The sequence below is a fragment of the Novosphingobium sp. SG754 genome (genome assembly GCF_013149315.1).
In the GTDB taxonomy this organism is placed as follows: domain Bacteria; phylum Pseudomonadota; class Alphaproteobacteria; order Sphingomonadales; family Sphingomonadaceae; genus Novosphingobium; species Novosphingobium capsulatum.
The window spans coordinates 169013-225187 of record NZ_JABGCC010000006.1 but is presented as its reverse complement, the minus strand read 5'-3'; the positions used below and the strand labels follow the sequence as shown (position 1 = coordinate 225187).

54 protein-coding genes (2 of these 54 only partly in view) are annotated in these 56175 nt (G+C 65.4%); 28 read left to right on the top strand and 26 right to left on the bottom strand.

Annotated elements, in window-relative coordinates; all coding sequences use genetic code 11:
* The 4 genes from FHW97_RS16660 to FHW97_RS16645 all read right to left on the bottom strand — a co-directional run.
* Window positions 1–56: the beginning of a hypothetical protein gene (locus tag FHW97_RS16660; RefSeq protein ID WP_171799294.1), read on the bottom strand. Its footprint begins 760 nt before the window's first position; the window shows 56 of its 816 coding nt (coding positions 1–56); it begins with the start codon at window positions 54–56; its stop codon lies off the left edge, out of view.
* An 88-nt stretch (window positions 57–144) separates the two neighbouring features.
* Complete coding sequence (locus FHW97_RS16655) at window positions 145–642, bottom strand: DUF3237 domain-containing protein (RefSeq protein ID WP_022677395.1); 498 nt, start codon at window positions 640–642, stop codon at window positions 145–147.
* Between the two features lie 19 nt (window positions 643–661).
* A complete protein-coding gene (locus FHW97_RS16650) occupies window positions 662–2776 on the bottom strand; it encodes a PQQ-dependent dehydrogenase, methanol/ethanol family (RefSeq protein WP_255476528.1) in 2115 nt (704 codons plus the stop codon).
* A 386-nt stretch (window positions 2777–3162) separates the two neighbouring features.
* Complete coding sequence (locus tag FHW97_RS16645) at window positions 3163–4020, bottom strand: hypothetical protein (RefSeq protein ID WP_171799292.1); 858 nt, start codon at window positions 4018–4020, stop codon at window positions 3163–3165.
* A 132-nt stretch (window positions 4021–4152) separates the two neighbouring features.
* On the opposite strand from FHW97_RS16645, the gene FHW97_RS16640 reads away from it, so the two are divergent.
* The 3 genes from FHW97_RS16640 (at window position 4153) to FHW97_RS16630 (ending at window position 5928) form a co-directional block, all read left to right on the top strand.
* On the top strand, window positions 4153–4542 hold the full coding sequence (locus FHW97_RS16640; RefSeq protein WP_107717030.1) for a nuclear transport factor 2 family protein: 390 nt from the start codon (window positions 4153–4155) through the stop codon (window positions 4540–4542).
* Between the two features lie 11 nt (window positions 4543–4553).
* Window positions 4554–5294, top strand: a complete 741-nt coding sequence (locus FHW97_RS16635; RefSeq protein WP_171799291.1) for an SDR family oxidoreductase — start codon at window positions 4554–4556, stop codon at window positions 5292–5294.
* 199 nt (window positions 5295–5493) lie between these two features.
* Window positions 5494–5928 (top strand): GxxExxY protein, encoded by a 435-nt coding sequence (locus FHW97_RS16630; protein ID WP_171799290.1) that lies wholly within the window; start codon window positions 5494–5496, stop codon window positions 5926–5928.
* Window positions 5929–5931: 3 nt separating this feature from the next.
* On the opposite strand, the gene FHW97_RS16625 is transcribed toward FHW97_RS16630, so the two are convergent.
* The 3 genes from FHW97_RS16625 to FHW97_RS16615 all read right to left on the bottom strand — a co-directional run bounded on the left by FHW97_RS16625 (window position 5932) and on the right by FHW97_RS16615 (window position 10437).
* Window positions 5932–7404, bottom strand: coding sequence for an aldehyde dehydrogenase (locus FHW97_RS16625; RefSeq protein ID WP_370525450.1), 1473 nt, complete (start codon window positions 7402–7404; stop codon window positions 5932–5934).
* Window positions 7405–7442: 38 nt separating this feature from the next.
* Window positions 7443–7853, bottom strand: a complete 411-nt coding sequence (locus tag FHW97_RS16620) for a nuclear transport factor 2 family protein (protein ID WP_171799289.1) — start codon at window positions 7851–7853, stop codon at window positions 7443–7445.
* Between the two features lie 151 nt (window positions 7854–8004).
* Window positions 8005–10437, bottom strand: a complete 2433-nt coding sequence (locus tag FHW97_RS16615; RefSeq protein WP_171799288.1) for a TonB-dependent receptor — start codon at window positions 10435–10437, stop codon at window positions 8005–8007.
* Between the two features lie 245 nt (window positions 10438–10682).
* Between FHW97_RS16615 and FHW97_RS16610 the strand changes: the two genes are divergently transcribed.
* The gene (locus FHW97_RS16610) at window positions 10683–11192 is read left to right on the top strand and encodes a MarR family winged helix-turn-helix transcriptional regulator (RefSeq protein WP_062787567.1); all 510 of its coding nucleotides are present in this window, start codon (window positions 10683–10685) and stop codon (window positions 11190–11192) included.
* 131 nt (window positions 11193–11323) lie between these two features.
* Here the strand turns inward: FHW97_RS16610 and FHW97_RS16605 are convergent, their stop codons facing one another.
* Window positions 11324–12043: a nuclear transport factor 2 family protein gene (locus FHW97_RS16605; RefSeq protein WP_171799287.1), complete on the bottom strand. Its 720-nt coding sequence runs from the start codon at window positions 12041–12043 to the stop codon at window positions 11324–11326.
* A 73-nt stretch (window positions 12044–12116) separates the two neighbouring features.
* On the opposite strand from FHW97_RS16605, the gene FHW97_RS16600 reads away from it, so the two are divergent.
* Together FHW97_RS16600 and FHW97_RS16595 are read left to right on the top strand one after the other, a co-directional pair.
* Entirely contained in the window at window positions 12117–13076 is a 960-nt protein-coding gene (locus FHW97_RS16600; RefSeq protein WP_171799286.1) for an SDR family oxidoreductase, read from the top strand.
* A 79-nt stretch (window positions 13077–13155) separates the two neighbouring features.
* Window positions 13156–14028, top strand: coding sequence for a dienelactone hydrolase family protein (locus FHW97_RS16595; RefSeq protein WP_171797243.1), 873 nt, complete (start codon window positions 13156–13158; stop codon window positions 14026–14028).
* A gap of 213 nt (window positions 14029–14241) precedes the next feature.
* Here the strand turns inward: FHW97_RS16595 and FHW97_RS16590 are convergent, their stop codons facing one another.
* The 10 genes from FHW97_RS16590 to FHW97_RS16545 all read right to left on the bottom strand — a co-directional run bounded on the left by FHW97_RS16590 (window position 14242) and on the right by FHW97_RS16545 (window position 25896).
* Entirely contained in the window at window positions 14242–15168 is a 927-nt protein-coding gene (locus FHW97_RS16590; RefSeq protein ID WP_171799285.1) for an NAD(P)H-binding protein, read from the bottom strand.
* Window positions 15165–16661, bottom strand: a complete 1497-nt coding sequence (locus FHW97_RS16585) for a carotenoid oxygenase family protein (RefSeq protein WP_168352509.1) — start codon at window positions 16659–16661, stop codon at window positions 15165–15167. Before FHW97_RS16585 ends, FHW97_RS16590 begins: the two co-directional genes overlap by 4 nt.
* A gap of 147 nt (window positions 16662–16808) precedes the next feature.
* Entirely contained in the window at window positions 16809–19322 is a 2514-nt protein-coding gene (locus FHW97_RS16580) for a TonB-dependent receptor (protein ID WP_168352508.1), read from the bottom strand.
* 134 nt (window positions 19323–19456) lie between these two features.
* Window positions 19457–20248: a CmcJ/NvfI family oxidoreductase gene (locus tag FHW97_RS16575; protein WP_168352507.1), complete on the bottom strand. Its 792-nt coding sequence runs from the start codon at window positions 20246–20248 to the stop codon at window positions 19457–19459.
* Between the two features lie 91 nt (window positions 20249–20339).
* Complete coding sequence (locus FHW97_RS16570) at window positions 20340–21284, bottom strand: Gfo/Idh/MocA family oxidoreductase (RefSeq protein ID WP_022677412.1); 945 nt, start codon at window positions 21282–21284, stop codon at window positions 20340–20342.
* 185 nt (window positions 21285–21469) lie between these two features.
* The gene (locus FHW97_RS16565; protein ID WP_022677413.1) at window positions 21470–22330 is read right to left on the bottom strand and encodes a class III extradiol dioxygenase subunit beta; all 861 of its coding nucleotides are present in this window, start codon (window positions 22328–22330) and stop codon (window positions 21470–21472) included.
* Between the two features lie 2 nt (window positions 22331–22332).
* Window positions 22333–22806 (bottom strand): protocatechuate 4,5-dioxygenase subunit alpha, encoded by a 474-nt coding sequence (gene ligA / locus FHW97_RS16560; protein ID WP_370525448.1) that lies wholly within the window; start codon window positions 22804–22806, stop codon window positions 22333–22335.
* Window positions 22803–23828 carry an amidohydrolase family protein gene (locus tag FHW97_RS16555; protein WP_022677415.1) on the bottom strand — a complete coding sequence of 342 codons (1026 nt, stop codon included), beginning with the start codon at window positions 23826–23828 and terminating at the stop codon, window positions 22803–22805. The genes ligA and FHW97_RS16555 overlap by 4 nt, the downstream gene beginning before the upstream one ends.
* Window positions 23825–24667, bottom strand: a complete 843-nt coding sequence (locus FHW97_RS16550) for an NAD(P)-dependent oxidoreductase (RefSeq protein WP_054132630.1) — start codon at window positions 24665–24667, stop codon at window positions 23825–23827. Before FHW97_RS16550 ends, FHW97_RS16555 begins: the two co-directional genes overlap by 4 nt.
* Window positions 24668–24729: 62 nt before the next feature.
* Window positions 24730–25896, bottom strand: a complete 1167-nt coding sequence (locus tag FHW97_RS16545; protein WP_168352506.1) for a LysR family transcriptional regulator — start codon at window positions 25894–25896, stop codon at window positions 24730–24732.
* Between the two features lie 123 nt (window positions 25897–26019).
* On the opposite strand from FHW97_RS16545, the gene ligK reads away from it, so the two are divergent.
* The 3 genes from ligK (at window position 26020) to FHW97_RS16530 (ending at window position 28871) form a co-directional block, all read left to right on the top strand.
* Window positions 26020–26694 carry a 4-carboxy-4-hydroxy-2-oxoadipate aldolase/oxaloacetate decarboxylase gene (gene ligK / locus FHW97_RS16540; RefSeq protein WP_028657528.1) on the top strand — a complete coding sequence of 225 codons (675 nt, stop codon included), beginning with the start codon at window positions 26020–26022 and terminating at the stop codon, window positions 26692–26694.
* A gap of 136 nt (window positions 26695–26830) precedes the next feature.
* Window positions 26831–27892, top strand: coding sequence for a 4-oxalomesaconate tautomerase (locus tag FHW97_RS16535; protein ID WP_168352505.1), 1062 nt, complete (start codon window positions 26831–26833; stop codon window positions 27890–27892).
* 109 nt (window positions 27893–28001) lie between these two features.
* A complete protein-coding gene (locus FHW97_RS16530; protein ID WP_168352504.1) occupies window positions 28002–28871 on the top strand; it encodes an amidohydrolase family protein in 870 nt (289 codons plus the stop codon).
* A gap of 40 nt (window positions 28872–28911) precedes the next feature.
* Here FHW97_RS16530 and FHW97_RS16525 read toward each other — a convergent pair whose 3' ends face one another.
* Window positions 28912–31185, bottom strand: coding sequence for a TonB-dependent siderophore receptor (locus FHW97_RS16525; protein ID WP_253941846.1), 2274 nt, complete (start codon window positions 31183–31185; stop codon window positions 28912–28914).
* Window positions 31186–31520: 335 nt separating this feature from the next.
* On the opposite strand from FHW97_RS16525, the gene FHW97_RS16520 reads away from it, so the two are divergent.
* From FHW97_RS16520 to FHW97_RS16505, 4 genes are all read left to right on the top strand, one after another.
* Complete coding sequence (locus FHW97_RS16520; RefSeq protein ID WP_168352586.1) at window positions 31521–31937, top strand: secondary thiamine-phosphate synthase enzyme YjbQ; 417 nt, start codon at window positions 31521–31523, stop codon at window positions 31935–31937.
* A gap of 2 nt (window positions 31938–31939) precedes the next feature.
* Entirely contained in the window at window positions 31940–32341 is a 402-nt protein-coding gene (locus tag FHW97_RS16515) for a thioesterase family protein (RefSeq protein WP_022675095.1), read from the top strand.
* 136 nt (window positions 32342–32477) lie between these two features.
* The gene (locus FHW97_RS16510; protein ID WP_168352502.1) at window positions 32478–34241 is read left to right on the top strand and encodes a transferrin-binding protein-like solute binding protein; all 1764 of its coding nucleotides are present in this window, start codon (window positions 32478–32480) and stop codon (window positions 34239–34241) included.
* Window positions 34242–34289: 48 nt separating this feature from the next.
* Window positions 34290–34817, top strand: a complete 528-nt coding sequence (locus FHW97_RS16505; RefSeq protein ID WP_022675093.1) for a hypothetical protein — start codon at window positions 34290–34292, stop codon at window positions 34815–34817.
* 169 nt (window positions 34818–34986) lie between these two features.
* On the opposite strand, the gene FHW97_RS16500 is transcribed toward FHW97_RS16505, so the two are convergent.
* Window positions 34987–37449, bottom strand: coding sequence for a DNA translocase FtsK 4TM domain-containing protein (locus tag FHW97_RS16500; protein WP_107716994.1), 2463 nt, complete (start codon window positions 37447–37449; stop codon window positions 34987–34989).
* A 92-nt stretch (window positions 37450–37541) separates the two neighbouring features.
* Window positions 37542–38075: a thiamine phosphate synthase gene (locus FHW97_RS16495; RefSeq protein ID WP_253941838.1), complete on the bottom strand. Its 534-nt coding sequence runs from the start codon at window positions 38073–38075 to the stop codon at window positions 37542–37544.
* A gap of 22 nt (window positions 38076–38097) precedes the next feature.
* Between FHW97_RS16495 and FHW97_RS16490 the strand changes: the two genes are divergently transcribed.
* A complete protein-coding gene (locus FHW97_RS16490) occupies window positions 38098–38763 on the top strand; it encodes a YggS family pyridoxal phosphate-dependent enzyme (protein WP_107716995.1) in 666 nt (221 codons plus the stop codon).
* Between the two features lie 144 nt (window positions 38764–38907).
* Window positions 38908–40230 carry a diguanylate cyclase gene (locus tag FHW97_RS22380; RefSeq protein WP_108338589.1) on the top strand — a complete coding sequence of 441 codons (1323 nt, stop codon included), beginning with the start codon at window positions 38908–38910 and terminating at the stop codon, window positions 40228–40230.
* 25 nt (window positions 40231–40255) lie between these two features.
* Here the strand turns inward: FHW97_RS22380 and pyk are convergent, their stop codons facing one another.
* The gene (pyk, locus tag FHW97_RS16480; protein ID WP_022675851.1) at window positions 40256–41713 is read right to left on the bottom strand and encodes a pyruvate kinase; all 1458 of its coding nucleotides are present in this window, start codon (window positions 41711–41713) and stop codon (window positions 40256–40258) included.
* Window positions 41714–41808: 95 nt separating this feature from the next.
* On the opposite strand from pyk, the gene FHW97_RS16475 reads away from it, so the two are divergent.
* Window positions 41809–42147 (top strand): DUF1244 domain-containing protein, encoded by a 339-nt coding sequence (locus tag FHW97_RS16475; RefSeq protein WP_168352500.1) that lies wholly within the window; start codon window positions 41809–41811, stop codon window positions 42145–42147.
* A 151-nt stretch (window positions 42148–42298) separates the two neighbouring features.
* Window positions 42299–42535 (top strand): DUF2312 domain-containing protein, encoded by a 237-nt coding sequence (locus FHW97_RS16470; protein WP_022675853.1) that lies wholly within the window; start codon window positions 42299–42301, stop codon window positions 42533–42535.
* Window positions 42536–42574: 39 nt separating this feature from the next.
* On the opposite strand, the gene FHW97_RS16465 is transcribed toward FHW97_RS16470, so the two are convergent.
* Window positions 42575–43396 (bottom strand): CPBP family intramembrane glutamic endopeptidase, encoded by an 822-nt coding sequence (locus FHW97_RS16465; RefSeq protein WP_171799284.1) that lies wholly within the window; start codon window positions 43394–43396, stop codon window positions 42575–42577.
* Between the two features lie 38 nt (window positions 43397–43434).
* Here FHW97_RS16465 and FHW97_RS16460 point away from each other — a divergent pair, with 38 nt between their 5' ends.
* From FHW97_RS16460 to FHW97_RS16425, 8 genes are all read left to right on the top strand, one after another.
* Window positions 43435–44178 (top strand): YebC/PmpR family DNA-binding transcriptional regulator, encoded by a 744-nt coding sequence (locus tag FHW97_RS16460; protein ID WP_022675855.1) that lies wholly within the window; start codon window positions 43435–43437, stop codon window positions 44176–44178.
* Between the two features lie 151 nt (window positions 44179–44329).
* On the top strand, window positions 44330–44806 hold the full coding sequence (gene ruvC / locus FHW97_RS16455) for a crossover junction endodeoxyribonuclease RuvC (RefSeq protein WP_062787601.1): 477 nt from the start codon (window positions 44330–44332) through the stop codon (window positions 44804–44806).
* Window positions 44807–44855: 49 nt separating this feature from the next.
* Window positions 44856–45356 carry a nucleoside deaminase gene (locus tag FHW97_RS16450; RefSeq protein ID WP_253941844.1) on the top strand — a complete coding sequence of 167 codons (501 nt, stop codon included), beginning with the start codon at window positions 44856–44858 and terminating at the stop codon, window positions 45354–45356.
* A 45-nt stretch (window positions 45357–45401) separates the two neighbouring features.
* On the top strand, window positions 45402–46019 hold the full coding sequence (gene ruvA / locus FHW97_RS16445; RefSeq protein ID WP_062787604.1) for a Holliday junction branch migration protein RuvA: 618 nt from the start codon (window positions 45402–45404) through the stop codon (window positions 46017–46019).
* Window positions 46019–46312, top strand: a complete 294-nt coding sequence (locus FHW97_RS16440; RefSeq protein ID WP_253941837.1) for a type II toxin-antitoxin system ParD family antitoxin — start codon at window positions 46019–46021, stop codon at window positions 46310–46312. The genes ruvA and FHW97_RS16440 overlap by 1 nt, the downstream gene beginning before the upstream one ends.
* Window positions 46305–46616, top strand: coding sequence for a type II toxin-antitoxin system RelE/ParE family toxin (locus tag FHW97_RS22240; protein WP_168352498.1), 312 nt, complete (start codon window positions 46305–46307; stop codon window positions 46614–46616). The genes FHW97_RS16440 and FHW97_RS22240 overlap by 8 nt, the downstream gene beginning before the upstream one ends.
* Window positions 46613–47671, top strand: a complete 1059-nt coding sequence (ruvB, locus tag FHW97_RS16430; protein ID WP_168352497.1) for a Holliday junction branch migration DNA helicase RuvB — start codon at window positions 46613–46615, stop codon at window positions 47669–47671. The genes FHW97_RS22240 and ruvB overlap by 4 nt, the downstream gene beginning before the upstream one ends.
* 248 nt (window positions 47672–47919) lie before the next feature.
* Window positions 47920–48876: a PEP-CTERM sorting domain-containing protein gene (locus tag FHW97_RS16425; RefSeq protein WP_253941836.1), complete on the top strand. Its 957-nt coding sequence runs from the start codon at window positions 47920–47922 to the stop codon at window positions 48874–48876.
* 285 nt (window positions 48877–49161) lie between these two features.
* Here the strand turns inward: FHW97_RS16425 and acnA are convergent, their stop codons facing one another.
* Both acnA and FHW97_RS16415 read right to left on the bottom strand, forming a co-directional pair.
* Window positions 49162–51831, bottom strand: a complete 2670-nt coding sequence (gene acnA, locus FHW97_RS16420) for an aconitate hydratase AcnA (RefSeq protein ID WP_022675863.1) — start codon at window positions 51829–51831, stop codon at window positions 49162–49164.
* A 489-nt stretch (window positions 51832–52320) separates the two neighbouring features.
* Window positions 52321–52587: a hypothetical protein gene (locus FHW97_RS16415; RefSeq protein WP_168352495.1), complete on the bottom strand. Its 267-nt coding sequence runs from the start codon at window positions 52585–52587 to the stop codon at window positions 52321–52323.
* Between the two features lie 272 nt (window positions 52588–52859).
* On the opposite strand from FHW97_RS16415, the gene FHW97_RS16410 reads away from it, so the two are divergent.
* Complete coding sequence (locus FHW97_RS16410; RefSeq protein ID WP_168352494.1) at window positions 52860–53282, top strand: nucleotidyltransferase substrate binding protein; 423 nt, start codon at window positions 52860–52862, stop codon at window positions 53280–53282.
* Between the two features lie 19 nt (window positions 53283–53301).
* The gene (locus tag FHW97_RS16405; RefSeq protein ID WP_210426926.1) at window positions 53302–53583 is read left to right on the top strand and encodes a nucleotidyltransferase domain-containing protein; all 282 of its coding nucleotides are present in this window, start codon (window positions 53302–53304) and stop codon (window positions 53581–53583) included.
* A gap of 24 nt (window positions 53584–53607) precedes the next feature.
* Here the strand turns inward: FHW97_RS16405 and FHW97_RS16400 are convergent, their stop codons facing one another.
* Complete coding sequence (locus FHW97_RS16400) at window positions 53608–54504, bottom strand: DMT family transporter (RefSeq protein WP_028657750.1); 897 nt, start codon at window positions 54502–54504, stop codon at window positions 53608–53610.
* A gap of 222 nt (window positions 54505–54726) precedes the next feature.
* Between FHW97_RS16400 and FHW97_RS16395 the strand changes: the two genes are divergently transcribed.
* Window positions 54727–56175 carry the 5' portion of a L,D-transpeptidase family protein gene (locus FHW97_RS16395; protein WP_253941835.1) on the top strand. The gene runs 39 nt beyond the window's last position, so only the first 1449 of its 1488 coding nucleotides appear in the window; the start codon lies at window positions 54727–54729; its stop codon lies off the right edge, out of view.

Genomic DNA, 56175 nt, shown 5'->3' with positions numbered 1-56175 from the left:
GCCCCGCCCGCCATCGCTGCCAGGGCCACACCCTGCTTCACCACACGCCACGCCATGCCACACGCCCCTCAAAGGAGCGCCGCCGATAGCAAAGCGGCCATCGCGAAGATAATTACAAAATGCCAACGTGCCCCTGTGGGCCGCTCACGTCAGCGCGTAATACTTTACGTGGTTGCCATCCGGGCGCCGCTCGCCCACGCCGATGAACACGTGCCGCGTCAGCCAGTCGTGCGGGCCCTTGCTGGTCTCGAACGTGGGCTGGGCGCGCAGATAGTACTCGGCATGGGGAACCGGCGCGCCGCCGGCAAAGGCCCAGGCGCGCAAGCGATCCATCGTGCCGGCCTCGCGCCCCCACAAAAAGCCCTTGTTTTGCATGTAGATCAGCGTGCCATCGTCCACTTCCAGCACATAGCGCGCATCGAACACGGCGGTGTCATCGCTGCGGAAGAAGGCATAGTCCCCGCCCGAATTGGGCACCGCCCGGCCTTTGAGGCGCGGCCCTTCGAACACGCCTTCGTCGACATAGACCGCGCTGCGCATGCCGCCGCTGGGCAAGTCGGGGATCATCTGCACCCGCGTGAATTTCAGCGTGCAGGCAAAGGCAAATTCCAGGCGGGGATTGTCGAGCGTGGAAAAGTCCATGAGAAGCGGCCCGTTCGGTTCAATAGTTGGAAAGGATGGTCAGGCTCGGCCCGTCGAGCGGCTTGCCGGCCTTCTGCTTGGCCAGTTCATCGGCCCGCGTCTTGCCCTGCAGATCGATCAGGTAGGCATGGATCGCATCGGCATCATCGGGGCGCAAGACATCGTCCCAGCGTGGCATGCCGGCCGGCAGCAGCGCGCCTTCCAGCACGATCTGCCTGAACGCCTCGTGCGTGCCGGGCTGCATGCGGCGCAGGTCTGGCGCCATCGAGCGGTGGATATTGGCATGGCAGATCGCGCAGTTGGCAAAGAACAGCCCCTGCCCGCGCGCGATCGTGGCTGCCGTCACCCCCGGCGCCTGGGCCGGCGGCGGCGGCACTACCTCCAGCGGGGGTAGCAGCGGCGGCAGCGGCACTTTGCCCCCGTCCAGGCGGAACACCAGCAGCCGGTTCTGGTTGCCGCGGCTATAGGCGGCCGAATAGCGCGGGGTGAACGCCCAGCCGCCCCCGCCCCAGCCAGCCTGCACGGCAATGTATTGCACGCCGCGTACGGCATAGGTGATCGGCGCGGCCATGATCGGGCTGCCGGTCTCGATCGTCTTCAAGACGGCGCCATTGCGCGCATCGCGCACCACCAGCTTGCCCGAAAGCGTGCCCTGCACGATCAGCCCCGATGCCGTGGCCAGCACGCCGCCACGGTCCTGCCAGCCTTCGCTGTCCACCGCCCACACCGTCTTGCCGGTAAGCGGATCGATCGCGCGCAACTGGCTCTTGCCGGGATCGGCCTTGGCCTGCGCATAGGCCGGCAGCGCCTTGACCGCCTGCGCCATCGGCGGCGGCAGCGTTTCCGTGGCCGCCACCACATCGGGGGTAAAGATCAGCGCGGCATCGTTGTTGAGCGCGCGGGCGCGATAGGGCTTGGCGCCGGGCGTCATGAAGATCAGGTTGCCGATATCGGCCACCGATCCGTAATAGAGGCCGGTCTGCGGGCTATAGGCCGCCGGAAACCAGTTGCGCGCCCCCACGGTGGAGGGAAACACGATCTTGGGCCCATCGGTATAATCTGCAGCTTCCCGGTTCAGGATCGGCTTCATCGTGCCCGGCTCAAAGCCCTTGATCCAGTTGGCGCGCGCAATGGCATTGGCGCGCAGCACCTGGCCGGTCTTGCGATCGATCACATAGAGGAAGCCGTTCTTGGGCGCATGCAGGATCACCCCGCGCGTCTGTCCGTCCACCGCCATGTGCGTCAGGATCATCGGCTGGGTAGAGGTGAAATCCCAATTGTCTTCGGGCGTTTCCTGGTAATACCAGACCATCCGCCCGGTCTTGGGGTCCAGCGCCACGAGCGAGCCGAGATAGAGGTTGTCGCCCCCGGCGGGCGACCGTTTTGACCGCGCATAAGGCCCGCCATTGCCGGTGCCGACCAGGACATAGCCGGTTTCAGGATCATAGTTGATCGCATCCCACGGCGCGCCGCCGCCGCCCACGTCCCAGCGGCTCTTGGGGTCCCAGGTCTTGAGCGCGGCTTCCAGCTCCGGCGTTTCCTGCGGGCCGAGCGCGGGATCATGCGGCACCACGTGCCAGCGCCAGCGGATCGCCCCGGTCTTGATATCGAGCGCCGTGACATAGCCGCGCACGTCATACTCCGCGCCGCCCATGCCGATGACCACCAGATCGCCGGCCACTTCGGGTGCGCCGGTGGAATTGTCGCCGCGCTTGCGGTCCTCGATGAAATCGGTCTTCCACACCACGGCGCCGGTCTTGGCGTCGAGCGCGTACATCCACCCGTCGAGCGCAGCGATGAACACCTTGCCGCCTGATACGGCCAGCCCGCGGTTGACCATGTCGCAACACGCGGTGCGGTTGCGCTGCATGTCCACCTCCGGCTCGAACCGCCAGAGTTCGCGGCCACTTGCCGCGTCATAGGCATAGGCGCGCCCGGCATTGCCGGCGACATAGAGTACCCCGCCCACCATCACCGGGCTGGCTTCCTGCCCGCGCGCGGTGCCAAGGTCTGCTTCCCAGGCCAAGCCCAGCCGCGCCACGTTGGCCGGGTTTATGGCATCGAGCGTAGACCAATGCATCTTGCCCGCGTCCCCGCCCGGCTCGATCCACTCGCTGCCCGCGCCTTGCGTCAGCGGCGCGGCGGCAGGGAGCGCCAGACTGGCGGCGATGAGTACAGCGAGGTTGCGCCAGCGCCCTCTGCCAAACCCCAGGCGAACGGAGACGGCGTTCTTCTCCCCCTCCTCTTCAGAGGAGGGGGTCGGGGGGTGGTGGATGCCTGGCGTCAGATGTCCACCACCCCCGGCCCCTCCTCTAAAGAGGAGGGAAGAGTGGGCCAGCTTCCGCCCGTCCCCGTTCGGGCTGAGCCTGTCGAAGCCCCCCGCATGCTGTGTCACACGAAGCCACGAAGGCACGAAGGAAGATGCATGCCTATCTGCCTGCGCCGCCGTGCCGCCTTCTTCGTGCCTTCGTGGCTTCGTGTGGGAACTTATCCCCCGCAACCATCCCCAAACCCCGCGCATCACAGCGCATCCCATGGGCTGGGCATGCGATAGGGCACGGTGATGAAATTGGCTTCGATCTGCTCGATCATGCCATGGTCGATCTTGAACAGCTCGGAGATGTAGAAGCTGTGCGGCCGGCGTACCGGGCTTTTCACGGTGCGGCCATCGGTCAGCTGATACTCATCGATCCGCCCGGAATGATCGATGAAGCCAAACGCCAGCACCAGCCCGCGCTCCTCGTCCACCACGGGAAAGCGCCGCGCGCGCAGTTCGTCGTCATAGCGATAGTTGCCCATGCGGAACTGCTCTTCGCAGCCCAGCGCCGATACCGGCACGATCTTGGCAAATTCGGGGTTGCGCGTGGTCTGCACGCCGTTTTCCACCCGCTGGCAATCGGGGTGGAACCGGGTGTGGATCGTACCATCGTTGCGCTGCAGCGTGTCGAAATAGCCGTTGGACAGCCGCACCATCTCGGCCCGATCGACCGGGCTTTCCGGCTCGCGGTGCAGGATCGGCTTGTCCCAATAGCGCGGGTTTTCAAACTTGATGCCGCTGTCTGACTGGCGCACGATCAGCAGCTCGGCCTCCGCCACCTCGCCCGCCTCGTTCAGGGCCAGCCGCACGGTCAGTGCCGATTCCTCGATCGCCTCGATCAGCGTGCCGAAATAGCCGACCTGGCGGGTGCGCACATCGGCAAAGCGCAGGCGATAATCGCCCAGCCCCTGCACCGTGCCCCACACGCCATCGTCGGTGGCCAGCATGACATTGTTTTCGGAAAACAGCGCATCGCTCGCCCAGTTGACCTGGGCCGAAGCCCCTTGGCCGAGGGCAGCCAGAAAGGCATCGAGTGCGGCATAGAGGGCCTCGCGGTCCATCGTCTCTCCCTTTTCGCGGCCTTGGGGCAACAAGCCTTTGACGCGGTTATGCAACCGACATATCCTATCAATTGTTATAATGAAAGGGGGGAGATACCCTCTTGCCGCAGATGCAGCCCGGGAGAAATGCCGATGTCCAGAACGCCCGCCGAACAGGCCCTGCTCGATCGCGTGCTGGCGATGTACCACGATGTGCTGATCGCGATGGATAGCGGTGCGGTCGATCGCTACATCGCGCCCAGCTATGTCCAGCACAGCTCGCTGGCAGAGCCGGGCGTGCCCGCGCTCAAGGCCTTTCTCGACCGCGTCCGCCACGAATCGCCCGATGCGCGGCAAACCATCCATCGCAGCTTCGTCGATGGCGACCACGTCGTGGTGCACACCCACGTGCAGCGCTGGCAGGGCGATCCCGGCTTGGCCGTGGTCGATATCTTCCGGTGCGAAGATGACATGATCGTGGAGCACTGGGACGTGATCCAGGACGTGCCGACCGCACCGGTCAATCCCCTGCCGATGTTTTGAAAGGCCCCACGATGCGCTTTGACAACACCTGCGTCGCTATCCTCGGCGGCAATTCCGGCATCGGCCTTGCAGCCGCGCGCCAGTTCGCGGCAGAGGGCGCGCGCCTGGCGCTGACCGGCCGCAACCCGCAAACCCTGCACGAGGCGGCCGAGGAACTCGGCGCGCTGGCGGTGCGCGCCGACATGGGCGATGTGGAGCAGACCCGCGCTGCCCTGGCCGAGATCGAGCAAGTGCTGGGCGGCATCGACGTGCTGTTCGTCAACGCCGGCGTCGGCGGCTTTGCCATGGTGCCCGAGGTGACCGAGACGTTCTGGGACGATATCCACACCGTCAACCTGCGCGGCGCGTTCTTTGCGATCCAGCATGCGCTGCCGCTGATGCGCGATGGCGGCGCCATCGTCATCACCGGCTCGATCGGATCGCTTGCCGCCGTGCCGGGCAACGTTGCCTATGCCGCCGCCAAGGCAGGCCTGCGCGCCATGGCGCGGATCGTGGCCAAGGAACTCCTGCCCCGCCGCATCCGCGTCAACCTGATCAGCCCCGGCCCCACCGAGACCGAAATCTTCAAGCGCGATGCCAGCCCCGAACAGATCGCCGGCATGCGCGACATGCTCTCGGCCGTGGTGCCGATCGGCCGCATGGGCACAGCCGAAGAAGTCGCCAGCGCCGCGCTGTTCCTGGCCAGCCGCGAGGCCAGCTTCATCAACGGCGTCGATCTCTATGTCGATGGGGGGTGTCTGGAGTTGGGGTGAGACGCGGAGTCTTTAACGATTATTTTCACACGAAGCCACGAAGGCACGAAGAAGTGAAAGACGGATATCCGGCTCCGCCGGAATTATTAAATTTCTTCGTGTCTTCGTGTCTTCGTGTGAAAAATCCAAAAAATGCCGAATGCCAAAATGGCAGCATCCATGCTTTACGAATTTCCCCAAATCACCGACCGTCGCAATCATGCACAATCTCAGCGCCTCGGCAGATTTGGAGAAGCTGGCTACCACGGTGATTGATTGCGGATACAGGCTGCATGTCGAACTCGGCCCAGGCCTGCTGGAGTCCGTTTACGAAACAATCCTGTGTCACATGCTTGAACAACGCGGATTGCAGGTCCGCCGGCAGCAGATGATACCCGTGGTATGGCAAGGAATACATCTGGGCGATGGTTTCCGTGCCGATCTGATCATCAACGATGCCTTGCTGGTCGAGGTTAAATCGGTCGAGAAATGCGCCCAGGTGCATGGCAAGCAAGTGCTGACTTATCTGCGCCTGCTCGCCATGCCTCTTGGCCTGCTTCTCAATTTTGGCGGCGCCACCTTCCGCGAGGGCGTGCGCAGAATTGCCAACGATTATTATGGCGTGTGGCAACAGGACGGAAAGACCCGCGCGTGACGCTCAAAGCCCCTCGGGCAGGGCATCGAGCAGCATGGTTTTGGTTTCGACGTAGGGCATCAGCCCTTCGGGCCCGCCCTCGCGGCCCACGCCCGATTGCTTGAAGCCGCCGAACGGCAGGCCAAAATCCATGCGCAGGCCGTTCTGGCCAAAGCCGCCGGTGCGGATGCGCCGGCCGATCGTCCAGGCAGCCTGGGCATCGTGCGTCAGCACCGAACCGTTGAGGCCATAGGCACTGGCATTGGCCACCGCCACGGCCTCTTCCTCGTCCTCCACCGGGATCAGCGCCAGCACCGGACCAAAGATCTCTTCCTGGGCAATGGCATCGGCATTGTTCACATTGGCAAACAGCGTCGGCTCGATGAAATAGCCACGGTTGAGATGGCTGGGGCGGCTGCCGCCGGTCACCAGGTCAGCGCTGGCCTTGCCTTGCGCAATATAGCCCTCGATCCGCTCCAACTGGCGCTGCATTGCCACCGGGCCCAACTGGGCGGCGGGGTCATCGCTGTGACCGATCACCACGCCGCGCATTTCCCGGGCGATGGCATCGGCCAGTTCATCATGGCGCGCGCGCGGCACGATCACCCGGCTCAGCATCGCGCAGACCTGCCCGCTCATCATCGTGATCGTGCCGGTCAGCAGCTTGGCCGCATGATCGATCGCGAAATCGTCGCGCACGATCGCGGCAGACTTGCCGCCCAGTTCCAGCGTGCAGCGCGCCACGCGGCCGGCGCAGACCTGGCCGATGCGCTTGCCCGCCACGGTCGATCCGGTGAAGCTCACCTTGTCCACACCAGGATTGCTGACCAGGTGATCGGCTGCCTCGCGGTGGCTGGGCACCAGGTTGACCACGCCGGGCGGCAGGCCCGCCGCCTCGGCCGCCTCGGCAATGAGATAGGCTTCCAGCGGGGTTTCAGGCGATGGCTTCATCACCACGCAGCACCCCGTCAGCAGGGCATAGGCCACCTTGTTGGCCATGATGCCGAACGGGCCGTTCCACGGCGCGATGGCCGCCACCACACCCACCGGTTCCTGCACGATCAGCGCGGCCGCCGCCGCATGGCTGGGGCGCTGCTCGATAAAGCGAAAGTCTTGCGCAAAGCCGGCGATACCATCGAGCGCTAACAGCGCGCCCTGGTGCATCGGCCCGGCAAAGCTGGCCAGCCCGCCGATCTGCGCGGTCCAGGCGCGGGCAAGTTCATCGGCGCGCGGGCGCAGATGATCGATCATCGCGCGAAATGCCGCAATGCGCTGCGCCGGGGGCGTGGTAGGCCAGGGGCCATGGTCGAACGCCGCGCGCGCCGCCGCGACGGCCGCATCCATGTCTGTCGCGTCCGCCTCGGCCACGCGGGCCACCACCTGCTCGCTATCAGGCGAAATAATCTCGATCAGGCGACCGCTGTGCGCGGGCACCCATTGCCCGCCGATATAGAGGCGTTCGGGATGGGCGATATGAACGCCGTGGGGAAGCAGCATGGACAATTCCTTTGATCGAACGCGGCAGGCCAAATGGTTCAGGCGGCAAGCGGCGGTGGCAAAGCGCATTCCACTTTTACGATCCGGCCCTGACGCGTGGTATAGAAGATGAACTGGCGGATTTCCTGGACCTCGCCCGCGCGGATGGGAAAGAAGCCGGTTGCGCCCTTGGCGTCCAGTTCGTCGCGCGTCAGGTCGCGCAGCGCTTCGATCCGCACGATCGCATCCACCGCAGTTGCCGTCTCACTGGCGGCAAAGTTATGGATCGAAACGGTTTCCTTCACGCAGGAATGCAGCCAGGCATAGAATGCCTTGAGCTCTTCCCGGGTGGCGATGACAATGCCGAAGAATTCCATGCGCGGTGGATCGACATAGAAATCGGCAACGCCGTCATAGTCCCTGGCGTTGAACGCGGCGAGATAGCGTTCATAGCCGGCGCGATCGAGCATCGGTCTCTCCCCTGGCCTGGCCGGATTCGGCCTTTCGTCAACGCTAACAAATGATACGGTCAGGGCAAGCACAATCCGTGCGCCTGATCTGCCAAACGAAAAGGGGCAGCCCGCAAAGGCTGCCCCTTTCCCCTCATGACCGGAAAAGCGATCAGAACTTCTTGGCGACGCTCAGCGCCCATTCGCGCGGACGGCCCACATTGCTGTAAACCGTGCCAGCCGAGGCATAGAGCGCCGAGAAGCGGATCGGCAGGTAGTAGTACTTGTTGAACACGTTCTGCACTTCGAACGCGACGGTGAGGTCTTCCTTCTCGTTCCGCCACGTCAGGCGCGCGTTGCCCAGGGCAAAGGCCGGGTTGTAGTCGAGTGCGCTGGTGGGCGTGAGGCGGCCGATGTTCTGCTTGCCGGTATAGGCAAGGTCAAACCGCGGGGTGAGCGAGCCATGGCCTTCCACCGGGATGCGGTACTGGATGCCCAGGCTGCCGCGCCAGTGCGGGGTAACGATCGGGTCCTGCAGCTGGATGGACTGGCCCACCGTCGGCCCCAGGCGCTTCCATTCGCCGTCGATCCAGCTCAGCGTGGCGTCGATGTCCAGCCCTTCGACCGGGCGTGCGGTCAATTCCGCTTCAGCGCCCCACATCTTGCCGTCGCCGGCATTGCCCACTGCGGCGCATGGGAACGGATCGGTGCCGATCGGGAACCCGTCGAGCACCGAGCAATCGGCCAGGTTGAGCTGGATGTTCTTGTAATCGTTCACGAAGCCCGAAAGGTTGAAGCGTACCTTGCGATCGAACAGGTCAGACTTGATGCCGATTTCATAGGCAGTGAGCGTTTCGGGCGTGAACGTGCCGTTGACCGCCTGGTTCTTGGTGAACGGCCGCGCCGTCACGCCGCCGCCCTTGAAGCCGGTGCTGACCGTGGCATAGGCCAGCAGCTGCGGATTGAAGCGATAGTCAACCGACAGGCGCCAGTCCAGCTTGCTGCCATTGTAGTTGGCGACCGAGCCATTGAGCGCGCCCACGCCGAACGGATCGACCAGCGGGCCGCCGGCCCAGTTCTGGCGCACGAAGGTATAGTCCTTGTGCTCCTTGGTATAGCGCAGGCCACCAGTGACGTTGAGGCCCGGCGCCGGGTGCAGGATCAGCGTGCCGAACGCGGCCTTGCTGTTGGCGTTGACGGGGTCGTTGCCCTGGAATTGCAGGAACAGGAACGGCGCGCCATGGCCGATGTAGCGGATGTCTTGCCGCGTGAAGTAGACCGAGGTCTGGTCGTTGTAGAACCCGCCAATCGTCCAGTCCGCCAGATCGCCGATCTTGCCGTTGAGGCGCAGTTCCTGGCTGAAGAAGTGGAAGCGCAGGTCGTTGTAGCCGGCGCCGGCAATGTTCGGATCGGGGGTGAAATCGTCGTCGGTACCGAACGTCTGCTTGTATTTGCGATAGGCGGTGATCGACACCAGCTTGAGATCGTCGGTCAGGCCCACGGTGAGGTTGCTGGAAACGCCCCAGCCGGAAAACACCGTGTTGCGCGGCATCGAATAGCTTTGCGCTGCCTGGCCGCCGGCCCCCATGTACCAGCTGGCATAGGTGCAGCGCGGGCCGCACATGAAATTGATGCCGTCGGTCTTGGTGGTATCGTCCACCGTCACCACGCCGGCGGCGTTGGAGCGGTTTTCGTAGGTATAGTCGCCGGTGACGACCCAATCGATGCGGTCGTTGGGGTTGTAGCGCAGTGATCCGCGCAGGCCGGAATAGTTCTTTTCGCCCAGCTTGCCGGTGACGCAGTTGGTTGGCACGTTGGCGCCCGCCGTCAGGCCCAGGCTGTTGCCCGGGTGAGCACAGCCATAATCGACCACGTCGACATAGCCGTCCTGGCGCTTGTACACGCCCGAAACGCGGGCATAGAGCCCATCGGCCAGCTGGAAGTTGAGGCTGCCACGCAGATCGACGCGGTTGCGCGCGCCATAGACCGCTTCGATCTGGCCGGAATCGCCCGGCTGCGGCTTGACCGAAAACATCTTGATCGCGCCACCGATGGAGTTGCGGCCGGTCAGCGTACCCTGTGGCCCGCGCAGCACTTCCACCCGCTCAAGATCGAGCAGGTCCATCACCGAGCCGGTCAGCGTGGCATAATAGACATCGTCGACATAGATGCCCACGCCCGGTTCATAGGCAGGGTTGAAGTCTGCCTGGCCGATACCGCGAATGTAGGCCGCCATCGACGAGCCATAGGCGCCGCCCATCTGCGTCAACTGCACGTTGGGCGCCTGCGCCGCGATCTGCGAGATATCGGTCTGGTTGCGCGCGGCGAGCAGCCCGGCGTCGACCGCGGTGATCGACAGCGGCGTATCCTGCAGGCGCTGGTTGCGGAACTGCGCGGTCACCACGATTTCGCGGATGCCCTGGTCATCGCCAGCGGCGGCGGCCTGCGCATCACCCTGGGGCGACGTGGCCTGCGGGGCTGGTGCCTGGGCCTGGGGTGCCGGCTCGGCAGCATGCGCCGCAGCGCCGAGGGCCAATGCCATGGCAGTAGCGCTGCCGGCGGCAAAAAGCCGCACCAAATGCGTGTTGGGAATCATGCTGGCCATAAGCCCCTCTCCTGGATCGGCCCGTTATCGAGCCTCGTTCTGTTTGTTAGTTAGGCATACTAATTAGCAGAGCGCAAGAGGGCGTTTTCAGCCACGCCCGGATAATAACATCTGATGCAATCCAACAACAAGCCCTATCGCGTGCCGCGCCGGAAAAACCGGCAGAAATCCGGGCCGTTTACCGTGCGGCGCAGCAATTCATGCGGCCCCTTGCCGCGCTTGCCAAGGTTGTCATAGTAAGTGCCATGACCAGCCGCACGCCGCCGCCAGCAGCCCCCGCCGAACCACCCCGCAACGCCATGGATGGCGTGGACGAGGATGCCGCCCTGCTGGTGGACCTGTTGAAACTTGCCACCTTTGTTTCCAATCCCATGCGCACCGGTGTGGCCGAGCCGCTGGACCTGGCGCCCACCGACCTACGCATCATCCTGGCGCTGGGCGGGGAAGGCGAAATGGCCGGGCACGAGCTGTCAGAGATCATGGGCGTGCCGCCGATGAACGTCAGCCGCGCGCTTGTTGCGTTGCACCAAAAGGGCCTGGTCGAACCGGGCGAAGACCTGCGCAATCGGCGGCGCAAACCCTTCCGCCTGAGCGCGGCCGGCCAGGCCATGTTCGATCGTACCGTGCCGGCCATGGCCCAGGTGAGTCGCCAGCTGTTCGCCGATTTCAACGCGCGCGACCGCGCCGCCTTCCGCCGCGCCTCCGGCCGCCTGCTGGCGCGGATGACGCAGTGGGAAGGCAGCAGCGACGGCTGACACCACGACCGCACTTGCCGCACCGAAGGAAGCGGGACCCCGGATCAAGTCCGGGGTGACGGTAAGTTGATAGATTGGTTCTCTTTTTATCGTCACCCCGGACTTGATCCGGGGTCCCGCTAGTGCATCGCTCAAGGCCACTTTTTCTGCAGCGGGGTGAAATCCCCCACGGCAAAGGCTGCGGCGAGCACCGGGTGGGCAAAGCTCATCGGCACTTCCTGGCGGTGCGGCCAGGTCTCGCGCACTTGCGTTTCGGGCAGGATCACATCAGGCCCGATCGGATTTTCGGGATAGCACATCACCGCCGGCTGCAGGTGGGCCGTGGTCTTGGCCCAGCCGGTTTCATAATCGGCCTGCCACTGCATCATGTAGTCCAGCCGCTTGATCTTCCAGATGCCGTCTTCCTTGACGTAATCGTTTTCGTAGATGCCCGATTCCCAGAACTGCTGCGGCATGCCTTCGGGCTTGGCATCGAGGACGGCATCGTGCCAGCCGCCGGCCAGAATGCCCCGGAAGCGCCCTTGGGCGCTCTGTCCATCGGGCGCCACGGTGATCACGTCCTGCAACTGGAAATGGTCGAGCAGCAGGCCTTTGACCGGCCCGCGCCGCCCGCCGGTGAACAGGTTCTGGAACCAGGTGCCATATAGGCGCATGATCCCTTCATAGCCGCGGTATTCGCCCGACAGGAACACCACCGCGCCATCGCGGGCAAACAGCCCGGCCACTTCCTCTGGCCGGTTATAGTCGATGTAATAGCCATAGGCCCATTGCAGGCGGCGGATGGCATTGACATCCTCGATCTGTGTCACCCGCGTTTCCAGGGCGGCAAGGCGCTGTTCCAGGTCGCTCACGATAGGCTCTCCCATTCTCTTTGTTAGTATGCAACACTAACAATTATAACATGGAAGGCGAGAGGAAAAACCCATGCAAGCGCAAGACAACGCAGTCGGTCAGGCCGGCGGCCAGACGGATGGTTGGGCCGGGCAGGTGGCGCTCATCACCGGGGCAGGCACCGGCATCGGCCTGGGCGTGGCCCGCGCGTTCAGCGATGCCGGCCTGGCGCTGGCGCTGACCTATCGCAACGAGGCGCAGCGCACCGCCGTGGCCGCGCAATTCGCCGCCGAGGGCCGCCCGGCGCCGCTGTTCCTGCCACTCGACGTCACCGATCGCGCCCGCTGGGCCGACGTGGTGGCGCAGACGGTGGCGCATTTCGGCGCGCTGCATGTGCTGGTCAACAATGCCGGCGTGAGCGTGTTCGGCAACACCGACGAAGCCAGCCATGCCGATTACGACTGGATCATGGGTGTCAACTTTGGCGGCGTGGCCAATGGCTTGGTCGCCGCCCTGCCCGCGATCAAGGCGGCCAGCGGCAAACGCAGCGTGGTCAATATCGCCAGCATGGCCGCCTTCCTGCCCGGCCCGCAGGCGGGGATCTATACCGCCAGCAAGTTTGCCGTGCGGGGATTGACCGAATCGCTGCGCTATAACCTGGCGCAGCATGGCATCGGCTGCGCTTTGTGCTGCCCCGCGCTGACCCGCACCAATGCCTGGGACAGCGCGCTCAAGCGCCCCGATGCATTCGGCCAGAGCGGCTTTGCCCCGGTGAGCGAGGCGGAGCTGCGCCAGTTCGGCACCGCGTTCGACGCCGGCATGGACCCGTATGAAGTGGGACAAAAGGTCTTTGCCGGCATGGCGCGCGGCGATGGCCTGATCCTGACCCATCCCGAATTCGCCGACGATTTTCGCGAGATCTACGAAGCCAGCCTGGCCGCGCTGCCCGATGAAGTGGCGCCGCCCGCCCGGCTCGAAATCGAACGCCTGCGCCGCGCTGCCATGGCCCAGGCCAAGGCCGGCATCGCGGTGGGCCTCGCCGATCTGACCTGAACCAAATACCGATACCGCTTCCCCGCCGGTCTGCGCTAGACCACGCGCGGACGGGGAACAGGTTCTGGAGAGACGCGCCATGTGCGACAGCTTGACCGAAGACGACAACGCCCAGTGGCTGGCGATCAACCGCCGGCAATTCGCCGCCATTGGCGCCGGCGCGGCGACTCTGGCGATCGCGCCGGGCTGCGTGGCAGCAGCGCCTGCCGGCCTTGCCACGGAGTCGCGCCCGGTCACGATCGAAACCGCCGACGGCACCGCCGATGGCTTTTTCGTCTATCCGGCCAAGGGCAAGCACCCGGCCGTGCTGCTCTGGCCCGATATCGCCGGCCTGCGTGAAGCCTATCAGACCATGGCGACGCGCCTCGCTGCGGCGGGCTTTGCCGTGCTGGCGATCAACCACTATTACCGCAACAGCCCGGCGCCGGTGCTGCCCGATTTCGCCGCCTGGCGCACGCCCGAAGGCCAGCAAAAGCTGCAGCCGATGATCCAGGCGCTGACACCGGAAAAGATCCAGGCCGATGCCGGCAGCTATGTCGACTGGCTCGATCGCCAGCCGCAGGTCGATACCGCGCACAAGATCGGCACCCAGGGCTATTGCATGGGCGGCCCCTACACCGTGTTTGCCGCCTATGCCCGGCCCGCCCGCATTGGCGCGGCGGTGTCGTGCCACGGCGCCAACCTGGTCAACGATACGGCGCAAAGCCCGCACAAGCTGCTCGGCCAGACGCAGGCCTCGTTCATCTTCGCGATTGCGCAAAACGACGATGCCCGCGCGCCCGGTGACAAGACGGCCCTCAAAGATGCCGCCGCCGCGGCAGACCGCCCGGCCGACGTGGCAGTCTACCCCGCCCAGCACGGCTGGTGCACGATCGACGCGCCGGTCTATGACAAGATCCAGGCCGAAAAGGTCTGGAGCAAGCTGCTCGCGCTCTACGCCAAGGCGCTATGATCTAAAGCTGTAACTCGCGCTTGGCCCCCACGGGCTTCGACAAGCTCAGCCCGAACGGTGTCTCAGGAAATTTGCCCTGATTTCCGTTCGCCCTGAGCTTGGCTGCCACGGGCTTCGACAGGCCCAGCCCGAACGGTGTCTCAGGAAATTTGTCCTGATGCCCGTTCGCCCTGAGCCTGTCGAAGGGCGCCCGCACTGCCTCTGCCCCGCCCCCTACTTCCCCGCCGCCGCGCGCAGCATGGCCACGTTGGCTTCCACCATCTCGCGCGTCGATCGCGCGGGGCGGCCGGTCAGGCGCTCCACGTCGTCGGTGCAGATTTCCAGGAATCCCTCGCGGATGGCGCGGCCGAACGTGACCATGTCGTCGCTGTTCCACGGCACGCCGGCCACGGTCTGATCGTCCACCGGGCGGCGCGGAATGCCCAGGCTGTCAAACAGCGCATACTGCGCTTCGTCACTCAGATCGTGGTAGGCCACCGGGCAGCCGGTCACCTCCGCCATCATCGCGGCCACCTCGGCAAAGGTTTCGAGGTGTGGCCCGGTGATGTTGTAGATCTGGTTTTCGTGGCCCAGGGTGGTGAGCACGGCCACCGCGCTGGCAATGCAATCGTCGCGCCAGACCATCGCCTCGCGCCCATTGCCGGCATTGGCATACCAGGCGCCGCTTTGCATCACCTGTGGCCCGGCCATCAGCAGCATCGCGTCGGCATAATGCGCGTCGCGCAGGAAAGTGAAGGCGCAACCCGAGGCGCGGATCAGGCGTTCGGTCTCGATATGGTCGTGCCGCACTTCGGCCGGGTTGGCCGGATCATCGATGCCGATGAAACTGGTATAGACGATGTGGCGGATACCGGCCGCCACGGCCGCATCGATCGCCGCCTGATGCTGCACCACCCGCGCACCCACGCGCGTGCCCGAAATCAGCAGCAGCACATCGCCGCCGGCCATGGCCGCGGGCAGCGTGGCGGGATGATCGAAATCGCCCTGCCGCACCACGCAGCCCTGCGCTGCGCGCGCAGCCAGCTTGTCGGGCTTGCGCGTGATCAGGATCAGGTCTGCGGCGCGGCCCATCGCCACCAGGGCATCGGCGACGCCGCGACCATAGTTGCCCGATGCGCCGGTGATGACGATCCGGGTCATGCCGCCACGCCTGTGCGCACGGCATCGAGCTGTGCCTGGGGCACCCACCAGCCATGCACCTGCGGGCGCAGGCGGGTGGGAATCTGCACTGTCGCCACCGGCCCTGCCCCCAGGTTGCCGGCATCGATCACCCAGGCAAAATGCTCGAACGCATCTTCGCCGATCTGGTGGTCCACCATGGTCACCAGCCAGCCATCGTGGCCCGGTGTGGCGCTGGGCACGTGCACCGGCTCGTTATAGCACCAGCCCGGCTCCATCGGCAGGGCCTGGGTGATCTGCGGGCTGGCGGTGTCCATCCCGTCCAGCCGCACCAGCATGTCGAACATGCCCAGCACCGGCCCGCCCATCACCGGCGGCCCGCGCCGATCGGGGTTCATCGTCAGCATCCACCCCGTCTTGTAGGGACGGCCCTGGCTCTTGGCCGGAATGATCGGGAAATCGCCCGGCGGGCCGATCACCGTTTCCGTGACTGGGCCGGCGGGCCCACGCGGATCGACCGTCCAGCGGGTGAGGCCGCCGGTAATCTCCCAGGGTTGCAGGAACAGGCCGGCCGGCTCGCGGATAAAGGCAAAGGCATTGCTGCTCGACAGGCACTGGTCGAAATGCAGCAGCCCCTCGGCATCCTCCCAGGCGTTCATCATGTGATAGCAATAGACCCCCTTGGGCCCCTGGAACCACTTGATGTCCTTCACATCGCCATCGCGCGGCATCACGCCCAGCCACGATTCCAGGCCCTGCTCGTGGTGCCAGTGTTCGCCGCCGGCCTTCATCCGCTCCAACTCGGCCGTGGTCGGATAGACCGGGAACAGCGCCCAGTTCCGCGAAATGGTGAAGTCATGCATCATCGCGCAATAGGGCGCATCGAACCACTGTTCCGACTTGAGCGCGCCATCGGCGCCGACCCGGGCATAGGCGATCTTGGTAGAGGCCAGGCCATCGGCCTCATAGCCATAGAAATAGAGGTCGCCGCTATCAGGATCGATGCGCACGTGCGCGGTCATCGTTTCGGACTTGAGCAGGCCATCGAAATCGAACGAACCCAGCGTATCGAGCGTGTGCGGATCGATGCGATAGGGCCGCCCGTCTTCCTTGGTCATCAACAGCCGCCCGGCGTGCCACACCGGGGTGGTGTTGGCCACGGTGCGATCCACCCCGGCCACATCAGGATCATCGGTAAAGGGATTGCGATAGCGGCCAAAACGGGCGCGGCCCGCCGCCTTTTCCGCCTGGTGGCGCGCGGTTTCGACAAAGCGGATGGCATAATCGGCCGTACCATCGGCATTGAAGCGCACGCGGCTGATCATGCCATCGCCCGACAGGGTGTGATCGTCGGCAAACTTGGGCGCAAAGGCCGGATCGGGCACGGCGCGGAAAAAGGCGCCGCGCACCTCGGGGGGCAAGGTGCCTTCGACGGGCAGCCCTTCGAGCGCCAGTTCAGTGCCCACGGGTGCGTTGAGCCCGATGAAATAGGGGGTCGGCGGAAAGTCGCCCATGGCATCCTCACGTTATCAATTGTTAGAATTATTCTACCACGTGACGCCCGGTTTTCAAGAGCGTTCGGCCAAACAAAAGGCCTCCTTCCCGGATGGGAAGGAGGCCCAGCATGCGCCGTCAGGCCGGCACATTTCGGTAACGCTTGATCAGAAGTTGCGTTTCACCGTCACCGCCCAGGTGCGCGGAAGCCCCGGCGCACCGGCGCTGGTGCCAATCGGGCCGAAGTTGGCGGTCATCGAGGTGAAGTAATACTTGTTGGTCAGGTTGCGCACTTCGGCGCTGATCGACCAGGTATCGGCATCGCTTTTCCAGGTCACGCGGGCGTTGGCCAGGAAATAGTCGTCGATCCGGTTGGTTGCCGTCTGGAATGCCAGCGGGCTGGGCGTGGCGGCAGGGATCGGCGCGGTATCGACATTGGTGGGATCGACATAGATGTGCGACTGGTAGCTGCCGTCCAGGCGCACGGTGACCAGGCCCTTGAGCACGTCGGGAATGTCATAGGAAAGCCCGGCGTTCCATTTCCATTCCGGCGTATAGGGCGGCACCATGCTGGCCGTCACGCCAGTGTTGGCGGTATCGACCGTGGTATACTTGAACTTGAGCCACGAGAGCGAGCCGTCGATCGACAGGTGATCGATCGGGCGGATGGTCGTTTCCACCTCGATCCCCTTCACATGGGCAGAACCCACGTTCTTGGGCTGGAGGCAGGGCGTGGTGGGGAACCCGGCGGTGTTCGGGCAATTCAGCACCGTCAGAATGATGTTCTTGTAATCGTTGAAGAATGCTGAAACGTTGAAGCGCAGGCGGCGATCGAACAGGTCCGATTTGAAGCCAACTTCATAGGCCGTGATCGTCTCAGGCCGGAAATCCTCCACCTGGCTGGGATAGAACGGACGCGGGTTGACGCCGCCCGAACGATAGCCGGTGGAAACCTGGGCATAGGTCATCAACTGGGGCGAGACGCGATAGTCGGCCGCCACGCGCCAATCGAGGCGCGAGGCATCGAAGGTCTTGTACAGCCCGTTGAGCGCGGCGAGCGCGCAGTTGGGCGGCTGGTTCACGCCAAACGGATAGCCAGTGCACGGCTGGATGGTGGAGCCATCGGGATTGTGGCGGACATAGCCGTATTCCTTGTGGTCCCACGATTCGCGCAGGCCGCCGGTCAGCGTGAACGCCTCGAACGGCTTCCAGCTCGCATTGGCAAAGACCGCCTTGTTGGTGGCCGGCGTGGGATCGGGGCCGTGCAGGAAATCGATGCCGGCATAGTTCAGGTCGATGCGGCCGGTGAACATGCCCTTGGCATGGAAATAGAACCCGCCCAGCACGAAATCGAGCGTGTTGTTGAGCGCCTTGCCGGTCAGGCGCAGTTCCTGGCTCCACTGCGAATTGCTCTGCGCCTGGTTGAGCATCGAGGGCACGACCGGCGCGCTTTCGGCAAACGACCAGTCGGAATCATAGTGGCGATAGGCAGTGATCGATTTCAGCGCCAGGCTGGGCCCAAGCGTCCAATCGATCGTGCCGGCAAAGCCATAGTTATCGAGGTTGGAATGGCGGTTGAGCGCCAGGGGCTTGTACGGCACCTGGTGATCGGGCCGCGCCGCATCATAGAACGTGGCATAGCTGACATAGCGCTTGTCATAGCCGCTGAGCGTGTCGCAGCTGTTGCGGCCATTGGGCACGAAGCGGCAATCGAGCGGGATCGGCGCGCCATTGGTGCCATAGAGCCACGCGCGGTTGGGGTCCTTGGTAACCGGCGATCCGGCGAACTGGGCGATGTTGTTGCCATAGATCAGCACCGAAGCGCCCGGCTCGTCACGCTCGCGCGTATAGTCGGCCGACACGTTGACCTCGACATTGGCGTCGGGCGTCCAGCGCAGCGCCACCTTGCCGGCGGCAAAGCTGGTGCCGCCCAGCGTGCCAACCTGGGGATTGGCGCCGGTGGCCATCGTCGGCACATTGGTGCCCGGATGGGTCAGCGCATAGTCGAGGATCTTGACATAGCCATCGCGGTTCTTGCTCACGCCCGACACGCGCATGGCCAGGTTGTCGGTCAGCTTGAGATCGAAATGTCCACGCAGATCAACGCGATGATAGCTGCCATAGGTGGCTTCGAACGAACCGGAATTGTCGCCCTTGGGCTTGACGCCATAGAGCTTGATCGACCCGCCCAGCGAGTTGCGCCCCGCGAGCGTGCCCTGCGGCCCGCGCAGCACTTCGACGCGGTCGAGGTCCATCAGATCGAGCAGCGAGCCGGTCAGCGTGGGCAGATAGACATCGTCCACGTACATGCCCACGCCCGGTTCGAGGGCGAAGTTGGGGTCAGACTGCCCGACGCCGCGGATGAAGGCGATGATGCCGGGGCCAAGATACTGATTTTGCGGGGCCAGCGTCACGTTGGGGGTTTGCGCCGCCACTTCGGAAATGTTGGTCTGCCCGCGCGCGGCCAGCATGGCGCCGTTGACGGCGGTGATGGCCAGCGGCGTATCCTGCAACTTTTGGTTGCGGAACTGCGCCGTCACGACGATTTCAGGCGTGGTGTTGCCGGCCGTTTCGGCGGGTTTTTGCGGGGTTTCGGGCGCCGACTGGGCCAGCGCGGGGGTGGCGACAAGCGACAGCAAAGCGGCTGCCGAGCACAGCAGATCGCAGCGTGAAAACGCCATTTCGGTATCCTCCCAAGGATAGCAGCCGGATGGTTCCGGTCTGAAATCTTAGGTATCACATATGCGAAACGTTCAGCAATGCGAAATAACAGTAGGACGATTATAATTCATAACTGTTGCACAAGTGCCTCGCCTCACACCTCCCAGAAGGCAGTGGCGCGCATTTCGATGCTGACGCGCGGCGGCGCATCGGCGGGGCAGCCGGGCAGATCGAACGCCACGTGCGGCACATGGGTGGCGCGGCGTGGATCGCTGTCGAAGGTCTTGAACACGATCGCTTCATCGGCGGTGAGGTTGGAAAACCAGTTCCAGCGATGCGCGGGATTTGCCGCGATCACATAGCTTTCGAACGACCATTCCGGCGCGCCGCCGGGCGGATCGAAGATGGCATCGGCGACGATGCAGTCTGCCGGGGACAGGCTGCGCGCATCGCACAGCGCCAGCGGCACATCCTGCGGCGGGGCGGAGAGCGCGCGCCACACGTTGTATTGCGCCACGCGCGCATGCGGGCGCCCGGCCGCCAGGCGCTGGGTCATCGACAGGGCCGTGGCAGGCGACACGTCGATATGGGCAAAGCGTGCGGGCATCGAATTGTCGAGGCTGCCGGCCCGGCCCGAGCGTTCGGAAAAGCGCAAGAGCCCAGCGCCGGTCACCTCCACCCGGCTGGCCCCAGTCAAGTCCTTGATCAGCCCGGCGATTTCGGGAACGTGGATGGCTGCAACCTGCGCGCGATCGGCAAAGTCGGTCACCGCGCTGCGATCGCGCACCAGTTCAAAGCCTTCAACGTCGAGGCTGGTGCCGCGCCCGCGCGCGTCGCGGATGGGCATGGCCAGCGGCGCGATCTCCACCTCGTCGCGATCATGGGCGTTGGCGTAATAGCGCGGACGCGCCAAGCCGCGCCCGGAATAGGCGATTACCGCTTCCATCCTTGCATCCTTTCCCAAGGCCCGGCGCCATGATTGCGCCGTGGCCCCAACAAAAAAGGCCCGCCACGATGGGCGGGCCTGATCCTGTGGCTTAACCGGCAGCGAGCTGCTTTTCCAGTTCGCCCAACACCCGATAGCAATCGAGCACCTTGCCCACCGAGCTGTTGGGTTCGCGCCCTTCGCGGATCGCGGCGACGAATTCGCGGTCCTGCAACTCGATGCCGTTCATCGACACATCGACATGGCTGACATCGATCGGCTCTTCCTTGCCGTTCACCAGATCATCGTAGCGCGCGATATAGGTGGCGGTGTCACCGATATAGCGGAAGAACGTGCCGAGCGGGCCGTCGTTGTTGAACGAGAGCGAGAGCGTGCAGATCGCGCCGCTTTCGCTCTTGAGCTGGATCGACATATCCATGGCGATGCCCAGTTCCGGGTGGATCGGCCCTTCGACGGCATTGGCCTTGACGATCTTGCCGGCCTGATAGGCGAACAGGTCCACCGTGTGGGCGGCGTGGTGCCACAGCAGGTGATCGGTCCACGAGCGCGCTTCGCCCTTGGCGTTGATGTTTTTGCGGCGGAAGAAATAGGTCTGCACGTCCATCTGCTGGACGTTGAATTCGCCGGCCTTGATCTTGTTGTGCACGTACTGGTGGGAAGGGTTGAAACGGCGCGTGTGGCCAACCATGCAGACCAGCCCGGTTTCCTTCTGCTTGGCCACCACGGCTTCGGCATCGGCCCAGCTATCGGCGAGGGGGATTTCCACCTGGACGTGCTTGCCCGCGTTCATGCAGGCGATCGCCTGCTCGGCATGCATCTGCGTGGGGGTGCACAGGATCACCGCATCCACGTCAGGCAGTGCCAGCGCTTCTTCCAGTTCGGTGCCGGAATGGCGCGCGCCATACTTGGCCGCCACGGCCGCAGCCTGATCAGCGCGGCGGCTGATCACCGAAACGATTTCGACGCCATCGATATTCTTGAGGCCGTCGAGGTGCTTTTCGCCGAAGGCGCCGGCACCGACCAGGGCAATACGCATGGGGGTAACTCCTGTTAAGCGCCCCGCGTGGGCAGGGGCTCTGCAATCTCCCCTCCCGCTGGCGGGAGAGGTTTGGGGGAGGAATTGCTCATCCCTCCTGGAAACGTGGCTTGGGGGAGCGCACGGGAACATGCCCTCCCCCGGCCCCTCCCGCGCGCGGGAGGGGGGATTATGGCGAGCCTGGCTTAGGCCGGCACGGTTTCTTCTTCGACCGGTTCGAGCACGAGGTGCCCGATCGCGGTGTTGGAGCAGGGAATGTGGTAATGCTTGTGCAGCAGGCGGGTCTTGTCACCCAGCGCGCCGCGCATGATCAGCCACATGACCATCTCGATCCCTTCCGAGCCGGTTTCGCGCAGGTATTCGATGTGCGGAATCCAGCGCGCGGCGTCGGTATCGCCCACCAGCAGGTCCATGAACCTGTTGTCCCACTCGCGGTTGAGCAGGCCGGCGCGCTTGCCCTGGAGCTGGTGGCTCATGCCGCCGGTGCCCCAGATCTGCACGTTGAGGTCTTCGGGGAAGCTTTCCACCGCGCGCTTGATCGCCTCGCCCAGCGCCCAGCAGCGGTTGCCCGATGGCACCGGATAGGTCACGACGTTGACGGCGAGCGGGATGACCTTGGCCGGCCAGGCCTGGGGCTGGCCGAACATCATCGACAGCGGCACGGTCAGGCCGTGGTCCACGTCCATCTCGTTGATGATCGTCATGTCGAATTCATCGAGGATCAGGCTCTGCGCGATGTGCCAGGCCAGATCGGGATGCCCTTCGACCTCGGGCACCTGGCGCGGGCCCCAGCCCTCGTCGGCCGGCTTGTAGCGCTCGCCACAGCCGATCGCGAACGTGGGCACGATCTTCATGTCAAAGGCCGAAGCATGGTCGTTGTAGACCAGGATGATCACATCCGGCTTCTGTTCCTTTTCCCACTGCCGGGTCCATTCATAGCCGGCAAAGATCGGGCCGAAGTAATCGTCACCCGTCTTGCCCTGGTCCACCGCCACGCCCAGCAGGGGCACGTGGCTGGAACCGACGCCTGCGGTAATCCGCGCCATGGTCAGTTGTCCTTCCCGGTTTCCTGGGCGCGCGCGGCGGCGGCCAGGTTTTCCTTGATCGAGCGATTGCCTTCGGGCGAGCGGCCGCCTTCCAGCATCATCTGGCGGTATTCCGGCCAGGTCATGTCGGTCATCGTCGACACCGCCTCGGCAAAGGGCAGGCCATCGGACGAGAACAGCTTGGAGAGGAAATAGACGTTGCCGCCCATGTCGAGCAGCGTGTTATAATCACGCGCCAAAAGCGCCTGCTTGCCTTCCTCGCTGATCTGCCATTCATCGAGATAGGCGCGCTCATCAGCCTTGAACCGCGCGCGGTTTTCGGCCTTCATCAGGCTCATCGCGAACTGGTTGATATGATAGCCCTTGCGCGCCCGCGCGGCGGTATAGACGCGGGTGCCGGGGATATCGTCAAATTCGGCCAGATAGGCATGAATGTCGCGCGGCTTGGCGTCTGGCGCGCCCTTGGTGATCGTCACAGGCCTCTCTCCTTCAGCTTCTCGTCAAGGCGCGGGAACACGCGGCGGGCATTGCCTTCGAAGATCGCGTGGCGCTGCGCGTCGGAAATGTTCAGCGCATCGACATAGCGCTTGGTGTCATCGAAATAGTGGCCGGTCTGGGGATCGATGCCACGCACCGCGCCGACCATTTCCGAACCGAACAGGATGTTCTTGGTCTCGATCACCTCGGCCAGCAGGTTCACGCCGGGCTGGTGATAGACGCAGGTGTCGAAGAACACGTTGTTCATCAGGTGCCCGTCGAGCGCCGGCTTTTTCAGCATGTCGGCCAGGCCGCGATAGCGCCCCCAGTGATAGGGCACCGCGCCGCCGCCATGCGGAATGATGAAGCGCAGCGTGGGGAAACGGCTGAACAGATCGCCTTCCAGCAGCTGCATGAACGCGATGGTATCGGCGGCGATATAATAGGCGCCAGTGGCGTGCATCGCCGGGTTGCAGCTGCCCGAGACGTGGATCATCGCCGGCACATCGAGTTCCACCATCTTTTCATAGAAGGGGAACCAAAATTCATCCGTCAGCGGCGGATGCTTGAAGTGGCCGCCGCCCGGATCGGGATTGAGATTGCAGCCGATGAAGCCCAGCTGCGTCACGCAGCGTTCCAGCTCGGCGATCGAGCTGGTCATGTCTGCCTCGGGCGACTGGGGCAGCATGCACACGCCGGCAAAGGTTTCCGGATAGAGCGCCACGACCCGCGCGATCAGGTTGTTGCAGGCCTGGGCCCAGGGCACGGCCACGCTCTGATCGCCCACGTGCGGGGCCATGGCGCTGGCGCGGGGCGAGAAGATCGTCATGTCCGCACCGCGTTCCTTGATCAGGCGCAGCTGGTTGGCCTCGATCGTCTCGCGGATGTCGTCATCGGAAATGTCGGGATAGGGCGGCGCGGGCTCGCCCGCCTTGAACGCGGCCTTCTGCGCCTCGCGCCAGGCGTCGTGCGCCTTGGGCAGCACGGTATAGTGGCCGTGGCAATCGATGATCATGGTCATTCCGCCGGTTCCTTGGTGTTGGCTGCCATAGGCGTTGTGCTTTCAAACGGGATGGTGTGGCCGGCCTGGCTGCGCTGGCGCGCGACGGTGCCGGTGGTCATCAGCGGCTCGACGCCAAGGCCGATCAGGGTCTTGGCGGATTCCTCCATCTCGGCCGCGCGACGCAGGCCGTGGGTGGTCATCCGCTCGATGTTGTAGGCGGCGCGGGTGAACCAGCTGTCACCCTTCTCGCTGGCGTCGAGCGAGGACAGCACCTCTTCGACCACGCCGGCGCGGGTGGCGGCCAGCATCATCTCGGCGGTCAAGGCTTCCACGCCCTTGACCATGATCGAGCGGATCATCTTGATCGCGCTGGCGCGGCCCACGTCATCGCCCACCACGCGCACATTGGTAAAGCCAGCCTCTTGCAGCGCGACGGCAGCATCGTGCGCAGCCGGGCCGGAGACCAGCAGCGGCACCTTGAGCCGCGCGGGATTGACCGGGGCCAACACCGCCACATCGACATAGCGCGCCCCGGCCGCTTCCACCGCCCGGGCGGCAGCGCGCTTGGTATCGGGAGCGACCGAGTTCATGTCGCAAAACAGCGCGCCGGGGGCGAGCATGGCGGCATGTTCCTGCGCGACGGGCAGCGCGCTATCGGCCGTCACCAGGCTGAGCACCAGGCCGGCGCCGCCCAGGGCGCTGTCGGCGGTGGCGGCGGCCATCACCCCGGCTTCTTCCATGGCGGCGTGGCGGGCGGGATCGATGTCAAACGCGCTGGCCTGGGATTCCCAGCCAGCGGCCTTGGCAAAGGTCGATCCGGCTTCGCCGAACCCGATCAGGGCAAGTGTTCTCTCCATGGCGCACCTGTTGCGGCCCTTATGCAACGCATACAAATGCAAAGAGCGCGGTGGCCATAAATTTATGCGAAACCTTTCTGCGCCACTTCGCGCAGCAGGGCGACGAACGCGGCCTGTGGCGCGGTGGGCCGCCACAGCGCGCGGTGCGTCATCCCGATCGTGCGGCGCACCGGCACCGGGGTGGGCCGCGCCGCCAGCAGGCCCACGTCAAGCTCTACCGCCAATTGCGCCGGGCTGAGCAGGGTGAGCGCATCGGACCCCACCAGCAATTGCCGCACGGTGAGCACCGAGCCGCATTCGATGCCGACATGGGGCGGCGGCGCGCCGGTGGCGGCCTGCATCATCGCCTCCCAATAATGGCGCAGCGGGGTATCGCCGCCAGGCAATATCCACGGATAGTGCTGCAGGGCGGCCGGATCGAGCGGGTGGACCGGATCGGCGAGCGGATGGCCGGCGCGCATGACCAGCGCGGGGCGATCCTCGAACACGGCCTCCTGCTCCAGATCATCGAGCGCGGTGGTTTCGCGCAGGGCGCCCAACATGAAGTCGATTTCGCCATCGCGCAGCGGCCCGACCAGTTCGGCATGGCTGCCTTCGACCACGGCCACATCGACACCGGGATAGGCGGCGGCAAAGCGCAGCAGCGTTTCGGGCAGCCAGCGCGCGCGAGACAGCGGCATGGCGCCGATCACCACGCGGCCGGCCGCCTTACCCTGCCACGCCGCCACTTCGGCCAGGCCGCTGCGCAATTCGGCCATGGCCAGGCCAAAGCCGCGCGCGCGGCGGGCGCCGGCCGGGGTGAGCAGCACGGTGCGGCCACGCCGATCGATCAGCCGCTGCCCCAGCGCCACGCCCAGATCCGCCACGGCGCGGTGCAGCGACGCGGCGGAAAGCCCAGTATCCTGCGCCGCCCCGGCATAGGACCCGGCGCGCGCCAGGGCCAGGAAAGCGCGCACCTGCGTGCCGGTGACGCGGGGGGAGCCGATCTGCTCGATCGCCGCCTCGGCCCGCGGCGCCAGCAGCAGCGCCGGCTCGGTCGCGGTCATGCCCCCCGCCCCGCGCTCAAACAGCAGGCAACCGAGGTCTGCCTCGAGCCGGGCGATGGCCTGGGTCAGCGCGGGCTGCGTCAGGTTTACCGCACGCGCGGCGCGGGTCACGCTGCCATGGCGCACGGTGGCGGCAAAGGCAGCGAAGTGGCGAATGTTGAGCGCGGGGTCGGGACGGGCCATCCATCCAGACTTAGCATTTCCTTATGGCACATGCCAAACATTGCATTTGGCGCTGCCCGCCCCCGGTTCCAAATGCAGGCCATCCGTGCCGAACCGGCCAGCCATCATAGGGAGACAAGCGCCATGTCGGGTATCGTCGTGCAGAATATCGAACGGGCCGATCCCGCCGTGATCGACGGCCTGGCCGCCTGCGGCGTGGCCACCGTGCACGAAGCGCAGGGTCGCACCGGCCTGCTCGCCAGCTACATGCGCCCGATCTATCGCGGCGCGCGCATCGCCGGATCGGCCGTGACGATCAGCGCCCCTCCGGGCGACAACTGGATGGTCCATGTCGCGATCGAACAGCTGCAGGCCGGCGATATCCTGCTGCTGGCCCCGACTTCACCCTGCGAAGACGGCTATTTCGGTGACCTGCTCGCCACTTCCGCCCAGGCGCGCGGCTGCCGCGGCCTGGTGATCGATGCCGGCGTGCGCGATGTGCGCGACCTGACCGAGATGCAGTTCCCGGTGTGGTCCAAGGCGATCTATGCGCAAGGGACGGTCAAGAACACGCTGGGCAGCGTCAACGTGCCGGTGGTCTGCGCCAATTGCGCGGTGAACCCCGGCGACGTGATCGTGGCCGACGACGATGGCGTGGTGGTGGTGCCGCGCGCCAAGGCCGCAGAGGTACTCAAAGCCGCACAGGCGCGCGAAGCCAACGAAGGCGAAAAGCGCGAGAAGCTGGCCAACGGCGTGCTCGGCCTCGACATGTACAAGATGCGCGAGCGGCTGGAGAAGGAAGGCTTGAAGTACGTTTGAGGCTTTAACGCAACTAGCCCCCTCCTCTTCAGAGGAGGGGGTTGGGGGTGGTGCGGGGCCTGACGCCAGATTTCCACCACCCCCCGACCCCCTCCTCTGAAGAGGAGGGGGAGCATTGACGGCAGGAGTGTTGTTCATGACCACCGGTTTTTCCGCCCCCTGCATGTGGATGCGCGGCGGCACGTCGAAGGGCGGCTATTTCCTCAAGAGCGATCTGCCCACCGACGTGGCGGCGCGCGATGCCTTTCTGCTGGCGGTGATGGGCTCGCCCGATCCGCGCCAGATCGACGGGATGGGCGGCGCCGATCCGCTGACCAGCAAGGTGGCCGTGGTGAGCAAGTCCACGCGCGAGGGGATCGATATCGATTACCTGTTCCTGCAGGTCTTCGTCGACCAGGCGATCGTGACCGACGCGCAGAACTGCGGCAATATCCTGGCGGGCGTTGGCCCGTTTGCGATCGAGCGCGGGCTGGTGGCGGCGACGGGCGATGAAACCCGCGTGGCGATCTTCATGGAAAACACCGGGCAAGTGGCCGTGGCGACGGTGCAGACGCCGGGCGGCACGGTCAGCTATGCCGGCCAGGCCGCGATCGATGGCGTGCCGGGCACCCATGCCCCGGTGCCGCTGGAATTTCGCGATACGGCCGGTTCCTCGTGCGGGGCGCTGCTGCCCACCGGCAACGTGGCCGACATGATCCAAGGCGTGGCCGTGACGCTGATCGACAATGGCATGCCCTGCGTGGTGATGAAGGCGCAAGACGTGGGCATCACCGGCTATGAAGACCGCGAATGGCTGGACAATGCGACCGACCTCAAGGCGCGGATCGAGGCGATCCGGCTGGAAGTGGGCCCGCTGATGAACCTGGGCGACGTGAAGGAAAAGTCGGTGCCCAAGATGATGCTGGTGGCCCCGCCCAAGCACGGTGGCGCGGTCACGGTGCGCAGCTTCATCCCGCATCGCGCCCACGCCACGATCGGGGTGCTGGGCGCAGTGTCTGTGGCGACGGCCTGCCTGCTCGAAGGCTCTCCGGCGGCTGAGGTGGCGCAGGTGGGCGAAGGCAGCCGCAAGACCCTGTCGGTGGAGCATCCCACCGGCGAAATGAGCTGCGTGCTGGAAGTGGACGAGAGTGGCGCGGTCAAGACCGCCGCCCTGCTGCGCACCGCGCGCAAGCTGATGGATGGGGTGGTGTTCGGGTAAACGTGTGCTTCTCGCCCTGCGACAGGCTCAGGGCGAAGGGCGTGCGAGATTTCAAATAGGTTGCCGTTCGGGCTGAGCGTGTCGAAGCCCGGTTTTCAAGGACAAGACCATGACCGACCGTATCATTTCCTGGCACGGCAACCCGTCGAAGCCGCGCTATACGCCGCCGGCTGGCGCGATCGATGCGCATTGCCATGTGTTTGGCCCGATGGCGCAGTTTCCGTTCAGCGCCAAGGCCAAGTACCTGCCCGAAGACGCCGGGCAGGACATGCTGTTTGCGCTGCGCGATCACCTGGGCTTTGCCAAGAACGTGATCGTGCAGGCGAGCTGCCATGGCACCGACAATGCAGCGACGCTCGACGCCATTGCCAAGAGCAACGGGAAAGCGCGCGGCGTCGCCGTGGTCGATCCGGCGATTTCCGAGGACGAGCTGGCCGCGCTGCACGATGGTGGCATCCGGGGCATCCGCTTCAATTTCCTGAAGCGGCTGGTGGATGATGCGCCCAAGGACAAGTTCCTGGACGTGGCCAAGCGCCTGCCCGCTGGCTGGCACGTGGTGATCTATTTCGAGGCCGATATCCTGGAGGAACTGCGCCCGTTCATGGACGCCATTCCCGTGCCCTTGGTGATCGACCACATGGGCCGACCCGATGTGACGCAAGGGCCGGACGGGGCCGACATGAAGGCGTTCCGCGCGTTCCTCGATTCGCGGCCCGATATCTGGTTCAAAGCGACCTGCCCGGACCGGCTCGACCCATCAGGGGACCCGTGGAATGCCTTTGCCGATGCGGTGGCGCCGCTGGTGGCGGACTATCAGGACCGCGTGCTGTGGGGCACCGACTGGCCGCATCCCAACATGCAGGATGCCATTCCCGATGACGGGCACCTGGTCGACATGATCCCGCGCATCGCACCGACCGAAGAATTGCAGCGCAAGCTGCTCATCGACAATCCGACCAAGCTCTATTGGGCGGACTGAGCAACGAAGGGGGCGAGATGATCGCCCCCTTTCTTGTGGGTCAGAACGCATAGCCCAGGGTGAGCACGGCCGAGCGCCCCTCACCCGGCACGGCCCAGCCATTGTTGCGGATCGACGTGTAGTACTTCTCGTCGGTCAGGTTCTGCACGTTGATCTGCGCCGAAAGGCCGTTGTCCAGCTTGTAGCCCAGCGAAATGCGGTGGGTGAGATAGGACGGCGCCTTGTACATCGGCGCGCCGGTGGAATTGGTGAGATACCAGCTGCCCTGGTAGGTGAGGCCATAGCCCACCTCCAGCCCGAACGGCAGGTGATAGCTGGTGTAGAGGCTGCCCGACCAGCGTGGCGTGTTGGTGACCGGGTTGCCGGCCTGCACGTCGCTGGCGGGGCAGGTCACGCTACCGCCCGTGGGCAGCGTCTGCGTGGCGCCCAGGTGGTTCTTGCAGTAATTCGAAATCGACTGCTTGATCACGCCATCGAGGTACATGGCGTTGGCAAAGATCGTCCAGGCGGGCGTGATCTTGCCCGACAGGCCGAGCGACACGCCATCGACCTGGCTGCGCCCGTCGAGCACGTTGGTGGTGCCAACCAGCGGATCGTTGGCGGCGACGGGATAGTTGGTGCGCTCGTTGCGGAACACCGAGGCAGTCAATTGCAGCTTGCCCTGCGCCAGATCGACCTTGCCGCCCAGTTCGAAATTGACGGCGGTTTGCGGGGCGACGTTGCAGGGGTCACCCAGCAGAGTCGTGCTGGTCACCCCGCAACCGCTGCGCACGGTGGACGAGGCCGGTGTCTTGCTGTTGCCGTAAGCGACATAGAGGCTGGCGTTGGCCACCGGCTTGTAGACCAGGCCCAGGCGATAGCTGAACAAGTCGTCGGTGTTGTTCTGCGGCGCACCGGTGGTCACCGCGCCGCTGACCGCCACGGTGTCGCTGCGATAGCGGGCGCGGTTGTTTTCCCAGCGAATGCCGCCATTCACTTCGAACCCGCCGCCCAGCTTGACCGCATCAAACGCATAGAGCGCGATGTTGCGGGTGGAGCCATGGGCAATGGCGGTGGTGATGTAGTTTACCGGCCCGGTATAGATGGCATTGGGATTGGCGATGTTGATCGCATCGAGTGTGGGCGTGGTGCCATTGGCATTGCGCAACCCGTTGCCGGAATCGATGTCATAATCTTCCTGCGAGTATGCCGCGCCCAGTGCCAAAGTGTGTTCAAGGCCGAAGGTGGAGACCTTGGCGGAAAGATCAACCTGGTCATACCAGATCGAGGTGTCGGTCAGGCGGAACAGCCCACGCGGACCGCTGGGGTAATAGGTGCCCGCCGCCTGGGTTGACGAGCAGGCCGTGGCCGCGCCGGTCGAATTGGCCAGCGTGCCGTTGGCCAGGCACCAGGCACCCTGCGGCGGATCAACGAAGGTATCCTGCTTGACCTTTTGGTAGCGTGCCAGATTGCGGATCGAGACCGCATCGGAAAAGCGGTGGTCGAGGATGGCAGTGGCCTGGTCCACCGTCTGTTCCTGGCGATCGTAGTTCTTGTATCCGTAATAGCCGGCATAGCTGGCGCCGGGCAGCAAGCCGCCATAAACTGCGTAATAGGGCACGCCATATTGCGGGATATTCTTGTCACGCTGGTGCAGGTACAGCAGCGTCAGACTGGTATCGCCGGTCAGCCCGAACTTGATCGACGGCGCCACGCCCCAGCGGCGGTTGTATTCGAAATCGCGGCCGGGCACATCGGCGCTGTGGCCCATGGCGTTGAGGCGCACGGCGACCTCGCTGCCCAACTGCCAGTTGCTGTCCACCGTGCCGCGCCAGTAATTGGCCGTGCCCACCCCGCCCTGCACGGTAGTGCTGGTTTCGTCCTTGGGCCGCTTGCTGACCAGGTTGACCGTTCCGCCGATCGAGCCCGAGCCGCTGAACACCGAATTGGCGCCATTGGTCACTTCCACCTGCTCGATGTTGAACAGGTCGCTGCGGGAATACTGCGCGCTGTCGCGCACGCCATCGATCTGGATATCGGTATTGGCGCTCTGCCCACGCAGATTGATGCTGTCGCCATAGCCGCCGCCGCCTTCGCCCGCGCCCAGGGTAATGCCGGGCAGGATCGACAGCGCATCTTTCAATGACAGCAGGTTCTGCGCCTCGATCACCGCGCGGCCCACCACGGTGACGGTCTGCGGCGTATCGAGCAGAGGGCGCACGTACTTGGGCGATTCCGCCCGCTCTACCTTGACCGGGGCTTGCGCGATCGCGGTATCGGTCACGGTCACCCCGCCCAGCACGGTTTGCGCGGCATCCTGGGCCTGGGCCGGCATGGCGGCGATCACGCCGATACAGCCGGCGGCGAGAAATGCGGGACGCAAGGGCGAGGTGGCAGGCACGTGCCCGCTTGGCATGGGTGACGCGCGACGAGACCGGGATGCATTGATCATGATGGAATTTTTCCCCTTTGCTCGGATCGGGCAGCGGCGCCCGGTCCGGATGGGTAGCGCTTTATTGCGAGTGATTTTCATAATCAACCATGTTGATAATGATTCTCATTTTTTATCGTGCCGCGCAAAACCGGGGTGACATGGTCGGCGCCCCATGCCAGGCTGATGCGGTCATGAGCCAAGCCCTTCACCCCGCAGACGCGGTGCACGCCGCGCCGCTGCGCCAGGCCAGCACCACGCTGACCCTGCATACGCCCGGCCCCGGCCTGCACGAATTCACCCGCGAAACCGCGCAGTGGGTGGCGGCCCAGGGCATGAATAGCGGGCTGCTCACGCTGTTCTGCCGCCACACCTCGGCCTCGCTGTGCATCCAGGAAAATGCCGCGCGCGAGGTGCGTGGCGATATCGTGCGCTGGCTCGATCGCCTGGCACCGGAAAGCGCGGCCTATGCCCACGACGACGAAGGTTCGGACGACATGCCGGCCCATTTGAAAAGCATTCTGACCGGGGTGAGCCTGTCGATCCCGCTGGTCGGCGGGCAGCTCGCGCTTGGTACCTGGCAAGGCATCTACCTGTGCGAGCACCGCCGCATGGCGCATCGCCGCCAGATCGTGCTGCACCTGGTGGGTGCCTGATCATGACGGCTCGGTTTTCTTGCACGTTCACCGCCCTGCCCGAGCATATCGACGAGCTGGGCCATGTGAACAACGCGGTGTGGGTGCGCTGGATGGAACAGATCGCCACGCGGCATTGGGAAACGGTGGCGCCACCGGAACACGTGGCGGCCTATGTCTGGGTGGTGACCCGGCACGAGATCGACTATCGCGGCAATGTTGGCCAAGGCGAGAGCGTGGTGGCCACCACCTTCATTCCCGATCCGCCCCACGGCGCGCGGTTCGACCGCTGCGTCGATTTCGCCAACGCGGCCGGCAAAGTGATCGTCAGCGCGCGCACGACGTGGGCCCTGATCGATAAAAGCAGCGGACGCCTGGTTCGCGTTCCTGCAGAAGTGGCAGCGCCCTTTTACTCTCAGGCGTAAAGCATTGCTGGAACAATATGTAAAATAGCGTATTATAGCGCCAAGTTGGATCTATCCTGTTTTTGACAAGGATCAAATCATGGTGCGCGCTGGTCTCCAACGGTGTTGCAGAGCGACACGGTATTCGGCACTTGCGTTGGCGGTTCTGCTCGCCGCGTGTGGCGATGGCGGTGGCGTTGCCAGCACGAACTCTCCCAACCCGCCGCCTTCTCCCCCGCCCAAGCCGACCAACGACGATCTGGTGGGCAGCCTGGTCAGCGAGGCCTTCGTCAACGATGCAAAAACGCAGACGGCCTATCAACCGATCACGTCCGCCCAGCCGAACACGGTTACAAGCAAGCCTTTGACGATCGAATACAAGGCATCCACGCAGACCTACACGATTGCCACGCAAGGGCGGACACAGGATTTCGGACCGGCGCAAAAGGATGCCACGCTCAGCAATGCCGCAGCCACGGTTTACAAGCGCAGCGAAGGCGCGCTGACGGAGACACTGTCGCTCAGCACGAATACGACCGATCCCGGCACGCCCGACGCACCCCTTTTCCGCTATGTCGGTGCCGGCCTTTGGCAACGGACGCAGACCGATGGGCCGAACGCCACAACGACCATGGACTATTTCACCTATGGCGTCCCCACGCCCGCATCGGCCATGCCGACCACCGGGACGGCCACATTCGGCGTGCGCCTTGATGGGCAGGCCGGCTATCCTCAGCAGAACTATGTGCTGACAGGCGGCGGTCGCTTCCAGGTGGATTTCGCCACCGGCGGCCTGGTTGGCAGTGGCACGATCGATCGTTACAGGAATAGCCTGTATGAAGGCACTTTAAACTGGACGTCACAGGCAAAGCTGAAAGCAGGTAGCACGACGTTTTCCGGCAGCTTCAACTTCGGCGCGCGGCCGGGGGCGATCGACGGCCGTTTCTATGGCCCCCATCATGAAGAGTTCGGCGCGGTCTGGAACACCAACCTTTACGACAACGTGGTGGCGAGCGGCACGATCCTGGGCCGCGACACCGCGACGATGCCATCCAACAATGGCCTGGCGAACCTGGTAATCAACGAAGACCTGGGCGGGGCAGCCGTGGCCGTCAGCTATGGCCGCTCGACACGGTGGGACCAGCAAAACCTGACAACGCGCTCGTTGTACATTACCTATTCCGAAACGCAGAAGGCGCTGACGATACGTGCCGGGATCGACGGATATTCAGGAAATCCACGTGCGCTCACGCCCGCGATCCGCGACGCGGCGCACAGCGACGCCACGTACGATGCCTATTCCGTTACGGCGCAAGCGAGTTCGTTGAGCGCGGGCACGCTGCGCGTTTCGCGCCCCGGCCCCAGCAATCCGCTGATTGCGTTGACCTATACCGGCTTTGGCACGTCTGAAACGGTATTGGCACCGTCGCAATCCTCCACATTCCCCTACACCGATTTCGCCTATGGCTTTGGCGAGGCGACGCCGGCTTCGGCGGTGCCGAGCAGCGGCAGCGCTACATACAATGGCGTGATCCTGGGCTATTCCGGGGTCCCGTCTGATGGCAACACCCGGCCATATGCGATCAGCGGAGACGCGCGCATGGCCTACAACTTCGGCGCGGCAACCTTGACCGGCACGCTCAACCCCGTGGCGACAGACCGCGATACCGGAACGTCCTACGCGCTTGGCGCCTATGCTTTTTCCGGCACGGGCGACGCAGGCAAGGCAACGTTTGCGGGCACCTTTGACAAAATCATCAACCTGCCATTCAGCGGCGACACCCGCGGTTCGATCAAGGGGCAGTTCACCGGTCCGCATGCTGAAGAATTCTATGCGACCTGGCTCATTGGGATGCGCGATCCCAAGGGTGGCAGCAATATTCCCGTGGGCGGTGTGATCGTGGGCAAGCAGGGCAAGTGATCCAGTCCCCCTTTGCCTAGGACCGCTTTGCGCCTAAGGGCCGCGGTCATGACCGCATCGCTTGCCCTGACCCGCCTCTCGCGCCTGATCGCCGCCAGCCATTCGTGGGAAACCGCGCGCACGTTCAAGGCGTGGAGCCCGAGCGAGGACGACAAGGCGCTGATGGCCACCCGCGCGCAGGACGTGCTCAAGGTCATGGCGGGCAAGGACGTGACCGCGCCGATGCTGGGTGCCGCCTATGCCGTGCACCTGGCCCGTGCCCTCGATGCGCCGATCATGGTGGTCGAAGGCACGCTGAGCGTGGCGGGCGAAGTGGTGGCCGATGACCATGGCTGGGTAATGATCGGGCCGTGGGTGGCCGACATGGCGCTGTTCTCACGCGCCTATGCGCCCGACGCGCCGCCGCGCCTGGCTGCCCATGTGCTGCGGGCGTTTGGCCCCAACAAGGGCCTGTTCTGCGATGCCTGGCGCCGCACTGCCCGCCTCGGCCTGGGCTATGACCCGCGCCGGGTGTTGACCGAGGCAGAGGTGACCGCGCTGGTCGGCGAGGCGACCGTGGCGCTGCGGGCGGCCTGAGAGCCCCTCCACCACCCGCTGTGCGGGCGGTCCCCCTCCCCGTCGGTGACGGGGAGGATCTATGGCCCGACAGCATCCCCAACGGGTAACAAGCCTTTTCCCAGGCCGTTCGCCCTGAGCTTGTCGAAGGGCCATTGCCCGGTGACCGGGCATTGCAAGCCATCCGGGGTTACAGCGGGTTGCCGTCCTTGTCGCGATAGATCTCGCGGCGGCCGACGTGGTTGGCCGGGCCGACCAGGCCATCCTGCTCCATGCGTTCGACCCACTTGGACGCGGTGTTGTAGCCCACGCCCATCTGGCGCTGAATCCAACTGGCCGAGGCCTTCTGGCTTTCGAACACGAGCTGGCAGACCTGGCGATACTTGCGGTCTTCGGGATTGTCGGAGGTGTCGAGTTCGTCGAAGCCGTACGAGCCTTCCTCGGGTTCCTCGGTGACCGAATCGACGTATTCCGGCTTGCCCTGGCCACGCCAGTGATCGGCCACGCGCTCCACTTCCTCGTCGCTGACAAAGGGGCCGTGGACGCGTTTGATCGGGTCGGTGCTGGGCTTGTAGAGCATGTCGCCCTTGCCAAGCAGCTGTTCGGCGCCCTGTTCGCCCAGGATCGTGCGGCTGTCGATGCGGCTGGTCACGGCAAAGGAAATGCGCGTGGGCAGGTTGGCCTTGATCACGCCGGTGATGACGTCGACCGAGGGGCGCTGCGTGGCCATGATCAGGTGGATGCCGGCCGCGCGGCTCTTTTGCGAGAGGCGCTGGATCAGGACTTCGATTTCCTTGCCGACGCTGACCATGAGGTCGGCCAGTTCGTCGACGATCACCACGATCTGCGGCAGCACCTGGTATTCGAGCTGCTGTTCCTCGAACAGTTCCTCGCCGGTCTCGGGATCGAAGCCGACCTGGATGCGGCGGCCGAGCGGCTTGCCCTTGGCCTGCGCGGCGCGGACCTTTTCGTTGAAGCCCGACAGGTTGCGCACGCCGATCGACGACATCTGGCGATAGCGCCGCTCCATTTCCTCGACCGCCCATTTGAGCGCGCGCACGGCCTTGGCCGGCTCGGTCACCACGGGCGAGAGGAGGTGCGGGATATCGTCGTAGGACTTGAGTTCGAGCACCTTGGGATCGACCAGGATCATGCGGCACTGCGCCGGGGTAAGCCGATAGAGCAGCGACAGCAGGATGCAGTTCAGGCCCACCGACTTGCCCGAGCCGGTGGTGCCGGCCACCAGCAGGTGGGGCATGGTGGCCAGATCGGCCACGATCGGTTCGCCGGCAATGTCCTTGCCCAGGATGATCGGCAAGAGGCCCTTGGCATTGACGAACTTGTCGCACGCCACCAGCTCGCGGAACGAAACCATGTCGCGGATCTGGTTGGGCAATTCGATGCCCATCACGGTGCGGCCGGGAATGGCCGAGACGCGTGCCGACACCGCGCTCATGTTGCGGGCGATATCGTCGGCCAGGCCGATCACGCGGCTGGCCTTGATGCCGGGCGCGGGTTCGAGTTCGTACATCGTCACCACCGGGCCGGTGCGCACGGCGGTGATCTCGCCCTTGACGTTGAAATCGTCGAGCACGTTTTCGAGCAGGCGCGCGTTGCGTTCCAGCGCGAGCTTGTCGATCTTGGGCTGGGCCGAGGCGGGAATTTCCTCGAGAATGTCGATCGCGGGTAGCGCGAACTTGTCGAACAGGTCGCTTTGCCGCGCCTGCGCCTTGGCCGCAGGCGCAGGGGTGCGCTGCGGATCGCTGATCTCGGTCGGGCGGCGCGGTGCGGCAGCATCGGCCGGGATCACCGGGGCGCGGGTGTCGAACGGCGGCGCGTCATCATCGGCACCATCGTCATCATCGGCGAGCAGGGCATCACCGGCGGCTGCGGCCTTGGCCTTGGGCGCGCGGCGCTGGCGGGCCGGGGCGCCATCGGCCGCCGCCTCACGCGGAGTGCGGCGCAGGAACGCCGGAATCGACAGCAACCGCGCCCAATCGAGCGCAAAGACGCGCCCGGTGAGGAACAGGCCGCCGCCAAAGGCGAGCAGCGCGATGGCCAGGATGATCCAGCCCTGCGCCACCGGCACCAGGCCAGCCAGCGCGCGCACCCCGGCCGCGCCGAGCAGGCCGGTGGCGCCGCCAAACCCGGCCGGCAGGCTGCCACCCGGGCCGGTGAACGCCAGCGCCAGCGCCGTGCCCGACAGCATCATCGCCACCGACAGGCCGAGCGACAGGCGCCACCAGGCCGGTTCGGGCGCTGGCGCTTCTTCATCCTCGTCCACGTCGATCAGGTCACCGGCGGCGTCCCACAGGCGGCGGGCAAACACGAACAGCAGCGGCACCAGCAGGCCGCCGGGCAGGCCGAACAGCACCAGCACGCGTTCCGCCGCCCAGGCGCCGGGCAGGCCCATCCAGTTGTCCACCGGGCTGCCCGAGGCGGTGCTGCCGGAAGGATCGGTCTGGGTATAGCTGACCAGCGCCAGCGCGAGGAACACCATGGCGCCGAACAGCGTGGCGCCGCCGATCAGTTCGAAACTGCGGCGGAAGCTGCGCCGCAACACGGCGCGCCAGTTGGGGTTGCCCCGGCCAGGGCCGAGTTTCCCGCCGCCAGGCGCGGTCGAACGGTTGGGGGTGAGTGCCCGCGAAGCCATGATGCTGAATATTCCCTTCTGGCGCCATCATCGCCCCAAGCGCTGCCGGGGTCAAGAATCGCCCGCGAAAACCCACGGAATTGCGCGGATTTTCACGACAGTCCGTCGATCGCGGCCCAGCCCTGCACGGCGCCCCTTGACGGCAGGCGGCGCGCGGCGGCGCGGTTCATCCCGCCCAGCGCCAGGACCGGCACCGGGCTATGGCGCGCCAGCAGCAGGAAGCGCACCATGCCCAGCACCGGCGCGCCGGGATGGCTGCGCGTGGGCAGTACCGGAGACAGCAGCACGGCATCGGCACGCGCACGCGCCGCCGCCGCGATTTCGCGCAGGGAATGGGCCGTGGCCAGGCGCAACCCGGATTCGCGCCCCAAGCCATCTGGCGCGCCATAGCGCCCCTGCCCGCCCCGGCCGCAGCGCGCGCCCGCCGCGATCAGCGCCACGCCGCGCGGTGCCGCCAGGCGGCGCAGCGCGGCCCAGCGCCGTCGGCGCGCCTCGGACGCCAGGTGATAATGGCGGAACACCAGTGCACTACCGCGCGGCAGGCGCGCCAGGGCGCGGGCCAGCACGGCATCGTTGCGCGCATCGCTGAGCAGGACCAATCGCGGCACGGGGTAGCGCTTTGCCATGACGACGCTATAGCACCGCGCCATGACCGGACCAGAGCATACCCCGCTTGAAGACATTCGCGCCCGCATCGCCCAGGCCGCGCGCATTGCCCGCCGCGCCCCTGCCGACGTGACGCTGGTGGCCGTATCGAAAACCCACCCGGCCGAGGCGATCCGCCCGCTGATCGCCGCCGGCCAGACCGTGTTCGGCGAAAACCGCGTGCAGGAAGCCCAGGCCAAGTGGGCGCCGCTGCGCGAGGAGCATGCCGGGCTGGAATTGCACCTGGTGGGCCAGCTGCAATCGAACAAGGCCGATGAGGCCGTGGCGCTGTTCGATTGCATCCATTCGCTCGATCGCCCCTCACTGCTGACCGCGCTGGCCCGCGCGATGGACAAGACCGGCCGCCGCGTGCCGCTGTTCGTGCAGGTCAACATCGGCGCCGAAGAGCAGAAGGGTGGCTGCGCCATCGCCGATCTGCCTGCCTTGCTGACCGAGGCGCGCGCGGCCGAGCTGCCGGTGATCGGGCTGATGTGCGTACCCCCGGCGGGGATCGAGGCCGCGCCGTTCTTTGCCCTGCTCGACAAGCTCGCCGCAGACCATGGCCTGGCCGGCCGATCGATGGGCATGAGCGACGACTTTGAAACCGCGATCCAGCTGGGCGCCACGCATGTGCGCGTCGGCTCTGCCCTGTTTGGCGCGCGCGGCTGATCATCGTTAGCGTCCTGCGCCGCCCATCATAGGCATTCATGCGCAGGCGCGCGTTCAGCCTGCTCCACCTGCCCTGTCCGTAAGAATGGCCGTGCCCGGCATCCCCCGGGACGGTGCAGGTTTCGGAACGGGAGCTTTCTGAGCGTGGTGGACGAGCAAGCGCCATTCCTGCGTCGGCTGCGCCTGCCGGAATGGCGCGGCACCACGCGGCAGCGCCTGGGCCTGATGTATAATGGCGCGATCGCGCTGCAGCTGCTGTCGATCGCCCTGGTGGCGGTGCACGAAATGCTCGACCGCTGGCAGCCTGGCGGCAACGACATGCTGCTGGTGCTGGCGCTGGGCTTGCAGGTGGCCGTGGCCACATCGCTGCTGGGCTTTCGCACGATCCTGATCACCCATCACAACCACGAACAGCACATGCGCGCGGATTCAGAGGCAGCGCGGCGGCGCACCGCCGAACTCTTTGCCATGACCGACATGTTGCAGGCCGCCGAAACCAACGAGGAAGCCGGCGCCGTCCTGATGGTCACCGCGCGGCGCCTGCTGGGTGGGCACGGCGCGGCGCTCTATGTGCTCAACAATTCACGCGATCGGTTGGACCTGGCGCGCCAGTGGGACTTGCCGGATGGCTATGTCGCACCCGATTCGTTGGCGCCGAGCCACTGCTGGGCGTTGAAGCGCGGCAAGGCGCACGTGAATGCGCCGGTCGAAGGCGGGCTGTGCTGCTCGCACCATGGCGGCGACAATGCCGTGCTGGAAATCCCGATGATGGCCGGTGGCCAGGTGCAGGGTCTTCTGGTGCTGGCGCGCAGCGATGCGCCAGTGGCGCTGGCGGGGGGCGAGGAACTGGCCAACTTGCGCCACCTGGGCACGGCGCTGGCGGATTCGATGTCGCTGGCTTTGTCCAACATCGCGCTGCGCGATCGGCTGCGCACCCAGTCGCTGCGCGATTCGCTGACTGGCCTCTATAACCGGCGCTATATGGAAGACACGCTGGAGCGCCTGATTGCGCTGTCGCAGCGATCGGGCAATCCCACCGCAGTGATCATGATCGATCTGGATAACTTCAAGGAACTCAACGACAGCTATGGCCATGCCAAGGGCGATGCGGTGCTGCGCGATGTGGCGGCGCAGATCGTTGGCGCACTGCGCCCCACCGACGTGGTCTGCCGCTATGGCGGGGAAGAGATCATCGCCATCCTGCCCGATTGCGCGCTGGCCGATGCCGTGGCCAAGGCCGAGCAGATCCGCCTGCGCGTGCTGGGCGTGACCGATATCCAGGGCTGCCCGGTCAGCGCGTCGCTGGGCGTGGCGGCCATGCCGGAAACGTCCGTCAGGGGCGAGGAACTGATCCCCGATGCCGATGCCTCGCTCTATCTGGCCAAGGCATCGGGCAAGAACTGCGTGTTCGCGGCCGAGCGCGTCACCTCGGGCCTGACAGTGGCCCGGGTGACGGACAAGACCTGAACGCGCCAGGTCTTGTCAGGGCTGCTCAGTCGGCCTGGTGCTGCTTGAGTTCGTCGCCGGTGAGGGTGACGACATGCAGCAGGTTGGTGGCCCCCGGCGTGCCGAACGGCACCCCGGCCAGCGCCACCAGCTTGGACCCGGCGGTGCCGAAATCGTGGCGCAGGGCCATGCGCTTGCCCTTGGCGATCATTTCCTCAAAGCTGCCGATGTCCTTGGTGGCAACCGCGTGGGCGCCCCACAGCAGGCCGACCTTGCGCGCGGTCTTCTGGCTGGGCGTGAGCACCAGCATCGGCACGCCCGGCCGTTCACGCGCCACGCGGCGGGCGGTGGAGCCCGAACCGGTGAACACGATGATCCCCGAGATCGGCAGCGTTTCAGCGATCGAGGCGCAGGCCTGGGCCAGCGCGTCAGCCGTGGTGGGATCAGGCAGCGTTTCGATGAAGTGGACGCGGGCGGCATAGCCGGGATCGCTTTCCACCTGCACGGCGATGCGGTTCATGATGCTGACCGCTTCTTCCGGCCAGGCGCCGGCGGCGGTTTCGGCCGACAGCATGACCGCGTCGGCACCGTCATAGACCGCGTTGGCCACGTCCGACACTTCGGCGCGGGTGGGCGTGGGCGCCTCGATCATCGATTCGAGCATCTGCGTGGCCACGACCACCGGCTTGCCCTGGCGGCGCGCGCTTTCGACGATGCGCTTTTGCAGCGGCGGCACTTCTTCGGGGTTGAGCTCGACGCCCAGGTCACCACGGGCGACCATGATGCCGTCGGACAGTTCGATGATCTCTTCCAGGCGCGAGATCGCGGCCGGCTTTTCGATCTTGGCCATGAGCGAGCCATAGCCGCCCATCAGGCGGCGCGCCTCGGCCACGTCTTCGGGGCGCTGCACGAACGACAGGGCGATCCAGTCGGCGCCATGCTCCACGGCGAAGGCCAGGTCGCGACGGTCCTTTTCGGTGAGCGCGGGCACCGGCACCACCGCGTCGGGCACGTTGACGCCCTTGCGATCGGAAATCACGCCGCCCACTTCGGCCGAGCAAAGGATTTCGCTCTCGCTGGCGCGGATCACGCGCAGGCGCAGCTTGCCATCGTCGATCAGCAGGCGCTGGCCCTTTTGCAGGATGCCGAACAGTTCGGGATGGGGCAGGCAGACGCGGTTTTCATCGCCCGGCTCGGGATTGCGATCGAGCGTGAAGTGGCCCGAATGGCGGATGACGGCGCGGCCTTCCTTGAAGGTGCCGACGCGCAGCTTGGGCCCCTGGAGATCGCACAGCACGGTGATCGGGCGCTTTACCCGTTCTTCCAGCGCGCGGATATTGGCGATGGTTTCGGCGTGGATGGCGTGTTCGCCATGGCTCATGTTGACGCGAAAGGCATCGGCACCGGCCAGGAAAAGCTTTTCCAGCATTTCCGGGGAACGGCTGGCCGGCCCCACCGTTGCGAGGATCTTGACCTTGCGTTCGCGCTTGTCAGGCTGGCCCATGGTGCAAAAAACTCCTCTTCACTATCGAACCCGGCAGGCTTTCATTCGGCCTGCCCTATGGCCTATGCCGGGGCAAAACCCAAGGGATGATAACCATGGATACGAATGCTTCGACCGGCCAAACCACCCATTCTGGCGCTGATCCGCTCGATCAACTCGATGATGCAGTGGCCGCGGCTGCCTTTCGCCACCTGGTGCGCCATTTGCGCCACCGCCACGATGCCCAGAACATCGATCTGATGGGCCTGGCGGGCTTTTGCCGCAATTGCCTGGCCGACTGGATTATCGAGGCCGGCGCCCCGCTGGACAAGGCTGCCGCGCGCGAGGCGATCCACGGCCTGCCCGCCGATGAATGGAAGGCCCGCTACCAGAGCCCGGCCACGCCCGAACAACTGGCGCGGATGGAAGAGAGCATGAAGCGCAACCCGCGCTGACACCGGCCAGAACCCGGACACAACCCGGCTTGCGCGCGACAGCGGCGCAATCTTTCCACAGGATCGGCTTTGCCAGCGTGGGCGTGGGCGGCTATTTGCCCGCGGCTGAAGGCCGCAACGGCCGCCCACACAGAGATTCGGAGCTTATCCCATGGCCGACGCCGCCGACGACCGCCTGCGCCTCTTGATCGAGCGCATCGAACGCCTGGAAGAAGAAAAGAAGGGCATCGGCGACGACATCAAGGATGTCTACAGCGAAGCCAAGTCGGCCGGCTATGACGCCAAGATCATGCGCCAGATCGTCCGCCTGCGGAAAATGAAGCCCGACGATCGCCGCGAAATGGAAGCGATTCTCGACGTTTACAAGAACGCCCTGGGCATCGACTGAGCGCCAGGGACTGAGCAACGCGGCGCTTGGCCGCCCCGCTCACTGCACCAGGAATGCCACGGTTACCGCCGCCAGATTGCCCAGCGCGTGGGCAAGCATGGCGGCGGGCAAGCTGATCCGCACACGGATGAAGCCGAACACCAGCCCGGCCCACAGCTGCGGCAGCACCATCGGCACCAGCGCCAGCGTGATGCGCGGATAGTTGCTGAGGTGAAACAACGCGAAGACCACCGCGTGCAGCATGAACAGCACCGGAAACGCCGCGACGAACCACGCCGGGGTTTCCCGCCGGCGCAGCACGAACCAGCCCAGCGCCGCACCCAGCACGCCCAGCAGCAACAGCAGCAGCGCCACGGGGTGGGCCGCGCCATCGCGCACCGTCCATAGCGCGGCAGCCGCTACAACCAGCCCCGCGATCAGCGCGAGTGCGCGGGGCCGGCCCGAAAGCCAGCCCCGGAACACACATTCCTCGGCCACCGGGGCCAGGAGGGTGACGGTGGGGAGCAGCAGGGCGGGCGGCACTTTGCCAAAGGCGTCGGGTGAAGGCAGGCCCATCGCCCGCTGCCACAGGTGCAGAACCAGCGCGAGCACCAGCAGCCCGGCCAGATAGAGCCCGGTCGCCCCGCGCCACAGCGCCCAGCTTTCCGCGCTGCCCAGACCCATCGGGCGCGTCCAGCGTGGATGGCGCAGGAAGTGGGCCAGGGATTGCGCAGCGGGCAGGGACAGGCGGACCATGGCAAGGGCCATACCGCGCCAGCGGTTAACGCCGCGTTTGCCGATCTGCTCCGGTTGCTGGGCCGCCCCGTTGTTGGCCAGGCGCGCATTGCCGTTTTGCGCCGGTTGGTCTAGGGGCCGTGGCAAACCCCAAGTTCCCACCATCAGCCGCAAGAAGCAGATCCATGGCAGGCCATTCCAAATTCAAGAACATCATGCATCGCAAGGGCGCGCAGGACAAGAAGCGCTCGGCCATGTTCTCCAAGCTCTCCCGCGAAATCACCGTCGCGGCCAAGATGGGCATGCCCGATCCGGACATGAACCCGCGCCTGCGCGCCGCGATCAACGCCGCCAAGGCGCAGTCGATGCCCAAGGACAACATCCAGCGCGCCATCGACAAGGCGAGCAAGGGCGATGGCGAGAACTATGAAGAAGTGCGCTACGAAGGCTATGGCCCGGGCGGCGTGGCGATCATCGTCGAGGCGCTCACCGACAACCGCAACCGCACCGCCACCAACGTGCGCACCGCCTTTGCCAAGAACGGCGGCAACCTGGGCGCTTCGGGCGCGGTCAGCCATGGCTTTGAACGCCTGGGCCTGATCGAATATCCCGCCAGCGTGGGTGACGAGGAAAAGGTGCTGGAAGCCGCGATCGAAGCCGGCGCCGACGACGTGGAATCGGATGACGATACGCACCAGATCTGGACCGCGATCGACAACCTCCACCCCGTCAGCCGCGAGCTGGAAAAGGCGCTGGGCGAAGCCGAAGCGGTGAAGCTGGCGTGGAAGCCCAGCCTCAAGACCACGGTTTCGGCCGATGACGCCGCCACCCTGCTCAAGCTGATCGACGTGCTGGACGACGACGACGACGTGCAGACCGTGTGGGGCAACTATGAAATCCCCGACGACGTGATGGAAAAGCTGGGCTGATCAGGCCCGTGGCAGTGCGCGCTGGCGATCGATCCTCCCCCTCGCAGAGGGGGAGGTGGCGGCCGTCAGGCCGTCGGAGGGGGCTCCCCCTCCACCACGCGCTGCGCGCGCGGTCCCCCTCCCCCGCAATGCGGGAGAGGGTCTTGCAGTCATGATCATCCTGGGCATCGATCCCGGCCTCACCTGCACCGGCTGGGGCGTGGTGGCCAAGTCTGGCAGCCGGCTCAGCCATGTTGCCAATGGCCAGATTCGCACCGATGCCAAGGCCACCATGGCGCAGCGCCTGGTGGAACTGGACGCAGCGCTGACCGATGTCATCCTGGTCCACCGGCCCGACGAAGGCGCGGTGGAAGAAGTCTTCGTCAACGTGAACCCGCAATCCACGCTCAAACTGGGCCAGGCCCGCGGCGTTGCCATGCTCAGCCTGGCACGATCGGGCATGCATGTGGCGGAATATCCCACCAAGGTGATCAAGAAAGCGCTGGTCGGCACCGGCGGCGCGGAAAAGCAGCAGATCCAGCACATGCTCAAGATCCTGCTGCCCGGCGTGAAGCTGGCCGGCGAGGACGCCTCTGACGCGCTGGCCGTGGCGATCACCCATGCCAACATGCTCGGCAGCCACCGCTGATCCCGAACGGGCACGGGAACGCCAGCCCTCGCGCGGCGTAGCGTTCTTCATGAACATCGCCGCCACCGACGAAGCCTGGATGGCCCGCGCCATCGCCCTTGCCATCCGCGAAAAGGGTGATGATCCGGCCAATACGCCAATCGCCGCGCTGGTGGTGCGCCACGGCAGCCTGGTCGCTGGCGCGGTTAACCGCACGGTGGAACGGTGCGATGCGACCGCCCATGCCGAAGTAGAAGCGCTGCGCGCGGCCGGCCAGGCGGTGGGCGACATGAAGATCGACGGCGCCACGCTTTATACCACACTGCAGCCCTGCGGCATGTGCACGATGGCGGCGATCTGGGCCGGAGTGACGCGCATCGTCTATGGCGCCGGGCGCGACCAGGTGCACGAGATGTATTTCGAGGACCGCCACCTTTCGACGGTCGATTACATCCGCGATGCCTTCAAGGATGACCTCTCGCTTGAAGGGGGTGTGGCCGCGCACGATTGTGCCAAGCTCTATTACGGCCCCGACGATGCCGTGCCCGAGGATCAACAGGCCAATACCTGAACCCTGGTTGCGCGCGGGAAAGTTCCCTGCCATAGGGAACAAACCATGATCGCCAAATTGACCGGCATGCTTGACGACACCGGCCCGGACTGGGCGATCATCGACGTGAACGGCGTCGGTTACCTGGTGCAATGTTCCGCCAAGACGCTCACGCACCTGGGCGTGCGCGGCGACAAGGTGGTGGTGCACACCGAAATGCAGGTGAGCGAAACCGACCAGCGCCTGATCGGCTTTGCCAGCGCGGGCGAACGCGCGTGGTTCCGCCTGCTCACTGCCGTGCAGGGGGTGGGATCGAAAGTGGCCCTGGCCATTCTCTCCGCCCTGTCGGTGGAGGAATTGCAGCGCGCCTGCGCCGGTGGCGATGCTGCGATGGTGGCCCGCGCCAACGGCGTCGGGCCAAAGCTTGCCAGCCGCATCGTCAACGAACTCAAGGACAAGGCTGGGGGCCTGGCCGGCATGACCGGCGGCCTGGGCGTAGCGGCAGAGGCAGATGTTGCGCTGCCGGCCGGCTCGGCCAGCGCCGACGCGATTTCGGCCTTGCAGAACCTGGGCTTCAAGCCCGCCGTGGCCGCCAGCGCCGTGGCCTTTGCGATCAAGGACCTGGGCGAAGACGCCCGCCTCAACGACCTGGTGCGCGTGGCGCTCAAACGGGCGACGGGGTGATGAACTTGGACAACGGCCCGATGGACCTTTATAGTCGACGCATGGCCCAGCTGAACGTCTCGATGCCGCCAGCGCTGCGGCAATGGATCGACGCCCGCGTGGCGGAAGGGCGCTATTCCAGCGCCAGCGACTACGTGCGCGATCTGGTCCGGCGTGATCAGGATGCCGCCATCGATGATGTGGAATGGCTTCGCGTCCTGGTTGCGGAAGGCCTGGCGTCGGAAGTTCTGTCCGACAGCCCGGACGATATCCTTGCGCAGATCATGGCCGAACATCCCTCTTCTCGTGGCTGACGTACGGCTGACGGCACTGGCCCGCCAAGACCTTGTGCGCATGCGCGAATATGGCAACGTGGAATTTGGCGGGGCCTTGGCTGATGCCTATTTCATGAGCATTGCCGGCGCGTTCGATCTGCTGGCACGGCATCCCGAAGCAGGCCCGGCCCGGCCAGAGCTGGGCGATCACATCCGCTGTCTCTCGCATCGGCGCCACCGCATCCTTTACCGTTTCAATGGCGCGCAAGTGCTGGTCGTGCGCGTATTGCATCACGCGATGGACGTGCCGCGCGCCTTGCGCCGAAAGTCCCCTCACCCATGACCGAAAACCCGCTCCTTTCCGCCCAGGCCCAGGCCGAAGACCTCGACGCTGCATTGCGGCCCAAGACGCTGGCCGAGTTCGTTGGCCAGGAGTCCGCGCGCGAAAATCTCAAGATCTTCATCGAGAGCGCCAAGCAGCGGCGCGAGGCGATGGACCATGTGCTGTTCTTTGGCCCGCCGGGCCTGGGCAAGACCACGCTGGCGCAGATCATCGCCCGCGAGCTGGGGGTGAATTTCCGCGCCACCTCTGGCCCGGTGATTGCCAAGTCGGGCGATCTGGCGGCGCTGCTGACCAACCTCGAATCGGGCGATGTGCTGTTCATCGACGAAATCCACCGCCTCAATCCCGTGGTCGAGGAAGTGCTCTATCCCGCGATGGAAGACCGCGCGCTGGATCTGATCATCGGCGAAGGGCCTTCGGCACGATCGGTGCGGATCGATCTGCCGCCCTTCACCCTGATCGGCGCGACCACGCGGCAGGGCCTGTTGCAGACCCCGCTGCGCGATCGCTTTGGCATTCCGGTGCGCCTGCAGTTCTATACCGTGGCCGAACTGGAACGCGTGGTGACGCGCGGCGCCACGCTGATGGGCGTGGGCATCGATAGCGAAGGCGCGCGCGAGATTGCCAAGCGCGCGCGGGGCACGCCGCGCGTGGCCGGGCGCCTGCTGCGCCGGGTGCGCGATTTTGCCCAGGTGATGGGCGATGGCACGATCACCCGCGCCCTGGCCGACCAGGCGCTGACCCGGCTGGAAGTCGATGCGCTGGGGCTCGACCTGCAGGATCGGCGCTATCTCATGATGATCGCCGATATCTACAAGGGCGGCCCGGTGGGGGTGGAAACGCTGGCCGCCGGCCTTTCGGAACCGCGCGACACGATCGAGGAAGTGATCGAGCCCTATCTGATCCAGCTGGGCCTGGTGGCCCGCACGGCGCGCGGTCGCTGCCTTAACGATCGGGCCTGGCAGCATCTGGGAATCACCCCGCCCACGGCGCAGATGCCGGGCGGCCTGCCCGGCACCCTGCCCGGCCTGTTTGACCCCGGCGGCGGCGAATAGGCAGGTTTGCCTGTCGGAATCGACAACACCCGGGCCGGCAAAAGTTCCAGATTGGGACAGAGTTAACACACCGGCGCGAAAAGTGACGAAATATGGCCCGCTGCCGTGCCGATTTCAGGTTAACGCGATGGACGCTGCCGCTATGATCTGCGTTGTTCATCTGCGGGAAAGGCCGGCAGCCACCTGTTAAGTGGTTTCTGCTAGGCCGGCCCCGGGATTTAGCGAGAGCAACGATCATGTCGGTTAGGATGGCATTGGCAAAACTGGCGGCCTGCGCGGCAGGCGGCGCAGTTCTGGGTGGGGGCGCGGTGCACGTGTCCGAAGCGCCATCGACCGGCGAGATTCACCACACCAAGCCGATCAAGATCAAGCAGGCCAAGCCGCGCCGCGTGGTGCGCCGCGCGCCACCGCACGTGGTGCACCGCCAGCGCAAGATCGTCACCACGGCCACCACCAAGGTGTGCGATCCGCCGCAGCAATATGCCATGGCGCCGGTGCCCTACATGGCGCCCCTGCCGCCCCAGGCGCAGGGCGGCGGCGGTAGCGGCGTGCCGGTGGTGATCGGCGGCGGCCCGGTGGGCGGCTTTGGCGGCGGGTTCTTCGGCGGCTTCTTTGGCGGCAGCGGCGGTGGCGGCGGCAACGTGGTGGTATCCTCCACCAGCACCGGCTCCACCTCTACCTCGGGCGGCTCCAGCTCGACCTCGGGCGGATCGACCTCCACCTCGGGTGGCTCGACCTCCACGTCGAGCGGCAACGTCTCCACCTCCAGTGGCAATGTCTCGACCTCGTCGGGCAGCGTATCGACGTCTTCGGGCAGCGTTTCCACCTCGAGCGGGAACGTGAGCACCTCGTCGGGCAATGTCTCGACCTCTTCCGGCAACGTCAGCACGTCGTCTGGCAACGTCTCGACCAGTTCCTCCACCTCGACCTCGTCGGGCAATGTCAGCACGTCGTCCTCGACGAGCAGCAGCACCTCCTCGTCGACGTCGTCCTCCACCTCCTCGTCGACCTCCAGCTCGACGAGTTCCTCCAGCTCCACCAGTTCGTCCAGCTCCACCTCGTCTTCGTCCAGCGGATCGACGAGCAGCGGGACGACCACTGGCGGCACCGACGTGCCCGAACCATCGATGGTTCTGCTGTTCGGCGCCGCAGCCGCCGCGCTGGTTGCACGCCAGCGCTGGGGCCGGAGCCGCAAGCCGGCTTGAAACCACGGTCAAGCCCGGTTCTGTCGGGCTCCACGGAAGGGGCGGTCTTCGGGGGGAGGCCGCCCCTTTTTCGTGGGCGTAATGGCCCCGCCACCACCGCTTCGCGGTGGTCCCCCTCCCCGCCTGCGGGTAGGGAGGATCGGCAAAATCCTCCCCATCATCGATGGGGAGGGGGACCGCCGGCGCAGCCGGTGGTGGAGGGGCCAGGTCACCCCCGCACCAACGAAAAAGGGCGGCCCCGGTGGGAGCCGCCCTTCTTGCATTCCGGCGTGATGCCGGCGGCGATCAGGCCGCCAGCTTGCGCAGCACGTAGTGCAGGATGCCGCCGTTCTTGAAGTATTCCAGCTCGTTGGCGGTATCGATGCGGCACAGCGCATCGAACGTGAACGTGCTGCCATCGGGGCGCGTGACCTTGACGGTCACGGTCTGGCGCGGCTGGAGATCGGCGACGCCTTCGATGGTGAAGGCATCGTCGCCGGTCAGGCCCAGGCTCTGACGGGTCTGGCCATCGAGGAACTGCAGCGGCAGCACGCCCATGCCGACGAGGTTCGAGCGGTGGATACGCTCGAAGCTTTCGACGATCACGGCGCGCACGCCGAGCAGGTTGGTGCCCTTGGCCGCCCAGTCGCGCGACGAGCCGGTACCGTATTCCTTGCCGGCGATGACCACCATCGGCGTGCCATCGGCCTTGTACTTCTGCGCCACGTCATAGACCGCGCCCACTTCGTCGCCATAGCGCGAGAAGCCGCCTTCGGTGCCCGGGACCATTTCGTTCTTGATGCGGATGTTGGCGAAGGTGCCGCGCATCATCACTTCATGGTGGCCACGGCGCGCGCCGTAGGAGTTGAAGTCAGCCTTGGCGACCTGGTGATCCTGCAGCCACTTGCCCGCCGGGCTATCGGCCTTGATCGAGCCGGCCGGCGAGATGTGGTCGGTGGTGATCGAATCGCCCAGGATCAGCAGCGGCTTGGCACCGACGATGTCGGACACCGGGGCCGGCGTCATGGTCATGCCTTCGAAGTACGGCGGGTTGGCGACATAGGTCGACCCGGCGCGCCACGAGTAGGTTTCCGAACCCGTCACGTTGATCGCCTGCCAGTGCTTGTCGCCCTTGTAGACGTCGGCATAGCGGGCCTGGAACATCGCGCGGTTCATCGCGCCCGACATGACCGAGTGAACCTCGGCGTTGGTCGGCCAGATGTCCTTGAGATAGACGGCGGCGCCATCCTTGCTCGTGCCGATCGGCGTGGTGGTGAAGTCTTCGACCACCGTGCCCTTGAGCGCATAGGCGACAACCAGCGGCGGCGAGGCCAGGAAGTTGGCGCGCACGTCGGGGCTGACGCGGCCTTCGAAGTTGCGGTTGCCCGAGATCACCGAGGCGGCGACGATGCCGTTCTCGTTGATCGCCTTGCTGATCGGCTCGGCCAGCGGGCCGGAGTTGCCGATGCAGGTGGTGCAGCCGTAACCGACCAGGTTGAAGCCGATGTTGTCGAGGTGCGACTGGAGACCGGCCTTGATCAGGTAGTCGGTCACCACCTGCGAGCCCGGTGCCAGCGAGGTCTTGACCCAGGGCTTGGGCTTGAGGCCCAGCTCGTCGGCCTTCTTGGCGACCAGGCCGGCCGCGATCAGCACGCCGGGGTTCGACGTGTTGGTGCAGCTGGTGATGGCGGCGATCACCACGTCACCGTCGCCGATGTCATGGTCCTTGCCTTCGACGGCCACGCGCGACTGGGTCTTCTTGTAGACGTCGCCCAGATCCTGGTTGAACACGTCGTCCACCTGCGGCAGCTCGACCTTGTCCTGCGGGCGCTTGGGGCCGGCGAGCGAAGGCACGACGGTCGACAGATCGAGTTCGAGCGTGGAGGTGAACACCGGCTCGACCGAAGGATCGATCCAGAAGCCCTGCTCCTTGGCATAGGCTTCAACCAGCGCGATCTGGTCTTCATCGCGGCCAGTGAGGCGCATGTAGTCCAGCGTCTTTTCATCGATGCCGAAGAAGCCGCAGGTGGCGCCATATTCCGGCGCCATGTTGGCCAGCGTGGCGCGATCGGCCAGCGTGAGGCCAGCCAGGCCGGGGCCGAAGTATTCGACGAAGCGGCCCACCACGCCATGCTTGCGCAGCATGTTGGTGGCGGTCAGCACGAGGTCGGTGGCGGTCACGCCTTCCTGCAGCTGGCCGGTGAACTTGAAGCCCACCACTTCGGGGATGAGCATCGAGACCGGCTGGCCGAGCATGGCCGCTTCGGCTTCGATGCCGCCCACGCCCCAGCCCAGCACGCCCAGGCCATTGACCATGGTGGTGTGGCTGTCGGTGCCAACGCAGGTGTCGGGATAGGCGACCAGGTTGCCGTCCTGGTCTTCGCTGGTCCACACCGTCTGGGCGATGTGCTCCAGGTTGACCTGGTGGCAGATGCCGGTGCCCGGGGGCACGGCGTGGAAGTTGGAAAGCGACTTGGAACCCCACTTGAGGAAGTCGTAGCGCTCGCCATTGCGATAGTATTCGATCTCGACGTTCTGTTCGAACGCCTTGGGGTGGCCGAATTCATCGACCATGACCGAGTGATCGATCACCAGGTGCACGGGCACCAGCGGGTTGATCTTGCTGGTGTCACCGCCCAGCTTGGCGATGGCGTCGCGCATCGCGGCCAGATCGACCACGCAGGGCACGCCGGTGAAATCCTGCAGCAGCACGCGCGCCGGGCGATACTGGATTTCCGCGCTGCTCGACGGGTTGTGCTGCCAATCGACCAGGGCCTTCACATCGTCGGCCGAAACGGTGAAGCCACCGTCCTCGAAGCGGAGAAGGTTTTCCAGCAGCACCTTCATCGAGAAGGGCAACCGCGAGACATCGCCGAACTTTTCGGCGGCCTTCTTGAGGGAGTAGTAGGCGACGTTCTTGCCGCCGACGGTAAGCGTGCTGCGCGTGCCGAGCGAGTCCTGTCCGACCTGGGTCATGGCTAAGCGAAATCCTCCTGCCGTTTGCGAGGGACCGCGGGCGCGAAGGCCGCTACCTGTTCCGGGGGCAAAGCCCATGTCCGGGGGCAACGAAAGCCAGCGGGCCTCTCGTGAACGGCGCCGCGATGCGCTGTCAGGACCGACTCGTCAAGGGCGGGAAATGGCTAAATTTGCGGGATTTGGCTTATTGCGACGCAATAGCAGAAGTATTGTCTCGCGTGGGGTGCAGTTCGTCGATTTGGGGCGTTTGCATTACTGATCCACCGCTCGGATCGAAGCGCTCAGTTTCGGACCACGTTGCGCTGGCTTCAAGCCGAAAACGCGAAGAGCCGCCCATTATCCCGCTGGGTTACGGGGTCTGCAATGTGCGGGACAACGACGCGAAGCGGACTTCCAGTTCTCCAAACACCCCGGCTAGCCAGAACCATGTAGTTAAGTATGCCTTCCCCGGAATTCCTAATTTCCTGGCCCATCACCCGTATGCGCTCATCATCGCGAACTTGCATCCACTCCCCTTAGGGGCTGGATGTGCCCAAGCTCAGCAGCTTCATAATAGATTAGTCCCGCTTCGGCGGTTTTGGCCATAACACCAGATGACAGCGGGAAATCCGCAACTGCTTCTGCAGCAGGATTGCCCCCTTCCTCGTAACCGGTCAGGAAGAGGCTGTTATCAAAATCGGCAACAATGATTCCTGCCATGCCATCCACTGCGACTTCATCGCCGATGTTGATAGGCGTACCGTCAGCGTATTCCATCGCGCACCCGGTGTTTGCCGCTATCAGTTATGAACCACATCCCATAATCACGGCAACCAGCTTATGGGGCCGCGAGCGATGCCCATAAAATCCTTCAACCTTGACACGCGCTTGCCCACGACGAAGGATTGCCCGCGTCAATCCGTGGCCCCAAGCCGTTCCTTATCCTCCCGCATGGCGGCCGATTGTCTTTAAATAGCGTCGCAATCCAAGACCCACTGCATCAACACCCCGCGCTTGCCCCCGCCCCCCGCGCTCTGGCATGAGAGGGCATGTCTACCGATCTCGCCACGCTGGATTTCACGCCGCTTGCCCGCGCCGTTGCGCGCCTGCGCGAGGGTTTGGCCCGCTTCGCGCAGGATGAAAGCGATACGCAGATCCGCGATGGGCTGATCCAGCGCTTTGAATTTACCTATGACCTTTCGCACAAGATGCTGCGGCGGGTGATCGAGGCGGGGGCGGCCAATCCCGAGGACGTGGACCGCATGACGTTTCCCACCCTGATCCGCACGGCCGCCGAACAGGGGCTAACCGGCGCGGATTGGCGCGAGTGGCGCACCTGGCGCGAGATGCGCAACATTACCTCGCACACCTATGACGAAGGCAAGGCGCGGCAGGTGGCAGCGGCGATCCCGGCGTTCCTGGCCCAGGCCGAAGACCTGCTGGCCAGGCTGGAAGCCGCGCGTGGCTCCTGACGCGCATCTGGCACTTTCCGTGGAAGAGCTTGCCGCTGTGCGCGCGATTCTGGCGGCGCATCTGCCCCCAGGCTTCGTCGCCAGTGCCTTCGGCAGTCGCGCACGGGGAGCAGCCAAGCCCTGGTCTGATCTCGACTTGGTGATCGAAGGACCGGCACCTTTGCCGCTGGCCACCCTGGCAAGCCTTCGCGAAGCATTCGACGACAGCGATCTGCCCTGGAACGTGGACCTGGTGGACCGCAGCGGGCTGGACCCGGGGTTCGCGGCGATCGTGGATGCGCAAAAGGTGGCGCTGGCTTGACGGGGCGAGCTTGGCCGCCCTCCCCTACATCGGCTCGGGATGCGGATCGCCGCGCCGCGCCGCCAGGATGCAGCCGGCCACGATCAGCGTAACGCCGGCGACCGTGCCACGCGTCACCGGTTCGCCAAAGGCGACATAGCCGGTGATCGCGGCCCAGATGAACGCGGTGTATTCCAATGGGACCAGCACCTGTGCCTGGGCGCGGGCATAGGCCCAGGCCATCAACAGCATGGCGATCACCGACATGATCGCGCCGGCCACCACCAAGCCCCAGGCGAGCGGGGTGGGCCATGTCGTCCATGCCAGGGCGATGGGCGAAAGGGACGTGGCCGTCACCAGGCTTTGGTAAAAGGCGACTTCGACCGGGCTGGCCACTTGCGCCTGGCGGCGCTGGAGCACCAACGTCGTCGCATAGAGCACGGCAGAGGCCAGAATTTCGACCAGGCCGCGCCAGGCGCCCGGCCCGGGAGCCGCGCCCAGTTGATCCCTGGCGATGACGGCCACGCCCACCAGCGCCAGCAGCGAGCCCATCACCGCGCGGTGGCTGACGCGTTCGCCCAGGGTCAGCGCGGCCAGATAGAGTGCGATCAGCGGCGCCAGGAATGACAGCGCCATGCCCTGCGCCAGCGGCATGCGCACCACGCCATCGAAGAACAGCACCCCCATGCCCGCCGTGACCACACCGCGCAGCACATGAAGCCGCAAGATAGCCGGGGGCGGCAAACGCCCTTTCCGGTGCAGCAGCGTTTCCCGCAGCCAGAACGGTGCCACGACCACGGCGCTGGCCGTGCTGCGCCAGAACACCGCAACAAAAGCCCCCAGCATGAGCGAGGCGCCTTTCATGGCGCCGTCCATCACGCTGAAAAAAACAAGGCCGATCAACGTGGCGATGATCGGCAGGAGCGGGCGCGGCGTATGCATGGGCGGCGCATAGCCGAGTGCCGGCCGATTGGCTATCATCGCGCCAATGCGGTTGGCGGAAACGATGAACCGTGTTTATCGTTTGGAAGGAAAAGCAGCCATGTGCATGCCTGATTCAGCTTGGCGAAAGCCTCGCTGCTTGATTGGCGGTGGGGCATGGGGCAGTAGATGAACCGTGCACCACGTGCGTGCAACCGAATGGCAACAGGGAATTTCGAACCGATGACCCCCCGCAAGACCTGGCCGCAGCGCCGCAACCGTGCGCGTCTTTTCGGCGCGACGACGCTGGCCATGGCGCCCCTGGTTGCCACGTCGCTGGTTGTTACGCCCCTGCTGGCCACGCCGGCCCTTGCCCGCACGCAGGACAGCAAGGGCCCGGTGGACCTGACCGCGCAGGCGCAGCAGCCGGCGCCCCCACCGGCCAAGGCACCGCCCGCCAAGCTGCCCCCGGCCCCCGCTGCCAGCCCGGCCGTCCCGCCCGCGCCCGGCGCGGCCGTGGCCTTGCCCGCGCCGCCCCCTGCCCTGCCCGAGGTGGAAGCGCCGCCGCCAGTGGCGGTGTGGACGCTGCAGGATGCCAAGGACCTGCTTTCGGCCATTCGCGGCATCAGCAGCGAAGGCCTGTTTGCCCGCGATTACCAGCCTGCTGCGCTCGCCGCCGCGATCACCAAGGGGGAAGGCGACGATCTCAACCAGCTAGCCAGCAAGCTGTTCGTGTGGCTGGCCGAAGACCTGCGCGACGGGCGCACGCCGATGACCGCACGCGAGCAGTGGTTTGCGGTGGACCCCGACCAGGACCTGCACCCCAATTCGGCGCTGCTGGCCCAGGCCACCGAAACGCATGACGTGAAGGGCACGCTGCGCGCGCTGCTGCCCACGCACCCCGATTACGCCCTGCTGCGGCAGCTGTTGCAGACCACCAAGGAGCCGGCCAAGCTGGCCCTGGTGCGCGCCAACATGGACCGCTGGCGCTGGCTGGCCCATGACCTGGGCCTGCAATACCTGATGATCAACGTGCCCGAGCAGATGCTGCGGCTGACGGTGAACAACCAGATCATCACCACCTATCGCGCCATCGTGGGCAAGCCCGGCAAGACCGCGACGCCGCAGCTGGCCGAAATGGTGGAGAACGTGGTGTTCAACCCCACCTGGACGGTGCCGCAGTCGATCGTGAAGGGCGAAGGCCTGGGCGCCGATCTGCTGGCCCACCCGGCCAAGGCCAAGCGCATGAACTATGCCGTCAAGCAGCTGTCCGACGGCACGATCCAGGTGGTGCAGCAGCCGGGCGAGAACAATTCGCTGGGCCGCGTCAAGCTCGACATGCCGAACGAGTTTGCCATCTATATTCACGACACGCCCAACCGGAACCTGTTCGCCCAGGAAAACCGCGCCTTGTCGCACGGCTGCATCCGCGCCGAGCGCGCCACCGAGCTGGCCATGACCATGGCGATCCTGGGCGCCGACCTGCCCAAGGAAACCGCGGTGGAATACAACCTGTCGGGCAAGTACACCAAGGTGCCGATGACCAAGCCGTTCCCGGTCTACATCACCTATTTCACCGTGGCGCGCGACGTGAACGGCGTCATGCGCAGCTTCAAGGACATCTATGGCCGCGATCCGGCCGTGCTCGCCAGCTTTGCCCAGCCGCGCCAGTTGCACACCACGCAGCGCAAG

Excerpts from the sequence above, each read along its gene's own strand:
- FHW97_RS16655 (WP_022677395.1), bottom strand. The coding sequence starts at position 642 with ATGGACTTTTCCACGCTCGACAATCCCCGCCTGGAATTTGCCTTTGCC.
- FHW97_RS16645 (WP_171799292.1), bottom strand. The coding sequence starts at position 4,020 with ATGGACCGCGAGGCCCTCTATGCCGCACTCGATGCCTTTCTGGCTGCC.
- FHW97_RS16640 (WP_107717030.1), top strand. The coding sequence starts at position 4,153 with ATGTCCAGAACGCCCGCCGAACAGGCCCTGCTCGATCGCGTGCTGGCG.
- FHW97_RS16635 (WP_171799291.1), top strand. The coding sequence starts at position 4,554 with ATGCGCTTTGACAACACCTGCGTCGCTATCCTCGGCGGCAATTCCGGC.
- FHW97_RS16630 (WP_171799290.1), top strand. The coding sequence starts at position 5,494 with ATGCACAATCTCAGCGCCTCGGCAGATTTGGAGAAGCTGGCTACCACG.
- FHW97_RS16625 (WP_370525450.1), bottom strand. The coding sequence starts at position 7,404 with ATGCTGCTTCCCCACGGCGTTCATATCGCCCATCCCGAACGCCTCTAT.
- FHW97_RS16620 (WP_171799289.1), bottom strand. The coding sequence starts at position 7,853 with ATGCTCGATCGCGCCGGCTATGAACGCTATCTCGCCGCGTTCAACGCC.
- FHW97_RS16615 (WP_171799288.1), bottom strand. The coding sequence starts at position 10,437 with ATGGCCAGCATGATTCCCAACACGCATTTGGTGCGGCTTTTTGCCGCC.
- FHW97_RS16610 (WP_062787567.1), top strand. The coding sequence starts at position 10,683 with ATGACCAGCCGCACGCCGCCGCCAGCAGCCCCCGCCGAACCACCCCGC.
- FHW97_RS16600 (WP_171799286.1), top strand. The coding sequence starts at position 12,117 with ATGCAAGCGCAAGACAACGCAGTCGGTCAGGCCGGCGGCCAGACGGAT.
- FHW97_RS16595 (WP_171797243.1), top strand. The coding sequence starts at position 13,156 with ATGTGCGACAGCTTGACCGAAGACGACAACGCCCAGTGGCTGGCGATC.
- FHW97_RS16590 (WP_171799285.1), bottom strand. The coding sequence starts at position 15,168 with ATGACCCGGATCGTCATCACCGGCGCATCGGGCAACTATGGTCGCGGC.
- FHW97_RS16585 (WP_168352509.1), bottom strand. The coding sequence starts at position 16,661 with ATGGGCGACTTTCCGCCGACCCCCTATTTCATCGGGCTCAACGCACCC.
- FHW97_RS16580 (WP_168352508.1), bottom strand. The coding sequence starts at position 19,322 with ATGGCGTTTTCACGCTGCGATCTGCTGTGCTCGGCAGCCGCTTTGCTG.
- FHW97_RS16575 (WP_168352507.1), bottom strand. The coding sequence starts at position 20,248 with ATGGAAGCGGTAATCGCCTATTCCGGGCGCGGCTTGGCGCGTCCGCGC.
- FHW97_RS16570 (WP_022677412.1), bottom strand. The coding sequence starts at position 21,284 with ATGCGTATTGCCCTGGTCGGTGCCGGCGCCTTCGGCGAAAAGCACCTC.
- FHW97_RS16565 (WP_022677413.1), bottom strand. The coding sequence starts at position 22,330 with ATGGCGCGGATTACCGCAGGCGTCGGTTCCAGCCACGTGCCCCTGCTG.
- FHW97_RS16555 (WP_022677415.1), bottom strand. The coding sequence starts at position 23,828 with ATGACCATGATCATCGATTGCCACGGCCACTATACCGTGCTGCCCAAG.
- FHW97_RS16550 (WP_054132630.1), bottom strand. The coding sequence starts at position 24,667 with ATGGAGAGAACACTTGCCCTGATCGGGTTCGGCGAAGCCGGATCGACC.
- FHW97_RS16545 (WP_168352506.1), bottom strand. The coding sequence starts at position 25,896 with ATGGCCCGTCCCGACCCCGCGCTCAACATTCGCCACTTCGCTGCCTTT.
- ligK (WP_028657528.1), top strand. The coding sequence starts at position 26,020 with ATGTCGGGTATCGTCGTGCAGAATATCGAACGGGCCGATCCCGCCGTG.
- FHW97_RS16535 (WP_168352505.1), top strand. The coding sequence starts at position 26,831 with ATGACCACCGGTTTTTCCGCCCCCTGCATGTGGATGCGCGGCGGCACG.
- FHW97_RS16530 (WP_168352504.1), top strand. The coding sequence starts at position 28,002 with ATGACCGACCGTATCATTTCCTGGCACGGCAACCCGTCGAAGCCGCGC.
- FHW97_RS16525 (WP_253941846.1), bottom strand. The coding sequence starts at position 31,185 with ATGCCGGCCCAGGCCCAGGATGCCGCGCAAACCGTGCTGGGCGGGGTG.
- FHW97_RS16515 (WP_022675095.1), top strand. The coding sequence starts at position 31,940 with ATGACGGCTCGGTTTTCTTGCACGTTCACCGCCCTGCCCGAGCATATC.
- FHW97_RS16505 (WP_022675093.1), top strand. The coding sequence starts at position 34,290 with ATGACCGCATCGCTTGCCCTGACCCGCCTCTCGCGCCTGATCGCCGCC.
- FHW97_RS16500 (WP_107716994.1), bottom strand. The coding sequence starts at position 37,449 with ATGGCTTCGCGGGCACTCACCCCCAACCGTTCGACCGCGCCTGGCGGC.
- FHW97_RS16495 (WP_253941838.1), bottom strand. The coding sequence starts at position 38,075 with ATGGCAAAGCGCTACCCCGTGCCGCGATTGGTCCTGCTCAGCGATGCG.
- FHW97_RS16490 (WP_107716995.1), top strand. The coding sequence starts at position 38,098 with ATGACCGGACCAGAGCATACCCCGCTTGAAGACATTCGCGCCCGCATC.
- pyk (WP_022675851.1), bottom strand. The coding sequence starts at position 41,713 with ATGGGCCAGCCTGACAAGCGCGAACGCAAGGTCAAGATCCTCGCAACG.
- FHW97_RS16475 (WP_168352500.1), top strand. The coding sequence starts at position 41,809 with ATGGATACGAATGCTTCGACCGGCCAAACCACCCATTCTGGCGCTGAT.
- FHW97_RS16470 (WP_022675853.1), top strand. The coding sequence starts at position 42,299 with ATGGCCGACGCCGCCGACGACCGCCTGCGCCTCTTGATCGAGCGCATC.
- FHW97_RS16460 (WP_022675855.1), top strand. The coding sequence starts at position 43,435 with ATGGCAGGCCATTCCAAATTCAAGAACATCATGCATCGCAAGGGCGCG.
- ruvC (WP_062787601.1), top strand. The coding sequence starts at position 44,330 with ATGATCATCCTGGGCATCGATCCCGGCCTCACCTGCACCGGCTGGGGC.
- FHW97_RS16450 (WP_253941844.1), top strand. The coding sequence starts at position 44,856 with ATGAACATCGCCGCCACCGACGAAGCCTGGATGGCCCGCGCCATCGCC.
- ruvA (WP_062787604.1), top strand. The coding sequence starts at position 45,402 with ATGATCGCCAAATTGACCGGCATGCTTGACGACACCGGCCCGGACTGG.
- FHW97_RS16440 (WP_253941837.1), top strand. The coding sequence starts at position 46,019 with ATGAACTTGGACAACGGCCCGATGGACCTTTATAGTCGACGCATGGCC.
- ruvB (WP_168352497.1), top strand. The coding sequence starts at position 46,613 with ATGACCGAAAACCCGCTCCTTTCCGCCCAGGCCCAGGCCGAAGACCTC.
- FHW97_RS16425 (WP_253941836.1), top strand. The coding sequence starts at position 47,920 with ATGGCATTGGCAAAACTGGCGGCCTGCGCGGCAGGCGGCGCAGTTCTG.
- acnA (WP_022675863.1), bottom strand. The coding sequence starts at position 51,831 with ATGACCCAGGTCGGACAGGACTCGCTCGGCACGCGCAGCACGCTTACC.
- FHW97_RS16415 (WP_168352495.1), bottom strand. The coding sequence starts at position 52,587 with ATGGAATACGCTGACGGTACGCCTATCAACATCGGCGATGAAGTCGCA.
- FHW97_RS16410 (WP_168352494.1), top strand. The coding sequence starts at position 52,860 with ATGTCTACCGATCTCGCCACGCTGGATTTCACGCCGCTTGCCCGCGCC.
- FHW97_RS16400 (WP_028657750.1), bottom strand. The coding sequence starts at position 54,504 with ATGCATACGCCGCGCCCGCTCCTGCCGATCATCGCCACGTTGATCGGC.